The organism is Chryseobacterium polytrichastri, from assembly GCF_900142445.1.
GTDB classification, from domain to species: Bacteria; Bacteroidota; Bacteroidia; order Flavobacteriales; family Weeksellaceae; genus Chryseobacterium; species Chryseobacterium polytrichastri.
The window spans coordinates 57672-115342 of sequence record NZ_FRAV01000009.1 but is presented as its reverse complement, the minus strand read 5'-3'; the positions used below and the strand labels follow the sequence as shown (position 1 = coordinate 115342).

Genomic DNA, 57671 nt, shown 5'->3' with positions numbered 1-57671 from the left:
GATTTCGGCGTAACCATTACTTTTACTTCTCTTTTATTTCCGTAGCTGTCTGTTAATTCAATTATTTTTTCAACGGGTTCTGCTTTTACTTCAGGTTTTGAAACTGCGGCAACAGCTGTTGGTTTTGATTCTGATCCTACATTTGATTTTACAGAGGCGTAAACTGTTTTAAAAGGGATAGGATTTTTTCTAACTCCGAAGTTTGATGAGATATGACCTTCTGTAGGCATTCCCAATGGAACTTGCATTAATTTTTTCTGTAAGTCCATTAAATATTGGCTGTATCGGTTAGATTGTTTCGCCAGATACACTGAACTTGAAATACTGTCTTTGCTAAGAATTGTTAGCTTTTCATTCGAAATATCTTTTGATTTTAAGAATGAATTAAGTTGAGCAACAGTTTGGTCTACAAGCCCCAGATCTGTTTTCATTTTTAAGTAATCTACACTGTCTTTTTCAGTGTTTATTTTTACAAGGTTCACCTCATAGTTTTTATTATCTCTTTCAGAAAATAATTTGGCTATGAAAACTCCTTGTACAAAAACAACGAATAAAAGTCCTCCCAGAAGGATGTTTATGTTCTTCTTGCTGCTTAGAAATTTCTTCATATTTCTTCTCTTAGTATATTAAAAAACGGTTTTAAGCTTGCAAATTTAATTAAAAATAGTTTTTGATGATTATTTTTAATGAAAATTTAGTTATTTCTGTAATTAACGTTCAATTAGATATTTAATTGTGTTGAAATGTTAATTTTTTCAGAAAATGGCTTTTATCATCCTTTCAAAAGCTTTGTTGAATCTTTGTTTTAATATATTTGCAGTTCACATTTCAATTATGACGAAAAAGAAAATAATTTCAGAATCTTCAAGTTCTAAAAAGAATAAAAATGAGGTTTCAGTGGGTGTTGTGGGAAGTGGAAGTTTTGCAACAGCGATTGTAAAAATGCTTGTTGAGAACTGTAAAATAGTGCATTGGTGTGTAAGAAGTGAGTTTGTGAAAGGCGCGATTGAACTTCGCGGGCACAATCCGAACTATCTTACAGCGGCAAATTTTAATCTTAAAAATTTAAAATTAACAACAGATATCAACGAATTGGTTTCTGCTTGTGATATCGTGGTGTTGGCAACGCCGTCTATTTATCTGTCGGATACGCTGGATAAAATGAATTGTGATTATAAAGACAAGATTTTCGTTTCGGCCATCAAAGGAATTATTCCTAAGGTGAATGATGTGGTAGCACATTATTTAAGGGACGAATTTAAGATTGGCTTTAGAAATCAGGCTGTGATTGCAGGGCCTTGTCATGCAGAAGAAGTAGCGATGGAAAGACTTTCTTATCTTACGATTGCAACGGTAGAGGATGAGGTGGCAGAAAAGTTATTTACCATTTTTAATTCAGATTTCATTAAGGTACATACTAGTAAAGATGTTCTGGGTAATGAATACAGCGCGATTCTTAAAAATATTTTCGCGATCGGAGCGGGTATTGCTAGCGGATTAGGATATGGAGATAACTTTACGGCTGTTTTCGTTTCTAATGCGATCCGTGAAATGGAAACTTTCTTAGAAGCAATCTATGAAGCACCAAGAGATGTTAATGAAAGTGCTTATTTAGGAGATTTACTGGTAACGGCGTATTCATTATTCTCAAGAAACCGAAGTTTAGGAAATCTTATTGGAAAAGGATATACGGTAAAATCTGCAATTCAGTCTATGAACATGGTGGCGGAAGGATATTACGCTGCAGATTCTATTTATAAGACTGCAAAACTAAAGAATCTTAAATTACCTATCGTTGATACAATTTACGCGATTCTATATGAAGGCAAAAATGCAGAGAAACAGTTCAAAAAACTGACGGCAAAATTGAATTAAAAAAACAAGGTTTTAATCTTTAAAACCTTGTTCAAATATTTTATTAAACTTAAACCCTTTAAGGTTTAAGTTTTTTTATTGGCTCATTTTTGTGATGATGAGTGTGTATGATGATCGTATATTCAGATTACTTGCAGTAAAGCCATTACCCGTATCAAATTCAAACTTCTGTCTGATGGTTGTAGGAGTAAGGAGTTTTAAAAAATAAGTTCCCTGAAAAAAAGTAAATGAGCTGGATAGCTGACACATTTGGTTCATTTCGGTGATAGTGGCGGCTGTAGCAGCATTAATTAAATAAGAACGGGTACACGTAAAGTTTTGTGAAAGAGACTGCGTATTGGTAGGGCCTGTATTACTACCTGAGTTACTTGTGTCTACAGAATACCGAACAATATAAGTTCCTGCCGGTAATGTGATGGTAGAGGTATCAGCACCAAGTGATGCTCCTGTAATTTTATTTTCAGCAACGGTAAATCCGGTAATGGTATTATTGGTGCTGTTAGCGGGAATTAAAGCTGAAGGCCCGATAAGCAATGACATCGCTTGAGGTTGTGATCCTGCAAGAACAATGCGTTGCCATTGGCTTTTTATCCAAATATAATATCCTTTTGGATAAGTTGAAGCCCCTCCTTTGTTGAATATCATCAGTCCGTCTACAGGATTAGCAACTGGAGTAGAAGTGTTATTCAGTACGGTAAGGTCATACTGTGGAAATAGAACACCTTTATTCGATGCATTGATATGCAGGATACTGCTTGTATTAGGGGTATTTGTATTAATGCCCACCTGCGCTTTTGTAAACATACTTAATAAGAAAGCTGTTATACAGAATATGTAAATAAGTTTTTTCATTTTTTTAATGTTATTGATTAAGAGCAGAACGCTGAATGTCAACTTTTGCATTGGTAATAATGATCTCTCCGTTATTAGGTGCAATTCCTCCTGCTCCTAACTGGTAAGTTCCTCCAGCATCATGAGCAATTGAAGGAAGAAGGGTAATAGGAGTAGCTGAACTTGTTACAAAAGAAAAACTAAGATTTAGCGTATGGGTTTTATTACTGGCGATAGACTGTGCGTTTAAGCTGATTGTTTTTCCGTACTGTGTTCCACTTACAGGATCTATAAGTTTTATCAGATATTGGTGTAGGTGCAGAGCACTATTTGAAATGCCTGATGATGCACTTTCAAGATTGGTTCTTATATCCAGACATACATTCACCAGGTATCCACTGTCTCCCGGAAGAGTAATGACACCAGAAGTGTTATTATAAGAAGCTCCAATATCATTAGAAATAACTGTAAAGGCAGCATCGTTGAAATTTTTAAAAGTACCGTTTGCAGAACCACCCAAGACTGCATAGTCAGTAGGTCTCTGTAGAATCATATAACTTACCAGATTGTAAGAATCTGAAATCTGATTCCAGCGGTTGTCTTTCCATAAATAGAGGCCCGGACTGATGGTATTTCCTTTATTGTATACTAAGAGCCCATCTGCAGGGTTGCTTACAGGGCTTGTACTGCTCAATACATCTACAATGTCTACTCTCGGAAGAAGAACTCCTTTGTTGCTGGATTCTGAAACCTGTAAAACGGCAGAGCTGTTAATGGTAGTAGTACCTATAGCAACTTGCGCAAATATCATATGGGCTATTGATAAAAATAGCAGGATATAAATTCTTTTCATATTGTGATGTTTAAAGTTTAGAAATTTTAATATAAGATCCTGCAGGGATTACATTCACCAAATCATAAAATGTACTATTCTGCATTCTTCCCAATCTCAGTCTTAATCCTCCGATGATGTTGGAATTGGCATTAGGAGGTACACTATAGTAATAAGACCATGTAGCAAGGTGATTGGTATTAACCTTCGAAACAATAGGAACTTCTTTTCGGGAATTGATACCCGGAGTAAATACACTCGTCGTGTTATTAAAAGCATCACTGTAAAAATCTATAAAATATCCCATCAGATAATAAGTACTGCCTGTAAGAGGTGCTGTTCCTCCTTGTCCGGCAGGTATTTCCTGTGGAGAATTCAGGTTTAGGTTTACTTCTACGAGATAATTTCCCTGAGGAAGAATCAAAGAATAGCCTCCTGATAATGTATTTAATACCACTTTAAACCCCATAATATTTGAAACTCCGGAAATAGCTGGAGGATTTACTACTAAGAGAGAATTGGCTCCGGCCACAGCATTATCTAATATAGATAAAGAGCCTGTAAAATCTAGATAAGCTACTTTAGGGGTGTCTTCTGCATCAATCGTACTTTGCCACTGGTTTGTAGTGCTATTGAAAAAATGCAACGCATTATTATTAGTATTTGTACCTCCGTTGTATCCTATTAGTCCATTGGCAGGCGAGGCTACTGGGGTAGTTGTACTGCTGAGGTTGGTGATATTCAGGCTGGGAAATAGGAGTCCTTTATTACCACCGGAAACAGCAACAGTAGGAATGCTGGTATAACCGGTTCCTCCGTTATTAAGGGTAACTCCTGTAACTACACCTCCTGAAACAATGGCAGTTGCTCTGGCTTTTGTACCTCCGTTAACGATAGATCCTCCTCCATAGAAGTTTACTGTAGGAGCTGAAGTGTATCCGCTTCCACCATTTGTTATAGAGATACCCGTTACAGCACCTCCTGATATTGTTGCAGTAGCAGTAGCGGGTATTCCTTTAAAGTTTTCGATGTGTAAAATTGCACTGGGATCAGGAGTGGATGTATTAATCCCTACGCCTCCGCTTTGGGCTATTGCAGCCGTGGCAAAGAACATACTAATAAGGTTAATAGTTTTCATTTGTATTGATTTTTAACGAAATATTTTTAACAAAATGTTAATTTAATATGTATTAAATATTACATAAAAGTACATAAAAAAAATGTTAAATAGGTTTTATATTCATGTGTTAGTGTATTTGATGTTATTAATTTTATTATTAATTGCTGTTTTGATTATTTATTTTAATGTAAATTTTGTGTTTTATTAATATTTATTTACGGTGTAAATGATTACGGTTTAATTATTCTAAATAATAAACTTAATAAAACTTAAATGAACTTAAGTTTTACACTTAATATAAATCACTATATTGAGATTATTGGTTGCTTAAATTCATCATTCCAATCGGATAGAATAGATAATTTCCATCATATTTTTTGAATAATTAATATTTTAAATTTGTCAAAAAATTAACCTGTTAAAATCGTTAAAGCAGTCCTTTTTCTTAAAACTTTTCCCGAAATTTGATATAAAATTTACAATTATGTCACAATCGCTTACGAGCAGAACGCCGAAACCAAAATACGACGTTGTACTAATAGGTGGCGGAATTATGAGTGCCACTTTAGCTACATTATTACACGAGTTTGATCCCAATTTGGAGATCGCAATTTTTGAAAGGTTGGGCCGGTTTGCTAAAGAAAGTACTGCAGCTTGGAATAATGCAGGAACAGGTCACTCCGCTTTTTGTGAGCTTAATTATACGCCTGAAAAAGAAGATGGAACAATAGATATTTCCAAGGCAGAAAGCATTGCCGAACAGTTTGAGATCTCTAAACAGTTTTGGTCTTATTTATTAAACAAAGGATATATTCAGGAGCCAAAAGATTTTATTAATTCTTGTCCACACATGAGCTTGGTATTTGGTGAAAAAGATGCTGAATATTTAAGAAAGCGTCATGATAAAATGTCAGAATCTGTTCTGTTTCACGGAATGGAATTTTCTACAGATCATGCTAAACTAAAAGAATGGATTCCTTTGGTAATGAGTAAAAGAAACGAGTCTGAAATAATGGCTGCTACCAAAATGGATTTGGGAACAGATGTGAATTTTGGTTCTTTAACCAGAAAAATGGGAAGACACTTATTGGAAGATTCTAATGTAGAGGTGTTCTTATACCACGAAGTGAAAGACATCAACCCTAGAGAAAATGGAGAATGGGAGATGAAGGTGAAAGACAGAATTCATAATCACAGACAGGAAGTAGTTGCAGATTTTGTATTTATCGGAGCTGGAGGATATGCGCTTCCGTTATTGGATAGTTCAGACATTAAAGAAAGTGCAGGTTACGGAGGTTTCCCTGTTTCGGGAGAATGGTTGGTAACTCATAATCCGGAATTGGTAGAAAAGCATCAGGCAAAAGTATATACGCAAGCTACGGTAGATGCGCCACCAATGTCGGTTCCTCATTTGGATCTAAGAATTATTGATGGTAAAAAAGCATTGCTTTTTGGTCCGTTTGCAGGTTTCTCAACTAAATTCCTGAAAGAAGGAAGTTATCTTGATCTTCCTGAAAGTGTTAATACTAAAAATATCAGATCTTTATTCGGTGCTTGGTGGCACAATATTCCTTTAACAAAATATCTTATTCAGCAGGTTGCCATGACCAAGGCTCAGAGAATACAGCATTTAAGAGAATTTGTGAAAGATGCGAATGAAGCAGATTGGGAATTGAAAGTGGCCGGACAAAGAGTTCAGGTGATCAAAAAAGATGAAAAAGACGGAGGTAAGTTAGAATTCGGAACCGAGGTGGTTGTGAATAAAAGCGGAACCATTGCTTCTTTATTAGGAGCATCTCCTGGAGCATCCACCGCAGCATATGCGATGTTGAATGTTCTTGAAAAATGTTTCCCTGAAAAACTTCATGGAGAATGGAAAGAAAAATTATTAGAAATGATTCCATCGTATGGACAGAAGTTAGCCGGAAATCCTGAGCTTACCGAAAAAGTAAGAAATTATTCTAAAGAGAAATTAGAATTAGAATATTAAACATAAGTAATAAGCAATGGGCAATAAATGATTAATTTTGCGGTTAGTCATTACTTATTGCCCATTACTAATTATTCATCATAAAAAAATGCCAGATACACTTGTAAAACCGATTATTGCAAAAGAACTCCTTGAATCTCTCCAGACAAAAATAGAAGAAGAGAAGCAGGTGATTGTGCATTGTTGTTTTCCTGCATCTCCATTTTTAGGTAATTTGATCAGAATTTGGAACTCAACATATCTTTTTGATAATAATTCTGATCATAAAAGCAAACTGATTCACGCAGAAAATATTACTATATCTCCAAACTGGACAGTAGTTCCTTTTATGAAAGATTTTTGGTTTACCTTAATATTCTCAGGACTTCCGAGAGATTGCAGAAGTTTTGATTTGAGAGAAGTAATTCCCGAAGAAGGTGGATTTGTAGTAGAATCCATTAAAAGAAATTCTTTGGATGTATATCGTGTTAAAATTTCAGAATCTTACTGATGAAAATAAGGGATGAAAAATTGGAACAGATTATTCATTGGGCAAAAGAAAATCCTAATGTAAGAGCTGTTTTATTAACGAGTTCCTTAGTGAATCCTTACGCTCCTGTTGATGATTTAAGTGATCTTGATATTGAGTTGGTTTTTAATGATATGAAGTTGTATGAATCTGATAAAACTTGGATTAATACTTTCGGTAAACCCATTTCAATGATAGAAGAGAATGAAACTTTTTTCGATGGGAAACACGCTATGAAAATGGTTTTGTATGAAGATCACGTAAAAGTTGATTTCAAATTATATCAAAAATCCGAATTTTTAAAAGAAGTGCAAGCTGAAACTCTTCCTGAGGATTGGGATGTTGGCTATAAGGTTTTGTTGGATAAAGATGATTTAACCCAAGATATGAAACCTGCAACGTATCAATCTATCATGATTAAAAAACCGAGTGAACAAAGGTTTCAACAATTGATCAATGATTTTTGGTGGGATACAACCTACGTTGCAAAATGTCTTAAACGGAACGAAATTTTCTACGCAAAATTCATGTCTGAAAATGTGATCCGAACAGATTATTTGGTTCCTTTACTAGAATGGTATATCGCCAGCGAAAACAAATGGAATATCACCACCAATAAACACGGAAGGCTTTTCAAAAAATATCTATCTACTGAGTTATGGGAAAAAGTAGAAGCTACTTTTTCAGGAAGTGATATAGAACAAAACTGGATTGCTTTGTTTGCGTATGCAGATCTTGTTCATGAATTAGGAATTGATTTGGCTGCAAAAATTAACTTCACTTATCCAATAGAGTTAGAAAATAATATCAGGAAATATCTTGATGAGGTTAGATTTCAATCATAATTTAGGCAAACTCATTTTGCTTCATTAAGTTATCCATACAATATTCCGTAATTGCTGTAATGGTAACAAAAGGATTTACCCCAATGGTTCCCGGAATCAATGAACCGTCTAAAACAAAGAGATTGTCATGATTTTTTAATTTCCCAAATGCATTGGTAGCTTCTCCCAAGACACAACCACCTAATGGATGATAACAAATGTTAGCTCCAAAACCATTATTAAACAAAAGATGGGCTCGTGTTCCGCCATTGGCTTTATTCATCTTTTTAATGAAATAGTCGGCGTTTTCTCTCATCTTTTTTGTGTTGCTTTCATCCCAGTCTATCGTAAGTTGGTTGTTGCTATAAGAAACAGAACCTTTTTTATCTACTCTGTTGATCTGTAAATAAAGAGCAGTGGCAACATCCATTCCCATAGGTAAAGGGGCAATTTCTGCAAAAAAAGGATGGTCGGGATCGTCCCAGTTATCAACACCGCCAACAGGAATGGTAGATTGTTTAGCTCCCGTTCCGCCGGATAAAGGTTTTACCCAATTTCTTCCAGTCATAAAGTTTCCGTTGTTTCCCCAGTTTTTGCCGATGCTTTCGTTAATAGGGAAATTATTTACTGCATTAGAATGAAGCAATAGCTTTAAGGTTCCCATAGTTCCCGCTGCAAGAATCAGTTTTTTACAATGAAATACTTTATCAGCAACGGTTTTTCCTGCGGTATCAATTTGTTGAACATTTAGCGTATACGTTTTATCGTCATTAAGTTTAATAGTATCTACACTATGAAGATCCAGAATTTCAAGATTTCCTGTATCTAAAGCTTTTTTAAGATAGGTTTTGTCGAGACTGTTTTTTCCGTGATTATTTCCATAAATGACTTCTGTGTTGAAGGCAGATCGTGGAACTTCATTTTTGTATTCCTTTTCCATATAATCAAAATCATACACATTCGGAACTCTCATTGTTTTAAAACCTGCTTTATGAGCTTCACCTTCACCTACTCTCGTAAATTTATAGAACGGACAATCCTGTAAAAACTGTTCATCAATTACATTTACTTTAAGCTCTTTTCTGGCGAGAGGAAAATAGAAGCTATAAAATTTTTGAGCATCAAGATCAGGGAAAATTTCTTTGAAATAACTTTCTTTTGGAGTTACCGCCATACCGCCATTAACCAGCGAACCACCGCCAACACCTCTTCCTATCCAAATATTGATATGTTCAAAATCAAGCCTGTCTAGCACGCCTGTAAAAGGTTTTAATGAAAAAATATTAAGGAAGGGAGCAATCGATTTTGTTTTTAACCAAGCCGAGCTTTGTCCGGGTTTTAATAAGTTTGAATAGGGTAGATTTGATTTCCCCCAATTAAGTCCCATTTCCAGCATAATTACTTTTTTGCCGGCCTCACATAAACGCAATGCAGAAACAGCACCTCCGTATCCTGAACCAATAATAATGATGGGCACGTCGATCTCTTTTTGATCTCGGAGCTGAGGTTGCATAGCCTGAAGCAAGTTTGACTGTAAAAAATAAAATCCTCCAATGGCCAGAGCGCTGGATTTTAAAAATTCTTTCCTATTCATGCTGTTTGTTTTCCAAAAAGCATGCTAGGAAATCAGAATGTTTTCCTAATTTGTTAGAAAGGTTTAATAAATATTCGGTTTCTTGTTGAATATTTACTTTTGTTAAAATTAAATTGCCATTTTTTTAGTTTAATTTTAACTTCTATAAAAAGGAAAATTCATAGTTTTAAACTTTAAAAAAGATAATGAAGAAATATATTATACTCTTCCTGATGTTACCCTTCTTAGTATTTTCTCAAAAGATGGTTTCTAAGGAAGTTATGGAAGTCAAGAAATTTCAGGAGGAACTGAATGCAGAATATCGTAATGTTAAGGAAACACCTTTACGTGGAGATAATTTTACCAATTTTAAAGGGCATCCTTTCTTTCCATTTGATTTAAAATATAGAGTAACTGCCAATTTTACCAAAACAAAGGATGCAAAACCTTTTGATCTTCCAACTTCTTCAGGAAAAACAAAATCGTATAAAGAATATGGAAAAGCAACTTTTACACTGGATGGAAAGCCATATACTTTAACGTTGTATCAAAGTTTAGATTTAATGAAACAAAAGAAATACAAAGATTATCTTTTCTTGCCTTTCCGAGATCTAACTAACGAGAAAGAGACGTACGGCGGTGGAAAATATATGGATCTAACGATTCCAAAAGGAAATACCATTGTTCTCGATTTTAATAAATCATACCAGCCGTTTTGTGCTTATAATGCTTATGATTATAACTGTCCGATTGTTCCTGAAGAAAACAAACTTCCGGTGGAAATTCGTGCTGGGGTAATGTATGAAGATATTTATCATCATTAAAATTAGATATGATCAATTTACATTTTTTCAAACGGGAAGATCTTTCTGAAGTAAGTTATACATTAGATGAGATGCAGTTAAGGTATACATCCACCGCAGAATTTGCGCTTAATAGAATAAAAGAACGGAATACCAATTTAGAATTTCCCATAACTATTTTTGAGAATGAAAAAGCGGCAGGTTTCTTCACATTAGATTTCGGAGAAGATAAACTTGACCTTACGGATAATCCAAATTCCACGTTGTTGAGATCATTATCAATCAATCCAAAATTACAAGGTAAAGGAATTGGAAAAGCTTCAATGATTCAGATTGATGATTTTGTAAGAGAAAATTTCAAAAACTGTGACGAAATCGTATTAGCCGTGAACGAAAACAATACTTCTGCGTACGACCTTTATATCAAAGTAGGATATCAATTTGATGGTAAAACAAGAATTGGGAGAAGTGGTCCGCAGCGTTTGATGTACAAAAAAATTTAAGAAAACTTTAAATTTAAATATTCAGTTGTCTTGATTCTTTCCATTAACTTTGAGTAACATCAAATAATAAAACATGGAAATATCACTTCGTAATCAAGTAGCAGTCGTTACCGGAGCTTCAAGCGGAATAGGAACAGGAATAGCAAAATCCTTGGCTTCGGCAGGAGCCACCATCATTGTCAATCACTCTTCAGAAAGATCTGCAGACGAGGCCAAAGCCGTTTTACAAGAAATTACCGATGCAGGAGGAAAAGGAATTACCTATCAATGTGATGTTTCTAAAGAAGATCAGGTGGTAAAAATGTTTCAGGATGTAGTTTCAGAATTCGGAACGGTTGATATTTTAGTGAACAATGCTGGTATTCAGAAAGATTCAAAATTCACAGAAATGACGCTTGATCAGTGGAACGCTGTAATTGGGGTCAACTTAACAGGTCAGTTTTTGTGTGCAAGAGAAGCGATCAAAGAATTTCTTCGCCGTGGAATTGATCCTACACGTTCTATCGCTTGCGGAAAAATTATTCATATCAGTTCGGTGCACGAGATTATTCCTTGGGCGGGGCATGCCAATTATGCTTCGAGTAAAGGCGCGATCAGAATGTTGATGCAGACGCTTGCTCAGGAATACGGGGCAAATAAAATCCGTGTCAATTCTATTTGTCCGGGTGCTATTCAAACTCCGATCAATAAAGATGCATGGAGCACTCCGGAAGCCTTAAATTCTTTACTAAATTTAATTCCATACAACAGAATTGGGCAACCACAGGATATCGGAAACCTGGCTGCTTTTTTAGCGAGTGACCTTGCAGATTATATCACCGGAACCAGCGTTTTTGTAGATGGTGGAATGACCACTTTTGAAAGTTTTTCTACAGGAGGATAATTTTAGGGTGCGCATTTCCGGCTTTCACTACTCGCTTTTTTGTGCCGATACATTTTCCGATGCTTACAAAAAGAGCTCAGACAGGCCGTTCAATCCGGGGCGCATGGTAGCCAAAGTAGAAACAATTGTCTTTTGAATGTAAATGATGAATCAACTGCGTTTGCTAATTAAAAAATCATGATCCAGTTTGTCATTCCGGAGGAATCTAAACATAGTAATTAAAAGCTCAGTTGAGATTCCTACGGAATGACAAACTCTGTAGAAAAGTGTATGATAAAGGTTTATACATTCAAACCTTATAGGTTTCCAAAACCTATAAGGTTTTTTCTCTCAATTATCAGTTTTTAGATATTTATAAAAATATGAAAGAAAAAGAAAGATTATCCGATGTTATGTGGAAAAAATGGGGCTCTTATGTAAGCAACAGAGAGTGGGGGCTGGTTCGTGAAGATTACAGTGCAGATGGCGACGCATGGAATTACACAACCCATAATACTGCCGAAGCAAAAGCATACCGATGGGGTGAAGAAGGAATTTGCGGAATCTGTGATGATATGCAGAAGCTCGTTTTTTCTGTAGGATTTTGGAATAAGAAAGATAAAATGGTGAAAGAACGTTTCTTTGGCCTAACAAATGGCGAAGGAAATCACGGAGAAGATGTGAAAGAATATTTTTATTATCTGGATGCTACGCCAACGCATTCTTACATGAAGATGTTGTATAAATATCCTCAGAATGCTTTTCCCTACGAAGATTTGTTACAAACAAATGCAGCAAGAAGCAAAGAAGAAACGGAATACGAATTAATCGACACCGGGATTTTTGACCAAAATGAATACTTCGATATTTTTATAGAATATGCTAAAGAAAGCGAGAACGATATTTTAGTTAGGCTTACGGTTGTTAATAAGGCCGACAAAGAGTTTCCTTTACTTATTCTTCCAACGATTTGGTTCAGAAATACATGGAATTGGGGATATGATAATTATAAACCTCAACTAAGTTCACAGGAATCAACTTCTATTAAAGTTAATCATAAAGACTTGGAAATTAAAAATATGTATGCAAAACAGTCGTTAAAAACATTGTTTTGTGATAATGAAACCAATAATGAAAAGCTTTATCAATCTTCAAATAATTCAGACTATTGTAAAGATGGCATCAATGATTTTGTAGTCAATGGAAATTCAGAAGCAATCAATCCAAAAAATATTGGAACCAAAGCTTCTTTTTTAATTGATGAAAACTTCAAAGCAAAAGAAACCAAAACCTTTGAATTTAGACTTTCAGATAAAGAGTTGAAACAGCCTTTTGAAGATTTTGATGAGGTTTTTAATCTAAGGAAAAAAGAGGCCGACGAATTTTATGCAGATATTCAGGAAGGAATAAAAACTGAGGATGAAAAGTTAGTTCAAAGGCAGGCTTTTGCAGGAATGCTTTGGAATAAAATGTTTTACCATTACAACGTTGAAAAATGGTTAAAAGGAGATCCTGCGGAAATGAAACCTCCAAAATCCCGCGCTAAAATTAGAAATTATGAATGGCAACACCTCAATAATGAGCATATTATTTCCATGCCCGATAAATGGGAATATCCTTGGTATGCCACTTGGGATCTCGCATTTCACACCATAAGTTTTTCGTTGATTGATCCTGATTTTGCCAAACAACAGTTAAAGCTGTTCCTTTTTGAATGGTACATGCATCCAAACGGACAACTTCCTGCGTATGAATGGAATTTCAGTGATGTTAATCCTCCCGTTCATGCCTGGGCGGTTTTCAGAGTTTTTAAAATTGACGAATATTTTAAGAATAAACCCGATCTGGAATTTCTGGAAAGTGCTTTTCAAAAACTGTTGATGAATTTCACTTGGTGGGTAAATAAGAAAGACCACAATGGAAATAATATTTTCGAGGGAGGATTTTTAGGACTTGATAATATTGGAGTTTTTGATCGTAATACGCCACTTCCAAACGGTGAACAGCTTGAACAGTCTGACGGAACGAGTTGGATGGCTATGTTTGCTTTAAATATGATGAGAATAGCGTTGGAATTGGCTCAATACAACAATGTATATGAGGAAATGGCAATGAAGTTTTTTGAACATTTCCTTTCTATTGCCAATTCTCTCGATAATATGGGAGATGAATGTTTTAGCCTTTGGGACGAACAGGATGAGTTTTTCTACGATGCGATTTCTTCCAGTGACGGGAATCATATGTATTTGCGAATGAGAACGATTGTTGGTTTGATACCGATGTTTGCTGTTGAGGTGATTGATGATGAAATGATTGAAAATTTGCCGAATTTCAAGAAAAGAATGGAATGGGTTCTTGAAAATAAACCTGAATTGGCATCTCTGGTTTCCCGTTGGGAAGTTAAGGGGCAGGATTCTAAACATTTACTTTCACTTTTGAGAGGGCATCGTTTGAAAAGGTTGTTGAGCAGAATGCTTGATCCTAATCAGTTTTTAAGTGAGTATGGAGTTCGTGCGTTGTCAAAAGAATATGAACATAATCCATACGAATTGAATTTAAATGGGATAGATTATTCTGTAAAATATACTCCAGCAGAAAGTGATAGCGGACTTTTTGGAGGTAACAGCAACTGGCGCGGTCCGATTTGGTTTCCAATTAATTTTTTAATTATTGAAAGTCTTCAACGGTTTTTCTTTTACTACAGTCCGGATTTTATGGTTGAATATCCTACTGGAAGTGGGAATTATTTGAATTTAGATCAGATTGCAGATGCTTTAAGCAAAAGGCTATCCAAGATATTTTTAAAAGATGAAAATGGGAATCGACCGGCTAACGGGCAATATCCAAGATTTCAGACTGATCCAGATTTTAAAGATTACATTTTATTTTATGAATATTTTCATGGAGATAATGGCCGTGGAGTAGGAGCTTCCCATCAAACGGGCTGGACGGGCTTAATTGCAAAAATTCTTCAGCCAAGATTTACCAAAAAAGAAATTGCAGAATCCGAAACGGAAATGCCGGAGGAAGCGAAATAAATAAACCATTAAGATTTATTTAGAAATTAAGTTTAATTAAGGTAAAATCATTTCAATTTAATTCTTGAACGAAAGTTAATCTTAATATTCTTAACAAGTTAAACGAATCTTAATGGTTAAAAATTTAGTTTATTTCCTCTTAAAAATCATTCAAATATTTGTTGAATAATTTCTAATGAATTAGGTGTTTTAAAATCTGTAATATGATAATGATAATAGACTAAAAGGCTATCCAAAAAGTCTTTTCTTAATGATGAATGAACTTTTATCTGATACGGATTCTCCGATGAAATAATACTTTTCCATATCAATGAAACGTCCTCTGTGAAAAGCTGATGCATGGAGGTAAAAGAAAAAGTTCCTGTTTCGGGGTCTAAATATTTTCCTTCATCGATTAGAGGCGCAACCCCCTGAATCTTTAAAATTTTAATTAAAAATATCAAATGAGACTGATAATTCCGTTGTGTTAATTCATCCATAAATTCGTCAATACAGAAGAAAATAGCAGGATTTTTATTTTCATTTCTTAACACCTGATTGAGAAAATCTGAAATGAAAAATATAACAGTATTGGCTTTAATATCAGTGTAGATATCATTGTTCTTAATCAGTTCAAATTTAGAAACCGACTGAATGCCATTGCCTCTGGCTATATTAACAGAAAAGTTAAGCTGGTTTAAAGGCAGAAGCAAAGCTTTCTTTTTATTTCTTTTGGTATAAACACCTTTTAAGAAATAGGTCTGAAAGCCTTCATCTTCGGTAAAACAATACAAAACAGCATCATTTTCGCCATATTTTATAAATGAAAGTAGAAATCCGGTTTGAGAATTCATTAATTAACGACGGCTATTTTTGCAGTAGCTTTATCAGAACCATCTTCGTTGGTCATGAGTACAAAATAAATCCCAGAAGCGACTCTTGCACCTTTCATGTTGTTAAGATCCCATTCATAATAACCACCTCTGGCAACAGCAGAATGAACTACATTCCCTGCAACATCTGCAATTCTGATATTTGTTTTTTCGGCTAACCCTTTTATCGTAACTTTTCCCTTAAAGTTTGAATAGACCACAGGATTTGGATATACCAATACGTTACCAAAACCTGATGTGACATCTGCTACATCACTTTGATAAGTGACAATTCCGTCAAGAGTAACGAAGTAGACCTTTCCGGTTTTGTTATCAACTTTAATATCCGTAACACTATTTGTGGGTAGTGGAGAATTTTCTTTGGTAAAACGCTTTATTACCTGTTCACCGTTAGCTGATAGATAATATATACCACCACCATCTACAGAAACCCATTTATGGTTTCCTCCATCTACTTCAATTTGTAAAATAGTATTATCTCTAAACAGTTCTTCTGCAATACCATTTTGTTCTATTACAATAGCCTCAGTCTGCGGAGATGTTTCAGTAATCGCAGATTTTGGATTAGAAAGAATTCTTAATCCTCCTCTAGTACCAATCCAGACATTATCATCTTTGTCTATAGCAGCGGATACTGTACCACTAGCGGGTAAATTATTACTTTTATTAATAAGTTTTATGGGGGTAGATGTAGAGGTGGGATTATTACCATATTGTTTCATGATAAGTCCTCCTGGATCAAAAAAGGGACTGGGGATATAAATAATCCCATCTTTTACAAGAGGTTTTTGAACATTTCCAGCTGCTATGATAGGAACAATGGTAAAATCATCTGTCCCTTTGTTATAAAAATAGTAACCGGTATTTGAAACCTGATTTTCTATAACACCTACAGATACAAATAACTGGTTGTTTTCATCAAAAACTAAGCCTCCTGGACGGTTATAATTGTTATTAGAATCATTATTTTTATATACTTTTTTGAAGGTATTATTTTCCATTTTGTAAATACCTTTTTCGTTTGGACGTAGAGAATAGTTTACAAAAAAGACTTCACTTGGATTTGATGGATTAGGAGCAACATCTAGTATGTTGAAAACAATAGGATTGTTAATAAAATAATCTGGATAATTCCATTTTCCACCATCAAAATGATAATAACCTAGGTTTCTGTAACTTGGTGCATTGTAACTTTCTAAACTTCCTGAAGAAACCCATATTTGATCATTCAATAACGAAATTTTATATGAAGTATTTTTGTAAGGGCCATCTGGTTTAAAGGTATTGTTGGCATTATTTTTTATGCCTGATAGTATGGTTCCCCCATATACATTTCCACCAACGGTCGTGGCTGTATTACATTCTTCACCAAAGCTTGAAGCACTCCCAGCAGTTCCGTTTGTATTAAAAACATATACTCTTGCTTGATCTGTCACAATGATATTATTTGCATTTACAACAATATCATGAACATTGGTAAATGTTTGACCTATAGGAGTGGAGACCCCACTATTATAGATGTAAGAAGTAGTAGGAGATGAAAATGTAAGTACGGATTCTGAATCAATATGTGTGAAATTCCCAGGCATTTCTGTTGCCCAAGTTGTAAACACTGGGAAAGTGGTATTCAGTTCATGAGTTTTTAATCCATTATTAGTTACGGAATACACTTTGTTACCAAATATCACAGCTTCATTACTGGCCTGATAAACTCCTCCATTCAAAAAGAATGCAGAATCTTTAAATTCTTTTTTCTTTAAATCGAAAATAGAAACACCATAGCCTACAGAAACAACCGCCTGATCTCCAGTTATAGAAATATGATTAATCTTTTTAGATCCACTATATCCTGTTGCAATAGGAATATCTACTACATAGGTTACTCCATCTGGTGTGACAACATCTAAAGATCCATTTTGGTATCCTATAAGTCCTATTTTAGTTTGCGGATTATAATCGAAAGCTGTTATTTTTATCTCATGTAAGCCGTTTGCTTTAGACAGCTTGGTAATTTCTCCGGTGGAAATTGTATAGTAGAAAAGTCCGTTTTCTGCGGCTGCAACTATTTTTCCATTATCTTCTTTCATGGCTATAACGTTGTTATAGGAAAATAAATCCGACCATTTTTTTGAAGAAATAGTTTGAGCATTTACCAATTGTAGGGATGCTAAAATACCAAGAGAAATTATAGAGAGTTTTTTCATGTTATGCTATTATAGAGCTATCTATTGCCTGATTATTCCAAGAAATATGTTGTACGTTTTTGTTAGTATCAAAAAAGAAATCAATTCTACCTAAAAGAAGACCTGCCCAACCCACTTGATTGACCAAGACTTTTTTGCCTTGTCTATTGGTGAAAGTCTGAGGTTCCGGCAAGAATGTATGCGTATGACCGCCTAAAATAATGTCAATATTTTCAGTTTTAGCTGCCAAAATTTTATCACTTATTTTATTGGGTTCGTCTTTGTAATCGTAACCGATATGTGATAGACAAATCACAAGATCACATTTTTGTTCGTTTTTAAGGAAATTGGAATAATGTTGAGCCACATCTACCGGATCGGAATACACCGTTTCACCATATTGCTTTTTGCCAACCAATCCATCCAGTTGAATTCCTACTCCGAAGATTCCTACTTTAATTCCGTTTTTGTTGAAAATCTTATATTGAGAAGTCTTTCCGTCAAGAATAGTATTTTTAAAATCATAATTTGAACAGATAAAAGGGAATTGCGCATTAGGTAATACCTTTAAAAATCCGTCTAAACTATTATCAAAGTCATGATTTCCCATGGTTGAAGCATCATACTTCATCATGGACATTAATTTAAACTCCAATTCTCCTCCAAAGAAGTTGAAATAAGGAGTTCCCTGAAAAATATCACCAGAATCAAGAAGTAAAACATTACTTTCCTTATTTCTGATTTGCTGAATTAAGCTTGCCCTTCTCGCAAAACCTCCCTGATTTGGATTTTTGGTATAGCTTGCATCAAAAGGTTCTATTCTGCTGTGTTGATCATTGGTATGAAGAATCGTTAGCTTGTTTGCAGATTTTAAATCAAGAATTTTTAATTCTTCCGCCATCATCATATTCGGAGCTAAAGCCATTGCTAAAGTTCCACCACCTATTGCTTTTAAAAACTTTTTTCTATCCATTACTTCTTACCAATAAAATTTAAACGAACGTCTGTATTAGGAACTACTTCAGGAGCTTTCTTGAAATAATCAATGAAAAGATCTCTTAATTTAATTCCTGTTGGGATTGATTCTCCTTTTCCGAAGAACTTCATGTTGTCACCACCCAAAGCCAGATAATCAGATGTTGCGATATAATAATCCTGATTAGGGTTTATTGCTTTACCATTGATTAATGACTTTGTTAATTGTCCGTTATTTGTTTCAATGTATAAATGAGAAACCGGATTGTTCACCTGAGTTTTTGCATAATATTCAAAAAGTCCTGGAAGATCGGTTCCTTTTATTTTAACAATGATTACTTCATTTTCAAAAGGCATTACTTCAAACACATTTCTCAATAAAATATTGCCTTTCCCAATTGTTGTACGGATTCCTCCGATATTAATCAAAGCGGCATCTACATTTTTTTTAAGATGAGTCTTTGCCCATTCGTCTGCTCCATCGAATGTGTAGTCTGCTAAAAGATTTCCCAAATTACTATTGTCTCCCTGTTTGGTAAGGTCTACATTGGTATGAGAAATCTTCTGATTCATCTCTTTATCCAATTTTTGCTTATAAGGTTCAATAATTTTTACAAACTCCTCGTCATTCTTTAGCTCGTTATTAATAGAAATATTTTTCTGTGTCTGCACGTTCGCAACTTGTAACGAAGTTGTTTTACAAGCGGTAAGCGTAGCCAGAGCAATTCCCAGTAATAAGAATTTATTTTTCATAATTTCTTTTAGTATATGCAAATATAATTATATGTATAATAAAACATTATTATTTATTATAAATTCTTGGTGTAAATTATTAAATTTGACAAAAATAATTTTAACAGATGAGTATTTTAAAAGGAGTAGGTGTAGCTTTGGTAACACCCTTTAATGAAGATTTATCCGTTGACTTCGATAGTTTAACGAAACTTGTTGAATATAATATCGAGAACGGAACCAGTTATTTAGTTGTTTTGGGAACTACGGCGGAAGCAGCAACGCTTTCTGATGAGGAGAAGAAACAGGTGGTAGATCATATCATTAAGGTGAACAGTAAACGCTTGCCTTTGGTATTGGGAATTGGTGGAAATAATACGCTTGAAGTTAAAAAACAAATTGAGGAAACAGACCTTTCTGCTTTTGAAGCGGTATTGTCTGTATCCCCGTATTATAACAAACCTAATCAGGAAGGGCTTTATCAGCATTATAAAGCATTAGCTTCTACAGGAAAGAATATCATTATTTATAATGTGCCTTCAAGAACAGGGCAAAATGTGGAGGCTGATACTACAATTCGTTTGGCAAAAGAATTCCCGAATTTATTCTTAATTAAAGAAGCTTCTCCAAACATTCTTCAATATTTTGATATTTTAAGAAAGAAACCTGAAGGATTTTCTTTAGTTTCTGGTGATGATGAATATACACTTCCGGTAACTTTAGCGGGTGGAGACGGTGTAATCTCTGTAATTGGACAAGGATATCCAAAGGAGTTTTCTACCATGGTGCAGTTGGCTTTTGAAGGTAAGGTAAAAGAAGCTTATGAGATTCACAATAAACTAGTGGATATCACAAGGTTGATTTTTGCTGAAGGTAACCCTTGCGGAATTAAAGTGATTCTTACAGAAAAAGGAATTATTAAAAATTATTTAAGACTTCCGCTTGTTCCTGCTTCAGAAGGACTTTATGCAAAGATTAAAGCTGAAATGGCAAACATTTAAAAGTGAATTGTGAATTTTCAAGTAACATTTTAAAGTTGCTATAAACATATTAAGGTGAGAAGTTTAAAACTTTTCACCTTTTTTGTTCTTCTATTTAAAGTCTTTGCGAACATTACGATATATTAAAATTTAAAATAATGAAATTTATTAAAGCTACAGAAAATGATATTCCCTTGATTCAGGATTTAGCGAAAAGATCTTGGGAGAATGCTTACGCAGAAATCCTTTCTAAGGAACAGATGGAATACATGCTGAATACAATGTATTCTCAGGAAGAAATATCTAACCAGATGAAAAATCCTGATTATTATTACTATTTAATTCAGGATGATCATACAGGTTCATTTGAAGGTTTTTTAGGGTACGAGATCGGATATGAATTGAACACCACCAAACTTCATCGTATTTATTTAGTTCCTGAAAGTAAAGGAAAAGGTTTTGGAAAAGAAGCTTTACTATTTTTAAATAAAAATATTTCTGAGAAAGGAAATAACAGAATTATTTTGAACGTAAATAAATATAATTCTGCGAAAAAATTCTATGAATCTCAAGGCTATAATGTATACGATGAAGGTGTTTTTGATATTGGGAATAGTTTTTTCATGGATGACTATTTAATGGAGTTTATAATTCACAAATAATTGACTTAAAATTCTGTAATATTAAACCGTAATTCTATAACAGGTGATGTCGGTATTTAGATCATCTTTGTATCAGAACCAAATCACTTTACAATAATACATTCATATGCTTGGTTTTAAGCTTTTTTAGCTATTATCAGTATATTTTTTTTCATCCTTAGTGTTTAAATTCCTGTATTCAACAATACAGGAGTTTTTTGCGTTTTAACAAAAAATGGTAAATTTTTCACCCTAATTCACTTTTAATTGAAATAAAGTATTATATTTACTGAAATATTAGCACAATTATACTGAGATGAAAATGTATGTGAAATTTGATTTCAATGCTCTTTGTAAGAAGATTTTGGATGAAAAACTTAAAGAGCATGGTTTGAAGTATCGTTTGCTGAATTTTGGGGAGGTTGAATTTTATGAATCCCTGACTCAAGAACAGCATAGTATTTTCAAGAAAAATCTTGAAGATTACGGTATTGAAATTATTGAAAGCCAGAAAACGGCTTTAATACAAAAAATAAAAGATGCTATTGTAGAGTTGGTTTTTTCTGAGGAAACAATCCAAGTAAAAGCGTCTATTTATATAGCAGAAAAATTGAATCATAGTTATGGATATTTATCTAATCTCTTTTCTGAGGTTACCTATACTTCCATAGAGAATTTCATTATGCTGCAAAAGATAGAGTATGCAAAAGAATTGATCATTGGCAATAAACAAAGTCTTACAGAGATTGCGCTTAAGCTTAATTATTCTAGCGTAGCCCATTTGAGTACACAATTTAAGAATATGACAGGAGTAACACCTTCTCAGTTTCAAAAAATTATTATCAAAAGAAGGAAAGCGCAAAGCATGATCATCAATACCAGAGTTCAATATGAATAGAGAATATCTTAGCGTGATATTGGTAGATGATGACGAAGGAAATCGTATTGTTTTTAAAAAGATTCTTAAAGAATTAAAAATAGGAGTTAAGATTCAGAGTTTTTGTAACGGAGAGAATCTAATGGAGTATCTGAATAGTCAAGAAGCTCTTGTTCCGGAGATATTATTTATGAATTATAATATCTCGATGAAAAACAGTTTAGAATGTCTTTTAGAAATTAAGACTGATTTTAGGTTTGATAATATGGTAACAGCTGTTTATTCTGAAGATTTATCTGAGGATGAAATAGAGAATATCTTTATTAATGGAGCAAATGTTTTCATTAAAAAGAGAGAGGATTATACGGCGATGAAAAAGGTGCTTTCCGAAGTGATTACACTAAATTGGCAATATTATACCTCGGGACTTAATAGAGATAATTTTATCATGAAAGTATGATGGGTAAGGAGTTTATAAAATTCAGGTGAAAAGCAAAAAGATAGTATTTGTTACATAATATTCACACTAAGGTGAAAATTGTGTAACTAATAATTAAAATGATATAAAACTTTTTGCTTAACATATTACCATTTTTGTCAAGTAAACAAGCAACACAAATTAGTTATATAAAAAGCAATAAATGAATGAGAGATAATTGTTTCACTTAGAAACTTAGATTATATAAATCACAATGTTAGTTAAAACAAAATGAATTATATGAATTTCCAATTTTATAAAGCGAAGAAGATCTTTAAACAAAACGGTACAATCATGAAAACTCATAGTAGGTTAAGGAAATATTCGTTTCATTTTAAATTTTCCTTAATCGAAACATAGTTAGTTTTTATAATAAGCAAGTTGGAAACATAATTCATTTTGTTTTTTTTCAATTTATTTTAATAGTTGTAGCTATAAAAAATACTTCAAGTAATAGTATAAATATTTTCACACCAAATCACAAGATATTAAAGTTTATAGCTATTAAAATAAATTTTTAAGAAACGACCAAAAGTAATTTCTTCTAAATAACAGTTTTATAAGGGGGCCGCGTAAAGATTATTTCTTTTCGCGGTTTTTTTATGAAATTTTACTCCATTTATTTTTTCCTTTATAGTACCTGATATAGTAATTCTTAATAACCTGATTTTCTGGTTTTGATAATAAAGGATCGGATTCTAAAATTCTTTCTACAGATTTTTTTGTTGTTTTTATAATCGCAGCATCATTCACAAGGTCCAGCTTTTTAAAATCTAGTACACCACTTTGTTGTGTTCCCAAGATATCTCCGGGACCTCGAAGTTGCATATCTACTTCAGAAATTTTAAAACCATCATTGGTTTCCGTCATGGTCTTTATACGGGTTCTGCTTTCTTTGGATAGCTTTTCTGAAGTCATTAATATACAATAGCTTTGTTCGGCTCCACGGCCCACACGACCACGCAATTGGTGAAGTTGAGATAATCCGAACCTTTCTGAGCTTTCAATAACCATTACCGAAGCATTCGGAACATTTACTCCAACTTCAATTACTGTTGTAGCCACCATAATTTCAGCTTCTCCTGAAGCGAAATAGTTCATCGCAGCATCTTTTTCGGCAGGTTTCATTTTACCATGAAGCATAGAGACTTTATAATCCGGAAAAGAATTCATCACATGCTCAAGACCTTCCATTAAATTTTTATAATCCAACGTTTCAGATTCATCAATTAACGGGTATACAAAGTAAACCTGTCTTCCTTTTTTGATCTCATCTCTACAGAAATTGTAAACATAATCTCTATCTTTTTCACGTCTGTGAGCTGTAATGATGGGTTTTCTTCCAACCGGCATTTCATCAATCACAGAAACATCAAGATCAGAATAAAAACTCATGGCCAATGTCCTTGGAATAGGCGTAGCGGTCATCACCAGAATATGTGGTGGGATTCTATTTTTAGCCCAAAGTTTGGCCCTTTGTGCCACTCCAAATCGGTGTTGCTCATCAATAATAGCTAACCCAAGATTTTTAAATTTAACCTTGTCTTCCAAAACAGCATGCGTTCCTATTAAAATAGAAAGTTCACCATTTTCTAATTCCTGATGAATAATTTTTCTTTCAGATGCTTTAGAAGAGCCTGTCAGAATACGAACATTGATGCCTGTTTCTGTCAATAAATCTTTAATTCCGTTAAAATGTTGTTGTGCTAAAATTTCAGTTGGTGCCATAAGACAACTTTGAAAACCATTATCCATCGCAATCAGCATCGTCAATAAAGCTACCATTGTTTTTCCCGAACCTACATCGCCTTGTAGCAGTCTGTTCATTTGGATAGGTCTTTTCATATCCATACGAATTTCCTTTAAGACTCTTTTCTGAGCATTGGTAAGTTCAAAAGGAAGATTGTTAGAATAGAAATTCGTAAAATATTCTCCAACCACAGGAAACGGATTACCGTGAGATTGGGTTTTATGATGAAGTTTTTTTAAACCAAATCCTAATTGAAAAAAGAATGATTCTTCAAATTTTAATCTGTTGTTTGCCTTTTCAAAATGATCTAAATCTTTTGGGAAATGAATATTTAGATACGTATGTTGTCGAGACATAAACTTAAAAGAACTGATCATATAATCTGGAAGGTTTTCCTGAATAAGATTAGGAATTTCTTTGCAGATATTTCTTAAAACTCCCTGAAAGAATTTTTGATGCAATCCTCTTTTAGTCAGTTTTTCCGAACTTGGATAAATTGGGCTTAAACGGTTCTCGCTTTCTTTTTTCTCGTCAATTTCGATTTCCGGATGCGGCATTGAATATTGATTATTGAAAAAATTAATCTTTCCAAAAATATAGATATCCCGGTTGATAGGAAGTTGTTCTATCATCCATTTTGAATACTGAAACCAAACAAGATCCATCATTCCTGTTTCATCATTAAATTTAGCAGAAAGTCTTTTTACTTTTCCTGTTTGAATTTCCTGAACATGCGTGATTTTTCCTTTTAATTGAATTTCAATTGTACTTTCCTGAAGATTAGCAATTTTATATACTTTGCTTTTATCAAGATAACGAGTAGGGTAGAAGGTAAGAAAATCTTCCACCGTAGAAATTCCCAACACATTTTTAATGAGTTTAGCTTTATCAGGACCAATTCCTTTTACGTATTCAATGGATGTTTCTAGCGTCATTTTTATCTGAGATCCGAGGGTAGTTTTGAATTTTAAAATAAAGTCTCGAATTTCGGGAAAATAAAAAAGACTTCCAACAAAAAATTGAAAGTCTGATTTCTTTATATAGATTTTCGGGGCTTGAAATCCGAATTATCAATTAATCTTTTATTTTGGATTTAAATTTCTTTTGATAATCTTCCCACTGTTCTCTGGTACGGATTTTTTTATATAAATCTTTTGAGATGAGTTCTAAATAAGGTTCTAGTTCTTTTGCAGATAATTCTCCTTGAAGAATGGTAATAGGTCCTCCTTTTTCATCCAGAAAAACGGTACTTGGAACTGCTGATACATTTAAATATTGAGTAAATTCATGTAACGAATTTTTTCCTTTTTTCTGCTCTGTATTAGGATTTGAAAAGGTTCTGTCAAAAATTTCTATTGATTTTTTTTCCTCTGCATTAAATTTTACGGGATAATAATTTTCATTTAAATTATCAGCAATTACTTGATGTCCGTATGTTTTTTTGTCCATTATTTTGCAAGGACCACACCAGTCTGCATAAAAATCAATCAATATTTTTTTTGGAATTGTTTTTTGAGCTTTTAAAGCCTCCTCAATGGTCATCCATTTTACCTGAGCAAAGTTAAAACTTGCTATAAATATAAATATTATGCTTATAATTTTCTTCATAATTTGGTATTTGAATAATAAAAATAAGCATAATATTCTTATTTCTATTTTACTTCCTGCATTAGTTTTTTCACGAATGGAGAAATCAAAATTAACACAACTCCGGCAATTATTGCATATAATCCTAATTGTTTATATCCATCAGTATAAGTGATTAAAGCATCATAGTTGGTAGAGCCTTCTTTTGCTGTTGCCAAGCCTGCTCCAATGATTCCTGCAACGTATTGACCATATGCTGATGCCAGAAACCACATTCCCATCATCATCCCTTGTAGGTTTTTGGTGGAAAGTTTGGTCATAATAGATAATCCGATAGGAGAGAGACAAAGCTCACCCAAAGTGATGACTAATAATGCGATTGTAAAGAAATTCAATGAAGTGATTCCCTGTAATGTAGCAAAAAACTTAGTTGCAAATAATACATAATAACCAAGTCCCAAGAAAATAAATCCAAGACCAAATTTAATGATGGTATTCGGTTCTATTTTTCTTTTGTTCAGCCAGATCCATAGCAAACCGATGATTGGGGCTAAGAAAATGATGAAAAATGCACCTCCAGAGTTATTAACTCCATTTGGATCTAATCCTAGAAGGTCTTTATTTAAGTTTTTAGCAGCGAAAATACTTAATGAACCTCCACTTTGCTCATAAATTCCCCAGAATAGGATAGAAAACAATATGAAAACCAACGCCGCCCAAAGTTTTTTACGTTCTGCTGCGGTTACTTTTGTCATTTCATAAAAAAGATAGATAAGTGTAAGTGGCCCGATTGTGTACATGAAATAATCTGTGTACTGCGTCTTTGCAACCATTACCATAATAATCGGAACGAAAATTAATGATAAAACATATACTCCATATTCCTGCCATTTTGGAATTGGAGCAGATTTTATTTCATTATCCGGATGTCCCGGCTGAAGTCCGATAGTTCCCAAACTTCTCTGGGTAAAAACAAAGTTGATCAAACTGATAACCATTACAATAGCAGCAAATCCGAAAGCAAGATGCCATCTTAGTTCTTCAGGGATAAAACTAGCAAAAAGTTCTCCTTTCCCTATAGCAATACATAGATATCCTCCAAGTAAAGCTCCCAAGTTGATTCCAGCATAGAAAAGTGAGAATCCTGCATCAGCTCTTGAATCATTGGGTTTGTAAAGTTGGCCAACCATTGATGAAATATTTGGTTTAAAGAAACCTGTTCCTACAACGGTAAATGCAATTCCAAGGAAAAAGAATTTGTGTGGATCTGTTGCTAAGATTAAACTCCCGACAATCATTAATAATCCACCCCAAAACAAGGACTTTCGAAATCCTAATATTTTATCGGCAAAAAGACCACCAATAAAAGTAAAGGCGTACACAAATGCCTGTGTGGCACCATATTGAAGGTTGGCCTCTTTTTCGTGGAAATTAAGTTGTGAGATCATGAAGAATACCAACATTCCGCGCATTCCGTAGAAACAAAAACGTTCCCACATTTCAGAGAAAAATAAGCTCCAGATCTGTTTTGGATATTTTCCTTTGAAATTTTGTATTTCATCTAAAGTTAAGCTCATAATTGTATATGATAAGTTTGTATTTAAGTTTACTTTCAATTAATTTAATTCATGACGCAATGCGTCACAGATTAGAATTATTTGATAAAGAACACACGAAAATAAAAAAAACCTCTGACTTAGCAGAGGTTTTACTTATATTTTATTGATGTGGTTAGTTTACACCATGCATCATTTTCTTTAAGATTGGTGAAATTAAAGCTAAAATTACAGCAGCAATACCACACAATACCACGAATACCATGAAGAATTCGAATAAGTTGTGAATTTCAACTCCTGCAAAAGTTGGGTTTGCTAAAGGTAGTTGAGCTTTTTCAAACGCAGCAACCTGATCAGCATTTAATGTCACTTTTTTATCTAAAACATCTTGAAGATTTACTCCGATTTCCTGTGCTTTAGAGAATTTATCACCAGTTGCAGGAATCAATGCTCCTAATGAACCTGCCAATGCATAACCGGCAGCATTAGAAATAAAGAATACACCATATAATAATGAAGCAAATCTTTTTGGAGCTAATTTACCTACCAATGATAAACCGATTGGAGATAAACAAAGTTCACCACAAGTTTGGATGAAATATAAAAGCATTAACCATTTGATAGCTAATAATCCTGAGTTTCCAAGATCTTTTACGTTATGTGCAATAATGAAATAACTTAAAGCAATCAAAGCAAGACCCATTGCTTGTTTCATTGGAGAAACCGGTTCTTTTCCTTTTGCTCTTAATTTATCCCAACATAAACTGAAAGGAACTGCCAATAATACAACGAAAATACCGTTGAAAATCTGAACCATTGACGGTGGCATATTCCATCCGAAGATACTTCTGTCAGTTTGGTTATCTGCAATAAATGTTAATGAAGATCCTGCTTGCTCGAAAGCTGCCCAGAAGAAAATAATAAAGAATGATACGATATAAATTACCCAAATTCTTTGTCTTTCTATCTTGTTTTCAGCAGAACTCATAATTAAGAATGCCAAAGCAATACCTGCAGCATAAATGAAAGGATAAATAATACCTTTGATTAATTGCCCCATTTCCACAGCTTTAAACCCGAATTCACCTACAAGTAAATATCTGAAAACGAAGAATAAAACAACAAAAATACCTCCAGTAATTCCTAATGATGCTCCCGTGAATTTTGCTGTCTGAGTTTCGCCTTCTTCAAAATCTGCACTTGTATTATTTTTTGGTAAACCACCGATAGGTCTTCCTTCCGGCGTTACTACATACTTATTTTTAAGGATAAAGAATGTTATTGTTCCAACTACCATTGCAATTGAAGCAGCTAAGAATCCCCATTTAAATGCAAAGATATCTCTTACTCCTGTTGCAGCATCTTTTACGTCTCCTACGTATGGACAAATGAACTGTCCAAGGAACGCTCCAATGTTGATTCCCATGTAGAAAATGGTGAAAGCTGAGTCTAATTTAGATTTTTCCTGTTTAGGATAAAGACTTCCTACCATTGAAGAAATGTTTGGTTTGAAGAATCCGTTACCAAAAATAATAACGAACAATGCCAACCACATAATTGTTTTTGCACTTCCTAAATCTGCAGAAAAACTTGAGGCACTGATGAATAGTAAGAATTGACCAATTGCCATTAATGATCCACCAATTAAGATTGCGTTTCTGTTTCCGATATATTTATCAGCAATAAAACCTCCCAAAAGCGGAGTAAGATAACATAAAGCTAAAAATCCACCATAAATGATTGCCGCATCAGCTTCTTTTATTAATAAGGAATTTACCATGAAGAGCGTCAAAAGCGCTCTCATTCCGTAAAAGTTGAAACGCTCCCACATTTCAGTTCCGAAAAGTACCCATAATCCTTTTGGGTGCCTGGAACCTTTTCTTTCTACAAATTCATCCGGTTTCGGACTTAATGCTTCAATATTATCCATTTCTATTGTTAATTTTTGTTAAGACTAGCAAATATAGTTTTTTTTGGGTTTTTGGCAAGTTTTTAATTTTATATTTAAATAAAAAAGCTGCAGAACAAGTCTACAGCTTTGATATTCTTTATGAATTAAGGATTAATGCCCTTTTTCTTTCATTATTTTATTCAATCTTTTAAGCATAGAAAGCCCTAAAAGTGTAGCAAATATTAATAAAGCAAAATTGACTAAGAAATAATTTGCTTTGTTATCATAGTTGTACCATGTACTTGCTAAAATTCCTGATAGTTTGTTTCCTACAGAGTTGGCCAAAAAGAAACCTCCCATCATTAATGCTGTTAATCTTGCAGGAGATAGTTTAGAGACAAAAGACAATCCCATTGGTGAGAGACAAAGTTCTCCAATTGTTATTGCACCATATCCTGCAACCAGCCATAACGATGAAACTTTTATTGTTCCGTTTTCTCCGGCCATTACTGCCAATACCATGACTAAGCAAGATAATGCAGAAATAAACAATCCCAAGACAATTTTTGTTGGAGTTAAAGGTTCTTTTCCTTTTCTTCTTAATAAAGCCCAGAATCCTACGACAACAGGGGTTAATACAATTACCCAAAACGGATTGATGGATTGAAATAATTCAGTATTGTATAAAAAGACCTTTTTTTCAGGGTTCTTTTCTAAATCAGCCCGCTGCTCGGGAGAAATATTTCTGAAATAGATATCTTTTCCGGTTTCTTTAAGAGGACTTCCATCTTTATTTTTTTGAGATTGGTATTGATCATTGTATACAGGAACCTCTTTATCTTCATAACTTTTTCCTTCTACCATATAGATGTTTTCCAATGGTTTTTCTAATGATGCAGGAACGCTTCGGTCGGTATAATAGTTAGCCCATCTTGTTAAAGCTGTTCCATTTTGTTTGAAAACTGCCCAAAAGAACATACTGATCATAAATACAGATAAAAGAGCTCCGATAGAGGCTTTTTCTTCAGGTTTAGCTTTAAAGTAAAGGGAAGCATAGAAGTATATAACAGGAATACACGCAAAAATAAATGCATCCGTACTATCACTTCCAAAGATATTATTAGGAATAAACCATCCTATAAACCCTGCAACAATTGCGGGAACAAAAACTTTAAGCAAAATTTCAGAAAGCTTTGTATCGCCTTCCTGCACCGGTTTCATTTGCGCTGCGTGGATATAGTGTTTTCTACCAATTGTAAAGATTACCATCCCGATTAACATTCCAACTCCGGCAGTGATAAAGGCTTCACCCCAACCAAATTTATTACGCATGAAAGCTGCAATGATGTTACAAATAAATGCTCCGATATTAATTCCCATATAGAAAATGTTGTAACCGGAATCTTTATTGGCTTTATAAGGTTCTTCTGAATATAGATTTCCTAATAAGGTGGAAATCGTTGGTTTAAAGAAACCGTTTCCTATAATAATTAATGCTAATGATCCGTAAAATAGAGGAAGGTCTTTGAAAATACCCATTCCTATATATCCGGCAGCCATTAAAATTCCACCTAAATAAATAGATTTAATATATCCTAAAACGCGGTCTGCTAAAAATCCTCCAATAAAGGGTGTCAGATAAGTCAAAGCAATATAAGTTCCGAAAATATCATCTGCTGTTTTGTCGGGAAGTCCAAGACCTCCTTTCATACCAGTAGGTTCAATGACATAAAGTACAAAAATTCCAAGAATTAGATAGTACCCGAAACGCTCCCACATTTCTGTGAAAAAGAGGAAAGGCAGGCCTTTAGGATGTTTAGTCTTCATATATTCAAATTTCAATTTTCCCAAAAATAGCTTTTTAATTTCAATTGATAAAATAAATCAAATTTTACTAAAACGATTAATGAAATTAATATAAAAATCCCTCTCAAAAATTGAAAGGGATTATGTATTTAAATATATTTATTGATCTTTATAAATTCTCTAAAAGAAAATCTGTCATTTTCTGATACAATTGTGGTCTTGTTTGTCCACCGTAAATTCCGTGGTTTTTATCTGGATAAGCCATGAAATCAAACTGTTTTTTGTTTTGAATCAAAGCTTCTGAGAATTCCATAGAATTTTGAAAATGTACGTTGTCATCAGCTGTTCCGTGAATCAATAAGAATTTTCCTTTTAATAAGTTAGCATACTCTGTAGGAGAGTTTTTATCATATCCATCCGGATTCTCTTGTGGAGTTCTTAAAAACCTTTCAGTATATACTGAATCATAATATCTCCAGTTGGTAACTGGTGCCACTGCGATTCCTGTTTTGAAAACATCAGCTCCTTTGGTCATTGCCAAACTCGTCATATAACCTCCGAAGCTCCAACCGAACATTCCGATTCTTGTTTTGTCAATGTAAGATTGATTTCCAAACCATTTTGCAGCGGTAATCTGATCTTCGATTTCATATTTACCTAGGTTCATATAGGTTGACTTTTTGAATTTAGCCCCTTTATAACCTGTTCCACGTCCATCAACACAAGCTACGATATAGCCTTTTTGTGCCAACATTTCAAACCATATTGCATTTCCGTTATCCCAAGAATTAGCAACCTGTTGAGAACCTGGTCCCGAATATTGGAACATGAATAATGGATATTTCTTGTTTTTATCAAAGTTTTTAGGCTTAATAATCCATGCATTCATTTGATCTCCTGCATCATTTGGAATCGTTATGAATTCTTTTTCGACAAAATTATCAGACTTTAATTTTTGAAGCTGATCATTATTATTTTGAAGTTCTTTTATCGTTTTACCATTTCCATCTTTTAATACAAAAGTGTTAGGTTTTGCTGCTGTAGAAGATGTTTCGATGAAATAATTGTAGTTTTTGCTAAAGTTGGCAGCATTATTTCCTTCTCCATTGGAGATCAACAGAGACTTTCCATTTTCAATATTGATTTTAGAAACTACTTTGTTAATGCTTCCTTTTTCAGTCGTCTGAACGTAAATTTCTTTTGATTTTGGATTGAATCCATAATAATCAGTTACCTCCCAATTCCCTTTGGTAACTTGTTTTTTTAGTTTTCCATCTTTATCATACCAATACAAATGGCGGTTTCCATCTCTTTCAGAACCCCAAAGGAAAGAATTGTCCTCTAAAAATTCTAATGTAGGGCTGTCTGTATCAATCCACTTATCATCTGTTTCGGTAAATAATTTTTGAACAGCTCCTGTTTTTGTATTCACTTTTAAAACATCAGAAGCATTTTGAATTCTTTCAGAAGTTATTAATACAATTTCATCAGGTTTTGCTGTCTGAACAACGTTTGGAATATAATAATGTTTGTAGTTGTCTAGGTTAACTGTTATTTTCTTTCCATCACTTAATTGATAAATGTGAGCCGAAACAACAGAGTTTTTTTCTCCTGCTTTTGGATATTTATAACGCATTTCCTGCGGATACAATGACTTTCCATAGATTGGAATATAAATTTCCGGTACCTCCGTTTCATCTAATTTAACGAAAACGATGGCGTCAGAATTTTTTGTCCACTCATACAGTCTTGCGTGTCCAAACTCTTCTTCATATACCCAATCTGCTAGACCGTTTAGTATTTTATTTTTAACTCCGTGTTGAGTTATTTGCGTAATTTTCCCTGAATTTAAATCTTGGTAGTATAAATTATTCTCAGAAACGAAAGCTACTTTAGTTGCATCAGGAGAAAACCTTGGTTCCTGAACAGGTTTTCCATCATTTAAACTGGTTACTTTTCCAGATTTTAAATCTTTGATATCAAATTTTCCTAGGAAAGAATGTCTGTAAATCTGTTGACTTTCTTTTTGCAACAAAATTTTAGACTCATCATCAGAAAACTCATAGCTTTCAAATTGTCCATCAACAATATTTCCTTCTTTTTGAGAGGTTTTGTAAGAATATTTGGCAATTCCGGTAGGTTCAATAACCAGATAATTTTCACCATTCTTCATAGATGTAATTCCGGCAATGCCTTTTCCACGGTAATATCCTGAATATATTTTATCTAAAGTAATTTCTTGTGCTGAGTAACTTTGAAAAGCTACAGCAACGGTAAGCGTTAGTAAGAATTTTTTCATTTCAAATTTTAATCGATTTCAAATTTAATAATTCTTATCAAGATAACCATATAAAACTAAAAAACAGAGCAAAAGCCCTGTCTGTACCGTGTATTTAAAGATAAATTACTCTTCAAGAGCACACATTGGGTAAGTTGTAATTCCACATGGATTGTCAAAACCTCCAATATATCCTACTGTTCTTGTACATGAAATTGGGCTGATACATCTAATCATGCCAGGAAGAATTCCTCCCACTACGTCTTTAAGCTGTTCTCTTGAAATTTTCTTAAGATTTTTCATAATAATATAATTTTTTAATTTGAATTCTAAAATTAGTGAATTATTTTATATGGTGATAAATTTAAGCGTGAAAGTTAATAGGATGAACGATTCTAATCAGCATGCTAAAAAAGGATTGATTAAAGTATACAGAGTTTATGCTTAAAATAACAGGTGAATATTAATTTAATAATCTTCTTAAATATTTAATAAATACTAATAAAATAGTTGCGGTTTGGCAAAAAAATTGAATGTATCATTATGTAAATCAAATTAAGATAATAATTATGGAAACGAATGCATATAACCAGAAATTAAACCGATACGTTTTGAGTGATCAAATTGTATATACAGGTTTTTCAAGTTTTAAAGATGCTGAAGAGTGCTCACACAAAAAAGGAGGAATTTTAATTGAAGTAGCCTTTAAAGATGGAAATGATAATCCTCAAATTACTGATGAAGCGGGACTTGTAGACAAAAAACTTCATTTTTATGTAGACGCTGGTGATGAATATAAGTTTATTCATTCTTCGGATCCCGGATTTAGAAAATACGCAGATGAATTACAGAAAATAAAGGCTAATAATGATAAGACAAGTCCTGATGAAAGATATTTTGCCAATTTTGAAATTGAAAATATTGAAGATCCAATCGTTGTAATTAAGAATGGTCATCTGGAATCGGTAACTTCAAGGGAGCGTTCAAAATATATGAAACACGCTAAAGTATATGAATTAGGAGTTTCTCTACCAAAATCTTAAAATCAAATATCATGAGCAAAACCAAATATTCAGATAAAGCTCAAGACAAAATAGGAGAGGTAATGCATGAATTCAAGGAAGGGAAATTAAAATCTTCTTCCGGAGAAAAAGTTACCAATAGAAAACAGGCCATAGCCATCGGTATTTCCGAAGCTAAAGAAAAAGGTTTAAAAGTTCCAAAAAAGAAAAAAAGTTAATTCAGATAGAAAATCCGTGAAGACTTATTCACGGATTTTTTTATTTAAATCTAAATCCTATTTTATCCATTATAATTATAAAGAATTTTATAATATTCATCAGCCATTCTATCACTATTGAATTGATCTTTAACATCATTCATCGAGTTATGCTGAATTTTTCTCCATCCGTTTATATTATCATAATAGGTAGGAAGAATTTCATTTTCAAGAATCTCATAGAGCTTATTCAGATCATAATTATCCTGTTCATAAATACTCATATTCAGGTAATCTGCTTTTGGAACAACAAAAGAATTTTCTCCGTGCTTTGCAAATTCAGGAATCCATCCGTCATCCGTTGAAAGATTTACAGATCCGTTCATGGCAGCGGTCATTCCTGAAGTGCCAGAAGCTTCTCTTGGAACCCTAGGATTATTTAACCAAAGATCAGAACCTTGTTTCAACGATTTACTTAATGAAAGTTCATATCCCGTAAGTACCGCCATATTTTTATGATTTTTACTTTCTTCAACTAGGGTGTTAAAAGTAGAAATTGCAGAATAATCCATCGGATAAGGCTTTCCTGCCCAAATAATTTGCACCGGATATTTTGGATTATTTAATAATTTATAAAATCGGTCTTTGTCATGTAAAAGTAAGTCTGCACGCTTATAACCCGCAAATCTTCTTGCCCACACGATTGTGAAAATGTTAGGGTTAAATAAATTTCCTGTTTGGTCTGCTACAATTTTGAAAAGCCTTTTCTTTAAATGTTTTTTACGGTAATCGAATACAATTTCATTATTTTCATCTTTAGAATTATAAAGCGGTTTGTCTGACCAATATTTGAATTCCTGAGCGTTGGTAATTGACGTTATTTCGCATATTCCGGGATATTTACTCCACATTGCTCTCGAAACGACACCATGAAGTTGGGAAACTCCGTTTGCTACTTTCGCCATTTTCAAAGCACACAATGAATGATTAAAACGATCATCATCAAAACCTTCAATACTTTTTACTTCTTCCATACTGAAACCTGAAAAATAGGACATGTCGTAACATAATTTCAAGTTGTGCTTCTCATTTCCGGCTTCTTCTGGTGTATGTGTAGTGAAAACTAATTTTTCTTTTACCTTACTTAAGTCTCCTTTATATTTTTTCAATAAATGGAATGCGGCAGGAAGTCCATGTGCTTCATTTAGATGGTAAGTATCTCTTTCAATATTCATTTCATCCAACAATTTTGCACCTCCTTTTCCTAATAAAATGTACTGTGCAAGCTTTGTAGATTCATTGGCATCATATAATTTATGACTGATTGTTTTTGAAATGTGATCATTTTCAGGAACATCAGTTGAAAGGAAAAACATAGGTGCGGTATGGAAAATTTCAGGATCTAAGTACCAAACTTTTACCCAAACCGGAGCGCTGTGAATTTCAATCTGAAATTTTATTCCTGTATCTTCAAGAAAACTGTACATTTTTTTTGTCCATGTTGGCTGTAACGTCTGATCGTGATTTCTCGCCTGATCGTAATATCCAAATTTCCAAAGAATCCCAATACCAATGAGATCTTGCTTCAGATTGTAAACACTTCTCATATGAGAACCGGCTAAAAATCCTAAACCGCCGGAATATATTTTTAAAACCTGCTCAAGAGCGAACTCCATCGAGAAATAGGCTACTTTTTTAGAATATTGAGGGTTAATACTGAAAGGTATTTTGAAGTTTTTAAAATCCATACATCATTGTTTTATGATTGATCAAGTAAATGTATCGATTATGAAAATAAACTCTACATTAATTATATGATAAATTATTTTAAAAGTATCTGTTGAATAGTTTTTTTCCTTACCTTTAGTTGTAATAAATTGATAATCAAAAACTTTATAATTGAAAATGTGTAATTTTTCTACTGTTTAACATCATAAAAAGAGAAGTCATGAAAAAGGTATTTTCCGATGAAGATCTAATCAAGAATCTGAGCTTATATTACCTGAATCGACATTTGAAAAAAAAGCCGATGGCGAAGTATCACCGTACGATAGATGAATCGCCGCTTCATGACCGGGAAAAATATAAGAAGAAAGCCGAAATCTTGCTTCTTAATTCTTTTATGCATCATTTTCCTGAAGTTAAATTTGAGAATCTTACCTGCGAAAGCCCAGACTTTATCGCTAAATTCAACGATAAAAAAATAGGAATTGAATTGACTGAAGTTATCAACCATCTTGAAATGAAGAAGATGGAGAGTAATTTAAACAAGATGTTCCGTCAGGCAGAAATATTATTAGAACAGGAAGACACTACGAAATATCGTGGTGTTTATTTTTTAGAATTCCTGCCCAATATAAAATTCGATAATCTGGAAGAGCAACAGGAAAATATTCTTAGTATCTATAGAAGTATAAAAAAAAATAAACCAAGTGGATGTGTGAAAAGCGTCAGAAAATCTTTTCATCGCAGGAATGTTTTCATTACTCATGAATACAGTATGAACTTGTTTGATGAGCTTTGTTCTGAGAAAATTTTAGAATTGATTGAAAAGAAAAATGAAAAATTTCCTTATTATGATACTTCTGTAGATGAATGTTGGCTGGTAATTGTTTCTGACATGAATTCTATTGCTTCACGCTACACTTTTATCCAGGATAAGGAACATTTAAATGAAGTGAAAAGTCCTTTTCATAAGATTTTTCACTTGGAGAATCTTTGCGGAAATATTACGAGTATAAAATAATTTTTGTTATTTTCTTTTTTAAAGTGAAATAAGTTTTGATTTTTCACACTTAAATGTGTTATTTGTTTTGAATTTTATTATTAGTGTTGAAAAAATGTTTATATTTGATATACATCATGTTACATTTTTTTTATTAATAACCATTTGAAAACAATATATGAAAAAAACTCTACTCATTTTTCTCTTATTGATATCGCAAACATTTTTTTCTCAAGCAGATTGTACATCTGCATTGTCTGTTTGTGGTAACTCGAGTATAACGTATTCTCCTACTGGAATTGGCGCAGTTAATGAAAGTTTAGGAGGATGTTTGATAACCGGTGAGCATAATTCGATATGGTATAAACTTACGATTGCCACTGGTGGAACGCTTACTTTTGATTTGGTTCCTAATGATCCTGCAGCGGATTATGATTGGGCTGTTTATGGTCCTAACGTTACCTGCGGAAGCTTGGGAGCTCCTATACGCTGTAATGCTGCAACTGTTATTGGAGTTGGGGCTTCTACCGGATTAAATATGACAAGCACTCTTTTAAGTGCTGCCGGAGGTTCATCTACGCCTTATTGTAAATATTTGGATGTCTTACCGGGACAAACCTATTATTTATATATAGATAATTGGGTAGATACCATTAATCCTACAATGGCTCCATTTTCTTTAACCTGGGGAGGAACAGCTACTTTAGCTTCTCCGTTTACAGATCCTGCGATACAGCCTCATCCTTTTGTACCTCCCGGAATCCCTGCAGCGAATCCTGCAAATCCAAGAGAAGTGATTGTATGTAATAATCCTGCGGTATTTGATTTTAATACGTTGTCTGCAGTGATTCTTAATAATAATCCGAATTTCCTGATAAGCTATCATACCTCACAAAATGATGCGTTGTCGGGAGCCAGTCCTATTTTAGCACCGCAGACGGTAAATACAACAACTACTTATTATTACAGCATTCATTATCTGGATCCTACAAATCCTAATAATCCTATTAATTCATGTAGGCAGGTTGGTGCTTTTAAATTCAAGTTGGGAAATATTACAGGTCTTAATGTTAATTTATTCGCCTGTAATAATAACAATGCGGGAGTAGGAACCTTTAATCTTACAACAGCGGCGGTCTTTGGCGATCCTGCTGCCATAAAGAAATATTACCCTACAATCACAGATCTTAATGCGGGAACTAATGAAATTTTGAATCCAACAGCTTATATAGCGGCTGAAGGTACTGTTGTTGTGAAAATAATTTCTCCGTTTGGTTGTATAGGAACAGCAATAATAACGTTGAAATTTTTCCCTGTAGTTGTGGTAAATGATGCTACGTTGAGATCTTGCTTTATTGAAACAAATCCTTCAACGGCATTGTTTAACCTTACAAATGCTTCGGTAACAACACAGGCAGGAACTATTAAAAAGTATTACCCTTCTGTAGCTGATGCATTAAACGGAACAAATGAAATTCCAAATCCTACTACGTATATTGCTCCAAATGGAGTTGTATACATAAAGGTGACTAATGGAAACGGATGTTTTGCTATTGCTAAAGTGACTTTGATTGTCATTGCTCCTGTTTTCTCTGCCATTTTAAAAGATAAAACAATTTGCATGGAAGACAAAACAATGTTGGATGCCGGACCCGGATTTAGCTCTTATCTGTGGAGTACAGGTGCTACAACACAATCTATTACTAATGTAGGTGTTGGTACGTATTGGGTAAAACTAAAAACAGGAGATTGTATTACCACGCAGACTGTAAAAGTGTATCCTTCTGAGCAACCTGTTGTATCGAGTATTGATATCTCAACAACTACGGTTACTGTTTATGTTATGGGGGGAGCACCTGCTTACAAATATTCAATGGATAAAATTACTTGGCAGGATTCTAATATCTTCACAAATGTTTCAAGAGGCAATCATGTGGTGTATGTAAAAGATAGTTATGATTGTGAGCCTATTGAAATTACGATTGTTGTACCCAATTTAATCAACGTTATTACTCCAAACGGTGACGGAGTGAATGATGTGATTGATTATTCTGCATTAGCAGGAAAACAAAATCTGGTATTCAATATTTTTGACAGATATGGAGCGAAAATATTCCAGGCAGATAAGTTTAACGGATATAAATGGGATGGAACCACAAATGGTGGTAAAAAAGTTCCTACTGGAAACTATTGGTACTCTGTATCATGGAATGAAACCGATAAAAAAAATACACCATTCAAATATACAGGATGGGTAATGGTGAAAAACCGAGAGTAAATTAATCAACAATAAATAGTAAAACCATCTCTTTCAAGATGGTTTTACGTTTTTGGAACTTTATTAGCTAAAAGCATTTGCGTAAGCTACAGCCTATATTTTAAATTAATTAAAAGCTTTTGTATCTTTAAAATAATCAGAGAGATAAATTATTTTTCCATTCTCTGAAAAATGGATGACAGTACATATACTATTTTTATAAATATCTTTACCAATCATATTTCCATAAGATATAGTTTGATAAAAATATTTTTGATCTCCTAAAGGAAATATTTCAGAAACCTGCCATTCGATTTTTTCATAACGTCTGAAAATGGCTCTAAATAGGGCTAAAATTCTATTCTTACCAGAAATTTCATTAGAAGGTGGAATCCAAATTGTACTTTCGTCAGTGAACCATTTTTCAAGATGTTCAATGTTTAATGAATTCAAATCCTTCATAAAGTCACTTACTTTACAAATCATAACCGCAATTTAGACTTATATACGGTAAAAACGCTAAATTGGTTTTTTATTTTTATAGTATGAAAGACCTATTTATAAAACGTTTTGAGTATTACAAATCACTTGGCGACAAAACCTTTGAGCAGCTTTCTGATGAGCAAATCTTTTGGAAATACAATGATGAAAGTAATTCAATCGCCATTATTGTAAAACATATTGCAGGAAATATGTTGTCGCGATGGACTAATTTTTTAACCGAAGATGGTGAGAAAAGCTGGCGTAATCGGGATGAAGAATTCGTGAATACTTTTACAACTAAAAAAGAGGTTCTCGATTTTTGGGAAGAAGGTTGGAAATGCTTTTTCGATGCATTAAATCAAATTAATGATGATAATTTGTATTCTACACTGTATATCAGAAATGAACCTCAATTGGTAATAGACGCTGTTTTTCGTCAATTAGCCCATTATCCTTATCATATTGGCCAGATCGTTTACATTGCTAAAATGATGAAAAATGATAATTGGAAAACACTTTCCATTGCCAGAAATGCTTCACAAGAGTTTAATTCTGAGATGAAAACTCAATTTACGGAGACAGATTTTGATTCGAGTTCTTCGCCTGTCTGCTTTCAAAATAGTCCGGAAGTTAGAGACGATTATAAACTATAGACCGAATCAATTTAGTATTCATATTTAAATTATTATCTTTGCACCCATAAAAATCAGGAGTAAAAAATGTCTCATTTTCATAGAACTGCCGCTTTTCATACACTCGGCTGCAAATTAAATTTTGCGGAAACATCTACTATTGCCCGCCAATTAACAGATGCAGGTTATGATAAGGTAAGCTTTGATGATAAGGCAGATATTTATGTAATCAATACTTGTTCGGTAACTGAGAATGCAGATCGTGAGTGTAAACTTCACGTAAAGAGAGCGATGAAAGCCAATCCTGAAGGGTTGGTAGTAATTGTTGGATGTTATGCACAGTTGAAGCCTGAAGAAATTTCGCAGATTAACGGAGTTGATTTGGTTCTTGGAGCCAAAGAAAAATTCAATATTCTAAGCTATCTTGATGATTTAGAGAAATCAGAAAGTGAAGGTATTGTTCATTCTTGTGAAATTGAAGAAACTGATTTTTTTATCGGAAGTTACTCAATCGGAGACAGAACCAGAGCTTTTTTGAAAGTTCAGGATGGTTGCGATTATAAATGTACATATTGTACGATTCCTTTAGCCAGAGGAATTTCCCGTTCAGATACCATCGAAAATGTTCTGAAAAACGCCAAAGAAATTGCAGGAAGAGACATCAAAGAAATTGTTCTTACAGGTGTAAACATCGGTGATTACGGTAAAGGCGAGTTTGGGAATAAAAGACACGAACATACTTTTCTGGATTTAATTTCTGAGCTTGATCAAGTGGAAGGGATTGAAAGAATCCGTATTTCTTCCATCGAACCGAATCTTTTAAAGGATGAAAGTATCGAGTTGGTTTCTAAAAGTAAAAGTTTTGTTCCGCATTTTCATATTCCGTTACAATCGGGATGCGATGATTTGTTGAAAAAAATGAAACGTCGTTACTTAACGAAGTTATACAATGACAGAGTTAATAAAATTCGTGAGGTAATGCCTGACGCAGCTATTGGCGTGGATGTAATTGTTGGATTCCCTGGAGAAACTGAGGAAAGATTTATGGAAACCTATAATTTCCTAAATAATCTTCCTATTACTTACTTACATGTTTTCACATATTCTGAAAGAGAAAATACGGAAGCAGTAGGTATGGAAGGTGTAGTTCCGATTCCTGAAAGAAAAAAACGCAACAAAATGCTTAGAATTCTTTCTGAAAAGAAAAAAATGGCATTTTATCAAACCCAATTGGGGAAAACGCTTCCAGTACTTTGGGAGCACGAAAATAAAGATGGCAAAATGTATGGCTTCACAGAAAATTATGTGAGAGTTCAAAAAGACTTTGACCAAGCGTCTGTAAACCAGATCGAATTTCTAAATTTAGAAAAAATCCTGTCAGATGGCACGGTTTCTGTGCAATCTTCTTATGAAAGTTTTTTAGCAAAAGCATAGTCTTTTTTGCTAAATTTCCACTAAATTTATTTTAAACTTTTAAATACTACATTCTATGAGAGATAAGTTTTTATCTTGGGGAATTGTATTAGTAACTGTTGCATGGATTGTAGCTTTACTAATCAGAGCAGATTATTGGATCCCAATTCTATTATCTGCTTTCTACGCATTGGGCGTATATAACGCCTATCAGTCTAAACACGCTATTTTAAGGAACTTTCCTGTGGTTGGATACTTCAGATATTTCTTTGAAAGTATTTCGCCAGAAATGCAGCAATATTTCATCGAAAGAGAGACCGATGGGAAACCATTTCCAAGAAATCAGCGTTCTGCAGTTTACAGACGTGCAAAAAACCTGAGCGATACGGTGCCTTTTGGGACTCAATTAGAAGTTAATCATAGAAAATATGAAGGAATTAAGCATTCTATTTATGCTAAATCTCCTTCAGAAGAATTGCCGAGAGTTTGGGTAGGAGGGGAGCAATGTTCTCAACCTTATCATGCTTCATTGTTTAATATTTCTGCAATGAGTTTTGGTGCATTGAGCGATAGAGCACAGATTTCGTTAAACAGAGGAGCTAAAAAAGGGAATTTTTATCACAATACAGGAGAAGGAGGAGTTTCTCCGCATCACCTGGAAGGAGGTGATCTTTGCTGGCAAATTGGAACGGGATATTTTGGATGTAGAGATGAGGAAGGAAAATTTAACCCTGAATTATTTACAAAATATGCTACGCTTCCCAATGTGAAAATGATTGAGATTAAATTATCTCAAGGGGCAAAACCTGGACATGGTGGGGTTTTACCGGGAGTGAAAAATACACCGGAAATTGCAAAAATTCGTCACGTCACGCCGGGGATGACTATTATTTCTCCACCTTCACATTCTGCTTTTTCTAATGCAGCAGAATTGTTGAGGTTTGTTCAGCAATTAAGAGAACTTTCTGGAGGTAAACCTGTTGGTTTTAAATTATGTATCGGTGATACGAAGGAGTTTGATGATATTTGCGTTCAGATGAATGTGTTAAAAATCTACCCTGATTTCATTACAATTGACGGAGCAGAAGGAGGAACTGGAGCGGCACCACCAGAATTTTCTGATGGAGTAGGAATGCCTCTGGAACCAGCTTTGATCTTTGTTAACAGAACTTTGAACAGTTACAATGTAAGAGATAAACTAAGAGTGATTGCCAGTGGAAAGGTCTTAACAAGTTTAGATATTCTAAGAGCTGTTGCAATGGGTGCAGATATGTGTAATAACGCGAGAGGATTTATGTTTTCTTTAGGCTGTATTCAGGCATTGAGATGTAATAATAATAAATGTCCAACAGGAGTGGCAACGCAGGATAAAATGCTGATTAAAGGGCTTGATGTTACCGATAAGGCTGAAAGAGTATACCATTTTCATAAAAATACACTGCACACTTGTAATGAATTGATTGCAGCAGCAGGAAGAAGTTCTTATGAAGAAGTAGATGCTACAATGTTTATGAGAGGTGATGAATTTGACCATTTGGCTGATCTTTATTTCCCTGATATTTTAGGAAATGTGAAGCAGAAAGCAAGGTATTAAATGATTGAAAATAATATCAAAATAAAACCCGTTACAAATATTGTAGCGGGTTTGTTATTGTATAGACTAAATAATTTTATTTATCTAGCTGTTGTTTTAAATACTTGAAAGTTGAACACGAAAGTTCTGTTTCTGAAAGAATAACCACTATAATTGTAGTGTGCATCTCTAGCAAAAGCGGCTCTTGATGGTACAATAATTACCCCTTGTAAGTTATAAGGAGAGCCATCAACCTGATCAAATGCTTTAAATTTTTGTAAAGCTTCATTATAACCTTCAATTACATAATAACTTGGTTGCTTTGCAGCATCAGTTGTTGCCTTAGTTATTAAAGGATCAGTTAAAGGATCAATATAATAAAATTTTGGATCTATTACAGGTGAACCAGATCCGTCAATTGTATTGTAAGGAGTCATGTCACTACCTGATATGAACGCAACGTTTCCGTCTGTATTAGCAGCAAGATATGTTTTAGCTCTCATCATGGTTCTTGTAATGTCTGTAGCACCAATTGTTTTCCCTGGTGAAGGTTGGGCTCCATTTCTTACGATATAAACTACACCTGAAGGTAATTTTACAGGAGCAGGAATCATAGCGCTTAGTTTTGTTTGATGGTCATCAGCTGTATCTGTTGCGCTAAAAGCTTTTATATTTCCTTGGGTATCCAAATAATTAGCATCTAAAAACTTATCAATAGATTGATCATCATATGCATTTTGTACTGCGATATCTGATGGTTCTACATAAGTTGCCGCATCATCATCCTTTTTACAGGCAGAAAAGCATAGAGATCCTGTAAGGATATATAAAAATATTTTTTTCATTTCAAAAACTTTAATTACTTTACAAATAATATAACGACAAAAGTATAAAAAATTATGAGAATAGATAAATTTTTATGGAGCATTCGTTTTTATAAGACGAGAACCATTGCTACTGAGGAGATTAAAAAAAATAGAGTTGCCATTGGTGAATCGGTTGTAAAGTCTTCTAAGGAGGTAAAGGAAGGTGATGTTATTAAGATCCGTAAAAATCAAATTGATTACAAGATTAAAGTCATTCAGATCCCTAAAAGCAGAATGGGGGCAAAGTTGGTTCCTCTTCATATCAAAGACGTGACTGATAAGGAGCAATATGAAATACTCAAATTGCGTAAAATGACCCAAGACTATTATAGAATTAAGGGAGAGGGAAGACCCACCAAAAAAGACAGACGAGACATGGATGAATATGCAGGAAATGATATCGATGCAGATTTTACAGACTGGGATGACTTTTTTGGTGAGAAAGAGGACTCAAATGATGATGAGAAAATTGAAAAAGATTTATAAATACAATTTTTCAATAATTTCATTAACGATATCTTCCGGTTCTCTGGAATCTGTATTTACATTAAACTGTGCTTTGCTATAGAACTCGTTTCTTTCGAATAAATGCTTAGCAATAAATTCAGGAAGGTTTTCATCCGAAATGTTGGCTATTATCGGCCTTTTCTCTTTTTGTTTTGAAATCCTTTCTGATAAAGTTTGAATAGAAGCTCTTAAAAAAACACTTTTAGAGTTCAGATTTATAATCTCCATATTGTTATAATAAACAGGAGTTCCCCCACCAAGGCTTAAAATAAGATTTTCTTCAGTAGCCAATAGCTCTTCCAAAGTTTCCCTTTCTAGCTTTCTAAAGTAAATTTCACCCTTTTTTTCGAAAATTTCGGGAATGGTTAATTTATTTCGCCTAGAAATCTCTTTATCTAGGTCAATTAATTTAAAATTTATTTTCTCGCTTAATATTTTGGAAATGTGAGATTTGCCACTCCCCATGTACCCTACCAATGAAATAATCATGAATTTTTTTTAAACAAATTTGCGAAAAAGTTTTGAGATAATGAAAAAAGTCCTATCTTTGCACCACTGAAAACGAGGAACAATACACAACTGCAAATCGTTATCAAAGTGACCGACTCGGTAGCTCAGCTGGTAGAGCAATACACTTTTAATGTATGGGTCCTGGGTTCGAATCCCAGCCGGGTCACAAGCGAAAAAATGATTACTAGATTTTTGTAATTCTTTTTAGCCTGCGTGGTGAAATTGGTAGACACGCCATCTTGAGGGGGTGGTTTCCAACGGATGTGCTGGTTCGAATCCAGTCGCAGGCACTGCAAAAAAAATGAAATTTTATTTGTGCATGTAAATTATTTTTAATACTTTTGCAATCTCAAATTTAGTGACCGACTCGGTAGCTCAGCTGGTAGAGCAATACACTTTTAATGTATGGGTCCTGGGTTCGAATCCCAGCCGGGTCACAAGTTTACTGAAAAGTAAATTTTTTTCATATTAATATTTTGTGATTTGGTGTTCAAAGGCTTCCTAACGGTAGCCTTTGATTTTTTATATGCATTCTTAGTCTAAATGCATATTGTCGATTAATCTCACACCATCTACCATTACTACGATAAAAGCTCTAAATTTTCTGTCCTTATAAAAGAAATCAGTTTCTTTCAAAGTTTCTTCATCAGCAATAAGAAAATACTCTAGCTGCATTCCTTGCTGAAGATCCAGAATATCTTGGACTCTTGCTTTAATTTCGGGAATAGTTATTACTCTGAACCATTCATTAACTTTTGTTAATATCTGATAAATAACTTTTGAAGCTTCTCTTCTGTCTTCATGGAGTCTTTGATTTCTTGAGCTTAATGCTAATCCGTTTTCTGCTCTGTAAATAGGTACGCCTTTTATTTTTACGGTTAATTGTTTGTTTTCGACCATTTTTCTAATAATAGCCAATTGTTGAAAGTCTTTTTCACCAAAATAAGCGTTGTCAGGCTTTACCTGATTAAAAAGCTCTTCAACGACTGTTCCTACACCATCAAAATGCCCTGGTCTAGATTTTCCTTCCATTTCATTTTCTAAGCCACCAAAATCATAATGTTGGCTAACTGCTTTTTCAGGGTAGATATCTTCTATATTTGGGATGTAAACAGCGTCTACTAGTCCTGAATTTTTCAGAATTAAGAGATCTCTGTTCATATCTCGAGGATATTTTTCAAGATCTTCAGGATTATTAAACTGAGTTGGGTTTACAAAAATTGATGAAATAACAAGGTCATTTTCTTTTTTTGCAGCCTCATAAAGAGATAAATGGCCATTATGTAAAGCGCCCATTGTAGGGGCGAAACCTATCCTTTTGCCCATTTCTTTCTGTCTTTCAATGAAATCCTGAAGTGTTTTTTTGTTTTTTAGAACTTCCATAATTTATTTTAATAGCAATTCAAAAATACTAAAAATATCACATAATAAAGTGCAGTATTAACAATTTGGAAAAGGTAATTTTCGTAAAAAAATGTTAATTAAAATAATGTTGGATGTTTTTTTGTAATTTTGCACATTAAAGCATTTTTACAAAAAATTAGATAGAAGTTTATGCCGAATCAAAAAATACTGTACATTACTACAGAGATGTATCCATATCAAGAAGACTCCAATATGGCTGCAGTGGTAAACAAAATGGCACTTAAGATGCACCAAGAAGGCAATGATGTAAGAGTTTTTATGCCAAGATTTGGACAAATAAGTGAAAGAAAATTCCAACTTCATGAGGTTATTCGCCTATCCGGGATGAATATCATTATTAATGATCTAGATCAGCCTCTTATTATTAAAGTAGCGTCTCTTCCGGGGGAAAGACTGCAGGTTTACTTTATAGACAATGAAGAATACTTCAAAAGAAAACAATATTATTTTGATGATGAGGGAACTCCTTTCGATGATAACGACGAAAGAGCTATTTTCTTTGCCAGAGGAGTAATTGAAACAATTAAAAAATTGAATTGGGTTCCTGATGTTATACATCTTAACGGATGGATGGCTTCTTTTGTTCCAATTTATCTTAAAACATACTACGAATCTGATACGTATTTCAAAGATGCTAAGATTGTTCTTTCATTATACAATGAAAAGGATGCAGCATTTGATAAAAATATTGGTGAAAAATTGAAGTTTGACAATATTTCTGGATTAAAAGCGTTAGATAATCCGAGTGTTCAGAGTTTTGTTATTGAAAGTATGAACTATGTGGATGCAGTAGTAAAAGGAGATGAATTTTTAGATGAAAACTTAGATAAAGCTTTCAAAGAAACATCAACTGCAAAATCGGAATATCTCGATGTGGATTCTATAAACCAACTTTATTAAAAAACACATTTTAATGACTTATACTATTAAAAAAGCTTTCGCCATTCTTTCTTTGGCGATTTTTGGAAGTGCATTGCTTTATAATTGCGAACCCGATCCGGATTCTTTAGGAGAACAATTATTCTTAGACGGAGCAGCAAATGGGAAAGAAGTATCTTTTCCTGTTATTGCCTATAACATTAATAATAATGATAGTATTAGAAGTGATGCTGCCAAATTAGGATTAGCTACTTTAGGTGGCTTGAAAGATGCTCAGTTCGGTAAGCAAAAGGCTTCTTATTATACACAACTAAGATTACCTTCTTATAATCCTGATTTCGGGACTAATGCGGCTATAGATTCTGTTGTTTTAGTAATAAAGCCTACTTATGCTTCGGATTCTATTACTACTACAACTAATGATAGTTATACATATCCTGATGGAAATGTACCTGCTAAAAAAGTGGTGAATACTTACCCAGCTATTAAATACGGAAGAACAAAAGCTCCTAAACTTACAATAAAAGTAAATGAAGTTACTGAATTCTTAAATGGTGTTTCTGATATTGCTTATTCAAATAAAGTTTATAGTTCTGGAGATGAACTAGGAAGAAAGGATTTTACAGGAACTGTGAATTCTGTAACGATTACTAAAACTTCAGACGCATCTTCATTGTTTACATCAGCGGTAGGGTTTAGAATTCCTTTATCTGCTAGTTTCTTCAAGACTAAAATTCTTGATAAGAAAGGGCAGCCTGAGCTTAGTGATGTATCAAATTTTATTAGATATTTTAAAGGTCTTAAACTTTCCGTTGAAGAAGATGATGCCTATTTGACTCAGTTTTCTCCTAATGACATGGAGCTGGTGATGTATTACAAAAATGATAAAAATGATAATGGTACTATAACAAGACCACAAACGACATATACATTTGCTCTAGGCTCAGCGAACGCTCATATTGGAAATTATGTTTATGACAGATTCGGGACACCTTCTAAAGCTGCAATTGACGGAAGTAACCAAAATACAGGAGACGAAAGATTATATGCTCAGGGTATGGGAGGCCCTTCAATTGGAGTTAAGCTTCCTCTTGTTGAAACAATTAACGAGCTTAAAAAATTGTATAAAAATAATAAAGCAGCTATTATTAGTGCGAAGATTAGAGTATATACTGATGATGTTAATTGGACAAATCAATATGCAAAGCCGAAAAATTTCACAATTGTTCAGAGAGATAAAGATGCTAATGGTGTTACTACAGCATTTACAACAGACCTATTGAATTTAACAGGTGCTAATAACTTTGCTATTTACAGAGCTTATGATTTAGACAAAAACCCAACCTATTATGATTTTACAGTTACAAAATCTGTAAAAGATATTGTTGAGGCTTCTGACGGCACTCTTACTGATGAAGCTATTGCGAATAAATATTTTAAAATTGATATGGGTAACTTCTTAACTAACACGGCAGGTAGCCTAGCTGGATACCAATATACATCCAGACCATATGCCGTGGACAGAGCAGTATTTATAGGTTCTAACTCAACAAATGCTCATAGAATACAATTAATAATAATTTACGGTACAAAATAAATTTAAAAAAACACTTGATAAAATTATGTGCGGAATAGTAGGATATACAGGTTTTCAAGACGCTTACGATATAGTAATTAATGGTCTTAGAAGATTAGAATATAGGGGGTATGATAGTGCAGGGATTGTTCTTGAAGATAAAAATAACAAGCTTGAAGTTGAAAAAACAAAAGGTAAAGTAGAAGATCTTGTTAATATTGCTAGCCATTTAAAAGGAACAGCTACAATAGGTATGGGGCACACACGTTGGGCAACTCACGGAGTTCCAAGTGATAGAAACTCTCACCCACATTTATCTAATAATAGTAAAATTGCGATTATTCATAACGGTATCATTGAAAATTATGATACGATAAAGAAAATGCTTACTGAAAAAGGATTTACATTCAAATCAGAAACAGATACTGAAGTATTGGTAAATCTTATCCAGTATTTTATGGATCTTAATGTTGAAATGGATTTCCCTACGGCAGTAAGATATGCTCTTAACGAAGTCTATGGTGCCTATGCAATTACAGTAATGCATGAAGATTATCCAGGAGTATTGGTTGTTGGTAGATTAGGTTCTCCTTTAGCTATTGGAATAGGTGATAAAGAATATTTTATTGCTTCTGATGCTTCTCCTTTCGTAGAATTTACAAAAGAAGCTATCTATTTAGAAGAAGGTCATATGGCAACTATTTCATTGGAAAATGGAGTAGATATCAGAACTATTAATGATAATTTAAAAATTGAGCCTGAAATTCAGAAACTTAAGTTGAATCTTGAGCAGATTGAAAAAGGAGGATACGAGCATTTTATGCTTAAAGAAATTTTTGAACAGCCAAAATCTGTGCAAGATACAATGAGAGGTAGATTGCTTGTGGATGAAGGTGTAATCAAAATGGCCGGAATTTGGGATCATGTTGAGAAATTCAAGAATGCTAACAGAATCATCATCATTGCTTGCGGAACTTCTTGGCATGCAGGTCTTATCGGTGAATATCTTATCGAGGAATACGCAAGAATTCCGGTGGAGGTAGAATATGCATCAGAATTCAGATACAGAAATCCTATTATTACAGATAAAGATGTAGTAATTGCTATTTCTCAATCGGGAGAAACTGCTGATACAATGGCAGCATTAAAACTGGCGAAAGAAAGAGGTGCATTTATATATGGTATATGTAATGTGGTAGATTCATCTATTGCTAGAATTACAGATGCAGGTTCATATACTCATGCAGGACCAGAAATTGGAGTTGCTTCTACAAAAGCATTTACAGCTCAGCTTACCATTCTTAGCTTAATTGCTCTTAAACTAGGTAAGCATAACGGTAACTTAGGAAATGCTGAATTTATGAGCTTGATTGCTGAGTTGGATGCTATTCCTAAGAAAATAGAAGATGTCCTTAATGCTACTCATGAATTAACTCAGAGTATTGCCAAAGACTTCGTAGATGCTACCAACTTCTTATATTTAGGAAGAGGATATAACTATCCTGCAGCGCTTGAAGGAGCATTAAAACTAAAAGAAATCTCTTATATCCATGCTGAAGGTTATCCGGCTGCAGAAATGAAGCACGGTCCTATTGCATTAATTGACGAAAACATGCCAATTGTTATCATTGCTCCTAAAAAAGGACATTATGATAAGATTGTAAGCAATGTTCAGGAAATTAAGGCTAGAAAAGGAAAAATTATTGCTGTAGTAAATAGAGGAGATACACAGGTAAGCGAAATGGCAGACTATGTTATTGAGATCCCTGAGACTTCAGAATGTTTCTCACCAATTGTTGCATCAGTGCCTTTACAGCTTTTAGCATATTATATTGCTGTTTATAGAGGAGCCAATGTAGATCAGCCGAGAAACCTTGCGAAATCTGTAACTGTAGAATAAAAGATACTCGTAAATAGAGTAAATTTAGATTTCTTTCGTTATTTCAAAAAAAATCTTAAAAGTTTCTTAAAAAAATTATATATTTACGGCTTAATTATAAAAATTAACATGAAAAGGATATTTCTTTTATTATTGTCTGCGTCGGTAGCGTCGGTATCTTGTTCAGGTGGTGGAAGCTCTTCTGTAGGGAAGCCAGGAACAAAAGGAGAGTTGATACCAAGAGAAAAAACAAAATCATTTGTTGCGGAAAGACCATACGGAATGGTGGCAATTCCTGCAGGATCATTTGTTGCTGGTTTAGCAGACCAGGATCCAACAAATACTCCTGAAAAAGCACAATTAAAAACGGTTACTGTTTCTTCTTTCTTCATGGATGAAGCTGAAACTACTAATGCAGAATACAGGGTGTTTATCAACTATGTAAGAGATTCAATTGCTAGAACTTTACTTGCTGAAGCTGCTGGAGAAGGCGGAGAAGGCGGTCGTAAAGGAGCAAGCATAGGAGATTATGCATACCTTGCTAAAAAAGAAGAAAATTTAACACCTTATCAAGAATATTTAGAGGGACAAGGAGGTAGAGATGACGGAGGATTTGATGTAAACAAGAGATTAGATTGGAAAATCCCTTTACATTGGAGTACAACTAAATATCCTGATGTAGAATATGCAGAGGTTTTAGAGTCTTTATATTTACCGGCTTCTTCAAGAATGGGTAATGAAAGAATCCTAGATGTTAGTAAATTAAAATATAATTATCAGTGGGGAGATATGGATGCTGCACTTGCTGAAAAAGAAAGAGGGGTAAACTTCCTTAAAAATTCTAGTATTGCCATCTATCCAGATACTACAGTTTGGGTAAAAGATTTCCACTTTGCTTATAATGAGCCATTATTTGAACAATATTTTTGGCATAAAGCTTACAAAGATTATCCTGTTGTAGGGGTAACTTGGGACCAAGCAAGAGCGTATTGTACTTTCAGATCTAAATTGAAAACTGATTACAATGAAAGCTTAAAAAGAAAAAAACAAAGACCATTGAAGTTCCGTCTTCCAACAGAAATCGAATGGGAATATGCTGCTAGAGGTGGTATGCAAAATGCTACTTACCCTTGGGGAGGTCCATATTTGATGGATGATAGAGGTTGCTACTTAGCAAACTTTAAACCGAAAAGAGGTAATTACATGGAAGACGAGAAAAAAGGTACTTATACATATGCCGCTCCAGTAAAGAAGTTTAAGAAAAATGGATTTGGGTTGTTTGATATGGCTGGAAACGTTTCTGAATGGACAGCGTCTGCTTATAACAATTCTTCATACGGTTTCTCTTCTACTTTAAATCCTTCAACTAAAGACAAAACTGATACTAAGAAATCTGTAAGAGGTGGTTCTTGGAAAGACGTAGGTTATATGCTTATGACTGGTGCAAGAGATTGGGAAAGAAAAGATTCTGCGAGAAGTTATATCGGATTTAGAACAGTACAGGATATTCCTGAAGCTGCTGTTAAGCCAAGAAGAGTTAACAGATAATCATTATCGAACATTTATTTTTTCAATAACAATTTTATTTAACATTAAAAAAAACTAACTTATATGTTTAAGACTAAAGATGCTTGGATGAATTTCTTTTATTCGTTCGGTGCTGCAATTGTAATTCTTGGAGCTTGGCTTAAAATTACTCACATTTCATTTGGACCAATCAATGGTAACATTGCTCTTACGGTAGGGCTTATTACAGAGGCAATTATCTTTATTATTTTCGCTTTTGACCCACCAAAATCAGAAGAGTCTTATGCTTGGGAAAATGTATATCCTGAATTATTAGATAAACATGCAAACCCTAACCCAATACACTCAAATGTATCTTCTAAAAACGGAGCAGCTGCTCAATTTGCAGAATTAGAAAATTCTCTTTCTACAAAATTGGATAAGATGCTTGCTGATGCAAAATTAGATGTTCAGTTATTTGATAGATTAAGAACAGGTATTGATAAGTTTTCAAACTCTGTAGATCAGATTAATCAAACTGTTGACGTTTCTGCTTCTACACATAAATATAATGATCAATTAAATAAAGCTGCTACGCACATGGAAAGCATGAATGCTCTATATGTAATGCAATTAGAAAGCGGTAAGAGACAATCAGAATTTGCTAATAAATATGTAGCAGATATGCAAAAGTCTGCTGAGCAATCAGAAAAATTCAATCAAGAGCTACAAGGCTTAACATCGAACTTAAATAACTTAAACAGAGTTTATGGTGGTATGTTAACTGCGATGAAGTCTTAATTCCCAACCCATTTTTAATATTTAATTTTTAATCCAAAACAAAAAGAAAAAGAATGGCAACAGGAAAACAGACGCCTCGTCAGAAGATGATCAACCTTATGTATTTGGTGTTCATCGCTATGATGGCCCTAAATATTGATGCAGAAATCATCAGATCATTTTATGACTCTACTAAAGCCCTTAATGAAACTAGAACTTTAACTGAAAGAAAGAACGAGAAAATTTTTGAAAGAACTTTAGAGGCTAAAGCACAACAAGTACCAGATACTTATGCTACGCCTTGGGAGGAATATAAAAAATTGAAATCTAAAGTTGATGTATTAGTTAAATCAGCTGAGGATATTAAAGATATTCTTAAAAAGCAATCTGAATTTCATGAAAAAGATCCTGTAACAGGAAAAGAAATTGATGTAAGCGAAAACTTTGCAGCACTTAATAATAATGAAGCAACGATGAGTTACTTCTTTAAAGATGGGGATGAAAACTCTCCTAGTAAAGCTGCTTTAGAATTAAAATCTAAAATGGATGATGTAAGAAATTACATTTCTGCAACTTTTGGAAAAAATCCTCAACTGAAGGATTTGGTTGATAGAGCTAATGCTTCTATCATTGCTGAATACCCTCAAGGAAAATCTCCAAATGGTAAAACATGGTTTCAGAATAAATTCTTTCACCAATCACTTATCGCTGCAATATCAAATCTTGGGATTATCCAGAATGATGCAAGAAACGTACAATCTGATGCACTAGCATTATTACTTCAAGAAAAAGTAGATGCAAGTATTAAATTCTCAAACTACGAACCTATTGTTTCAGGACCAATTGATATTCAGGCTGGTAAACAAGCTGAAGTTAAGGTAATGTTGGGTACTTATTCTAATAGTAATAAAATTGCTATTACAGGGGTAAGTAAAGTAGAGAATGGAAAAGGATCTATTTCTATTTCTGGTAATGGTGTCGGTGAACATAAACTTAACGGAACTATTACATTAACAGATGCTTCAGGAAAACCTCAAAGTTTCCCATGGACACATACTTACAATGTAATTGCAGGTCCAAGAGAAGTTAAAATGGAAAAAGGATTATTGTTATCTGCTGATAAAATGAATGTAATGTACAGAGGACTTGAAAACCCTGTATCTGGTTCTATTTTAGGAGCTGACAATTCTAAGCTTTCATTATCTGCTCCGGGTGCTACAGTTAAGAGTCTTGGTGCTGGAAAATGGATCGTTAAACCAAGTACTGGAACTACAGTGAAATTGACATTATCTGGAATAGACCCTTATGGTAAATCTGTTTCTCAGGTATTTGAATATAGAATTAAGAATGTACCGCCACCACAAGGTCAGATGAGAGGTCAGAATGTATTGTCTATGCCGGCAACTTCTATTCCTAATCAGTCTGTTCAGGCAGCAATTCCTGACTTTGACTTCCCAGTTTCATTTACTGTAACTCAGTTTATGGTTAGAGTTCCTGGTAAAGCAGCATTATTAATTCACGGAAGCTCATTAGATGATGCAGCAGGATTAGTAAGAAACTTAAGAACAGGTGATGTAGTATCAATTTTTGATATTAAAGCTACTGCTCAAGGTTTAGACGGACAAGTGATTAAAAACATTACTCCTATATTAATTAACGTTCAATAGGACTAAAATTGTAAATTTATTATGAAAAAATATATTAGCAGCCTTTTAGTATTAGTTTCGGGATTTGCTTTTTCCCAGACTATTCTGAACGCTTCTTCTCCAGAAGAATTTAGACAGATGAGAGCTGAAAACAAGCAAAAAATTGGAGATAGTATTGTTGACAAAAAAGTAAAACCTTTGGAATACGGATTTGTTGATGATAAAGACATCTTGAAAAGTATGTTTGTTTGGGAGATTATTGATATGAATGATAAGATTAATCAACCTTATTATTATGATAATCCGGATGGTTTGCTTGCCACTCAAACGAGATCTTTATATCAGCTATTGTTAGACGCAGCGTTAAGCGGTAAAATACAGCAGGTATATAATGATGAAAACTTTGTTGATAAACTTTCTCCTGAAGGAATCCAAAAAAGATTAGAAAAAGTAGTTATTAATGATGCTGCAATTGATATTCTTAACTCTGGAAGACAATTAACTGAGCAAGAGAAAAAGCAATATACTGATGTTTATAAGACTACAACTGAAAAAGTTAAGGTTCTTAAAATTATGGGTATGTGGTTTATCGATAAAAGAGATGGTCAAATGAAATACAGACCTCTTGGTATTGCAGCAATGGGTCCAGATCCAGCTGTACAAGGTGTTATTGGGCCAGACGGAAAACCTATTGCAAGCAATGATGAGCTTATTGATCTTTTCTGGGTATATTATCCTAGTGCAAGAGATATTTTAGCAAACAATTTTGTTTACAATAGAAAGAATTCATCTGCAGATTTATCATTTGATGATTTATTGAATGCTAGAAGATTTTCTTCTGTTATCTATAAGTCTTCAAGCGGTTTAGGAGATGGAGTTATTAAAGACTATATTCCTAGAAATGCTGAAGAGCAGATTGAAGAAAGCGACAAAATAAAGGAGCAAATTCTTCAAATGGAAAATGATATGTGGAATTACTAAATTTCACTTGATATTTATAGAAAACCTGAGTACTTTTACTCAGGTTTTTTTATTATGGAAAATGTAGATTATATAATTGTAGGAGATGGATATGCGGGGCTATTTTTTGCTCATCAATTGATTAAGAATAAGAAGTCTTTTGTTTTGTTTTCGGAAGGGAAAAAGAGTGCTTCACAGGTTTCTGCGGGAATTATAAATCCGGTAGTACTTAAAAAGTTTACGACTTTTTGGAAAGCTCAGGAACAAATAGACTTCCTTAAGAATGCTCTTGGAGAAATTGAATCCTATACAGGGAAAAATTATTTAATAGAAGATCCCATTCATAGAGTTTTTCATGATGAGAATGAACAGAACCTATGGCTTAAAAAATCGAAAAATGAAGACTTACAATATTTTTTAAATGATGATTTTAAGCATTTGGAAATTGTAAATAACCCTTTCAATACTGGAAAAGTGAATCAGTCTGCGAGGCTTGATGTGAATAACTTTTTTGCGGATCTATTTACTTATTTCGCTCATCATTCTCATTTAATAAAAGAGAAATTTGATTATAGTCAATTGAATACCATTGAAAGTATTTATAAAAATATCAGTTATAAGAATATCCTTTTTTGCGAAGGGATGGGAGTGAAGGATAATCCGTTTTTCTCTGATATTGCTGTTATTCCTAATAAAGGACATCATATTAAAGTAAGACTTTCAAAGCCTATTCCGGAGAACATTACAATCAAAAAGAAACATTTTTTATTTCCAACCCATAACGGATTATTTTTCTACGGTGGAACCTACGACAGAGAGCAGCTACATCATCATATTGATGATTCTGCAGTTGAGCAGTTGGTAAAAGGTCTGTCGGAAGTTTATCCATATGACTTTGAAGTTGCTGAAGTGAATTTTGGATTTAGGCCCACTGTAAAGGATAGAAGACCTATTATCGGGCGACACCATCAAAATAAAAACTTATACGTTTTTAATGGCCTTGGAGCGCGCGGAATTTTGAACGGATGTTACTTTTCAAGAAGTTTATTTGAGTTTATAGAAAATGATATTCCTTTGGATGAAGAAATAGATTTGAAAAGATTTATGTAAGAAAGTAATGATGTTTGTAAATTTTTTATCTTTTTAAAGTATTTGTTCATAGAACTTATATAGTAATTAAAGATTGCATACTATTTAATTGATACACCTTAAAAAAAGGCAGGGGAAAAAGTAGACTACGTAAATACATGAAAAAAAAGCTCCCCTGCCAACAAAAATCACAATTATAATATTGGTAAGCGTTGTGTATCTTTTTATTGAGCTATACAAAAGCTATAGTAAACTATTTTAAAGGCTAGGGTAAAGAGCAAATACTTTTTTCCATTTGGTTATGGTATTCCTGCTCATTTTTAGATCTCGCGCCAGCTCAGAATTATTCAGTTTGTTTTTCTTTTGATGTTTTAAGATTTC

The 57671-nt window shown here is 33.7% G+C and carries 50 protein-coding genes and 3 tRNA genes (2 of these 53 cut by a window edge); 31 read left to right on the top strand and 22 right to left on the bottom strand.

The window, feature by feature from the left end:
• Positions 1–608, bottom strand: the 5' portion of a protein-coding gene (locus BUB80_RS07750; protein ID WP_083547110.1) for a M23 family metallopeptidase. 427 nt of this gene lie to the left of the window's left edge; 608 of the gene's 1035 nt are visible here — the first part of the coding sequence; its start codon is at positions 606–608; the stop codon falls past the left edge of the window.
• Between the two features lie 226 nt (positions 609–834).
• On the opposite strand from BUB80_RS07750, the gene BUB80_RS07745 reads away from it, so the two are divergent.
• Positions 835–1875, top strand: a complete 1041-nt coding sequence (locus BUB80_RS07745) for an NAD(P)H-dependent glycerol-3-phosphate dehydrogenase (RefSeq protein ID WP_073292412.1) — start codon at positions 835–837, stop codon at positions 1873–1875.
• Between the two features lie 75 nt (positions 1876–1950).
• On the opposite strand, the gene BUB80_RS07740 is transcribed toward BUB80_RS07745, so the two are convergent.
• The 3 genes from BUB80_RS07740 to BUB80_RS07730 are packed head-to-tail and all read right to left on the bottom strand — an operon-like array spanning position 1951 to position 4676.
• A complete protein-coding gene (locus BUB80_RS07740) occupies positions 1951–2727 on the bottom strand; it encodes a hypothetical protein (protein ID WP_139262608.1) in 777 nt (258 codons plus the stop codon).
• A 10-nt stretch (positions 2728–2737) separates the two neighbouring features.
• Positions 2738–3559: a hypothetical protein gene (locus BUB80_RS07735; protein ID WP_139262606.1), complete on the bottom strand. Its 822-nt coding sequence runs from the start codon at positions 3557–3559 to the stop codon at positions 2738–2740.
• Between the two features lie 10 nt (positions 3560–3569).
• Positions 3570–4676 carry a hypothetical protein gene (locus tag BUB80_RS07730; protein ID WP_073292363.1) on the bottom strand — a complete coding sequence of 369 codons (1107 nt, stop codon included), beginning with the start codon at positions 4674–4676 and terminating at the stop codon, positions 3570–3572.
• A gap of 466 nt (positions 4677–5142) precedes the next feature.
• Between BUB80_RS07730 and mqo the strand changes: the two genes are divergently transcribed.
• The 3 genes from mqo to BUB80_RS07715 all read left to right on the top strand — a co-directional run bounded on the left by mqo (position 5143) and on the right by BUB80_RS07715 (position 8001).
• The gene (gene mqo / locus BUB80_RS07725) at positions 5143–6648 is read left to right on the top strand and encodes a malate dehydrogenase (quinone) (RefSeq protein WP_073292362.1); all 1506 of its coding nucleotides are present in this window, start codon (positions 5143–5145) and stop codon (positions 6646–6648) included.
• An 88-nt stretch (positions 6649–6736) separates the two neighbouring features.
• Positions 6737–7138: a hypothetical protein gene (locus tag BUB80_RS07720; RefSeq protein WP_073292361.1), complete on the top strand. Its 402-nt coding sequence runs from the start codon at positions 6737–6739 to the stop codon at positions 7136–7138.
• A complete protein-coding gene (locus tag BUB80_RS07715) occupies positions 7138–8001 on the top strand; it encodes an AadS family aminoglycoside 6-adenylyltransferase (protein ID WP_073292360.1) in 864 nt (287 codons plus the stop codon). The genes BUB80_RS07720 and BUB80_RS07715 overlap by 1 nt, the downstream gene beginning before the upstream one ends.
• A gap of 1 nt (position 8002) precedes the next feature.
• On the opposite strand, the gene BUB80_RS07710 is transcribed toward BUB80_RS07715, so the two are convergent.
• Positions 8003–9574 (bottom strand): GMC family oxidoreductase N-terminal domain-containing protein, encoded by a 1572-nt coding sequence (locus BUB80_RS07710; protein WP_073292359.1) that lies wholly within the window; start codon positions 9572–9574, stop codon positions 8003–8005.
• A gap of 185 nt (positions 9575–9759) precedes the next feature.
• Between BUB80_RS07710 and BUB80_RS07705 the strand changes: the two genes are divergently transcribed.
• The 4 genes from BUB80_RS07705 (at position 9760) to BUB80_RS07690 (ending at position 14759) form a co-directional block, all read left to right on the top strand.
• Entirely contained in the window at positions 9760–10377 is a 618-nt protein-coding gene (locus BUB80_RS07705; protein WP_073292358.1) for a DUF1684 domain-containing protein, read from the top strand.
• Positions 10378–10385: 8 nt separating this feature from the next.
• Positions 10386–10859, top strand: a complete 474-nt coding sequence (locus tag BUB80_RS07700; RefSeq protein ID WP_073292357.1) for a GNAT family N-acetyltransferase — start codon at positions 10386–10388, stop codon at positions 10857–10859.
• 73 nt (positions 10860–10932) lie between these two features.
• Positions 10933–11742: a glucose 1-dehydrogenase gene (locus BUB80_RS07695; RefSeq protein WP_073292356.1), complete on the top strand. Its 810-nt coding sequence runs from the start codon at positions 10933–10935 to the stop codon at positions 11740–11742.
• 362 nt (positions 11743–12104) lie between these two features.
• On the top strand, positions 12105–14759 hold the full coding sequence (locus tag BUB80_RS07690; protein WP_073292355.1) for an MGH1-like glycoside hydrolase domain-containing protein: 2655 nt from the start codon (positions 12105–12107) through the stop codon (positions 14757–14759).
• Positions 14760–14905: 146 nt separating this feature from the next.
• Here the strand turns inward: BUB80_RS07690 and recO are convergent, their stop codons facing one another.
• From recO to BUB80_RS07670, 4 genes are read right to left on the bottom strand one after another with little or no spacing between them, the layout of a single operon-like run.
• The gene (gene recO, locus BUB80_RS07685) at positions 14906–15592 is read right to left on the bottom strand and encodes a DNA repair protein RecO (RefSeq protein ID WP_073292354.1); all 687 of its coding nucleotides are present in this window, start codon (positions 15590–15592) and stop codon (positions 14906–14908) included.
• Positions 15592–17835: a type IX secretion system anionic LPS delivery protein PorZ gene (porZ, locus tag BUB80_RS07680; protein WP_073292353.1), complete on the bottom strand. Its 2244-nt coding sequence runs from the start codon at positions 17833–17835 to the stop codon at positions 15592–15594. Before porZ ends, recO begins: the two co-directional genes overlap by 1 nt.
• A 1-nt stretch (position 17836) precedes the next feature.
• Entirely contained in the window at positions 17837–18787 is a 951-nt protein-coding gene (locus tag BUB80_RS07675) for a bifunctional metallophosphatase/5'-nucleotidase (RefSeq protein ID WP_073292352.1), read from the bottom strand.
• Positions 18787–19542 (bottom strand): 5'-nucleotidase C-terminal domain-containing protein, encoded by a 756-nt coding sequence (locus BUB80_RS07670; RefSeq protein ID WP_073292351.1) that lies wholly within the window; start codon positions 19540–19542, stop codon positions 18787–18789. Before BUB80_RS07670 ends, BUB80_RS07675 begins: the two co-directional genes overlap by 1 nt.
• 107 nt (positions 19543–19649) lie before the next feature.
• Here BUB80_RS07670 and dapA point away from each other — a divergent pair, with 107 nt between their 5' ends.
• The 4 genes from dapA (at position 19650) to BUB80_RS07650 (ending at position 22479) form a co-directional block, all read left to right on the top strand.
• The gene (dapA, locus tag BUB80_RS07665; protein ID WP_073292350.1) at positions 19650–20522 is read left to right on the top strand and encodes a 4-hydroxy-tetrahydrodipicolinate synthase; all 873 of its coding nucleotides are present in this window, start codon (positions 19650–19652) and stop codon (positions 20520–20522) included.
• Positions 20523–20659: 137 nt separating this feature from the next.
• Positions 20660–21163 carry a GNAT family N-acetyltransferase gene (locus BUB80_RS07660; protein WP_073292349.1) on the top strand — a complete coding sequence of 168 codons (504 nt, stop codon included), beginning with the start codon at positions 20660–20662 and terminating at the stop codon, positions 21161–21163.
• Positions 21164–21458: 295 nt separating this feature from the next.
• Positions 21459–22040 (top strand): helix-turn-helix domain-containing protein, encoded by a 582-nt coding sequence (locus BUB80_RS07655; protein WP_073292348.1) that lies wholly within the window; start codon positions 21459–21461, stop codon positions 22038–22040.
• Positions 22033–22479 (top strand): response regulator, encoded by a 447-nt coding sequence (locus BUB80_RS07650; protein WP_073292347.1) that lies wholly within the window; start codon positions 22033–22035, stop codon positions 22477–22479. Before BUB80_RS07655 ends, BUB80_RS07650 begins: the two co-directional genes overlap by 8 nt.
• Positions 22480–23097: 618 nt before the next feature.
• On the opposite strand, the gene recG is transcribed toward BUB80_RS07650, so the two are convergent.
• The 7 genes from recG to BUB80_RS23555 all read right to left on the bottom strand — a co-directional run bounded on the left by recG (position 23098) and on the right by BUB80_RS23555 (position 33668).
• On the bottom strand, positions 23098–25182 hold the full coding sequence (gene recG, locus BUB80_RS07645) for an ATP-dependent DNA helicase RecG (RefSeq protein WP_073292346.1): 2085 nt from the start codon (positions 25180–25182) through the stop codon (positions 23098–23100).
• Between the two features lie 139 nt (positions 25183–25321).
• The gene (locus BUB80_RS07640) at positions 25322–25855 is read right to left on the bottom strand and encodes a thioredoxin family protein (protein WP_073292345.1); all 534 of its coding nucleotides are present in this window, start codon (positions 25853–25855) and stop codon (positions 25322–25324) included.
• A gap of 44 nt (positions 25856–25899) precedes the next feature.
• On the bottom strand, positions 25900–27411 hold the full coding sequence (locus BUB80_RS07635; RefSeq protein ID WP_073292344.1) for a peptide MFS transporter: 1512 nt from the start codon (positions 27409–27411) through the stop codon (positions 25900–25902).
• A gap of 154 nt (positions 27412–27565) precedes the next feature.
• Positions 27566–29320 carry a peptide MFS transporter gene (locus tag BUB80_RS07630; RefSeq protein WP_073292343.1) on the bottom strand — a complete coding sequence of 585 codons (1755 nt, stop codon included), beginning with the start codon at positions 29318–29320 and terminating at the stop codon, positions 27566–27568.
• Positions 29321–29452: 132 nt separating this feature from the next.
• Entirely contained in the window at positions 29453–31108 is a 1656-nt protein-coding gene (locus BUB80_RS07620; RefSeq protein ID WP_073292411.1) for a peptide MFS transporter, read from the bottom strand.
• 148 nt (positions 31109–31256) lie between these two features.
• Entirely contained in the window at positions 31257–33386 is a 2130-nt protein-coding gene (locus BUB80_RS07615; RefSeq protein ID WP_073292341.1) for a S9 family peptidase, read from the bottom strand.
• Positions 33387–33491: 105 nt separating this feature from the next.
• Positions 33492–33668: a bacteriocin-like protein gene (locus tag BUB80_RS23555; protein ID WP_175549576.1), complete on the bottom strand. Its 177-nt coding sequence runs from the start codon at positions 33666–33668 to the stop codon at positions 33492–33494.
• A 266-nt stretch (positions 33669–33934) separates the two neighbouring features.
• Here BUB80_RS23555 and BUB80_RS07610 point away from each other — a divergent pair, with 266 nt between their 5' ends.
• Together BUB80_RS07610 and BUB80_RS07605 are read left to right on the top strand one after the other, a co-directional pair.
• Positions 33935–34408, top strand: a complete 474-nt coding sequence (locus tag BUB80_RS07610) for a hypothetical protein (RefSeq protein ID WP_073292410.1) — start codon at positions 33935–33937, stop codon at positions 34406–34408.
• 11 nt (positions 34409–34419) lie between these two features.
• On the top strand, positions 34420–34605 hold the full coding sequence (locus BUB80_RS07605) for a DUF6496 domain-containing protein (RefSeq protein ID WP_073292340.1): 186 nt from the start codon (positions 34420–34422) through the stop codon (positions 34603–34605).
• A 62-nt stretch (positions 34606–34667) separates the two neighbouring features.
• Here BUB80_RS07605 and glgP read toward each other — a convergent pair whose 3' ends face one another.
• Entirely contained in the window at positions 34668–36332 is a 1665-nt protein-coding gene (glgP, locus tag BUB80_RS07600; protein ID WP_073292339.1) for an alpha-glucan family phosphorylase, read from the bottom strand.
• Positions 36333–36532: 200 nt separating this feature from the next.
• Between glgP and BUB80_RS07595 the strand changes: the two genes are divergently transcribed.
• Together BUB80_RS07595 and BUB80_RS07590 are read left to right on the top strand one after the other, a co-directional pair.
• Positions 36533–37330, top strand: coding sequence for a hypothetical protein (locus tag BUB80_RS07595; protein WP_073292338.1), 798 nt, complete (start codon positions 36533–36535; stop codon positions 37328–37330).
• A 157-nt stretch (positions 37331–37487) separates the two neighbouring features.
• Positions 37488–39587 carry a T9SS type B sorting domain-containing protein gene (locus tag BUB80_RS07590; protein WP_073292337.1) on the top strand — a complete coding sequence of 700 codons (2100 nt, stop codon included), beginning with the start codon at positions 37488–37490 and terminating at the stop codon, positions 39585–39587.
• A 105-nt stretch (positions 39588–39692) separates the two neighbouring features.
• Here BUB80_RS07590 and BUB80_RS07585 read toward each other — a convergent pair whose 3' ends face one another.
• Positions 39693–40052 carry a nuclear transport factor 2 family protein gene (locus BUB80_RS07585; RefSeq protein WP_083547108.1) on the bottom strand — a complete coding sequence of 120 codons (360 nt, stop codon included), beginning with the start codon at positions 40050–40052 and terminating at the stop codon, positions 39693–39695.
• A 59-nt stretch (positions 40053–40111) separates the two neighbouring features.
• Here BUB80_RS07585 and BUB80_RS07580 point away from each other — a divergent pair, with 59 nt between their 5' ends.
• From BUB80_RS07580 to BUB80_RS07570, 3 genes are all read left to right on the top strand, one after another.
• Positions 40112–40702 (top strand): DUF1572 family protein, encoded by a 591-nt coding sequence (locus BUB80_RS07580; RefSeq protein WP_073292335.1) that lies wholly within the window; start codon positions 40112–40114, stop codon positions 40700–40702.
• A gap of 66 nt (positions 40703–40768) precedes the next feature.
• The gene (gene mtaB / locus BUB80_RS07575; RefSeq protein ID WP_073292334.1) at positions 40769–42115 is read left to right on the top strand and encodes a tRNA (N(6)-L-threonylcarbamoyladenosine(37)-C(2))-methylthiotransferase MtaB; all 1347 of its coding nucleotides are present in this window, start codon (positions 40769–40771) and stop codon (positions 42113–42115) included.
• A 55-nt stretch (positions 42116–42170) separates the two neighbouring features.
• Positions 42171–43688, top strand: a complete 1518-nt coding sequence (locus BUB80_RS07570; protein ID WP_073292333.1) for an FMN-binding glutamate synthase family protein — start codon at positions 42171–42173, stop codon at positions 43686–43688.
• Between the two features lie 80 nt (positions 43689–43768).
• Here BUB80_RS07570 and BUB80_RS07565 read toward each other — a convergent pair whose 3' ends face one another.
• Positions 43769–44512 (bottom strand): hypothetical protein, encoded by a 744-nt coding sequence (locus BUB80_RS07565; protein WP_073292332.1) that lies wholly within the window; start codon positions 44510–44512, stop codon positions 43769–43771.
• A gap of 54 nt (positions 44513–44566) precedes the next feature.
• Here BUB80_RS07565 and BUB80_RS07560 point away from each other — a divergent pair, with 54 nt between their 5' ends.
• Complete coding sequence (locus BUB80_RS07560) at positions 44567–45019, top strand: RNA-binding S4 domain-containing protein (protein WP_073292331.1); 453 nt, start codon at positions 44567–44569, stop codon at positions 45017–45019.
• Here BUB80_RS07560 and BUB80_RS07555 read toward each other — a convergent pair.
• Positions 45014–45529, bottom strand: a complete 516-nt coding sequence (locus BUB80_RS07555) for a shikimate kinase (protein WP_073292330.1) — start codon at positions 45527–45529, stop codon at positions 45014–45016. The two genes, BUB80_RS07560 and BUB80_RS07555, sit on opposite strands and share 6 nt — an antisense overlap.
• A 114-nt stretch (positions 45530–45643) precedes the next feature.
• Between BUB80_RS07555 and BUB80_RS07550 the strand changes: the two genes are divergently transcribed.
• The 3 genes from BUB80_RS07550 to BUB80_RS07540 all read left to right on the top strand — a co-directional run bounded on the left by BUB80_RS07550 (position 45644) and on the right by BUB80_RS07540 (position 45987).
• Positions 45644–45716: transfer RNA gene (locus BUB80_RS07550), tRNA-Lys, on the top strand.
• A gap of 41 nt (positions 45717–45757) precedes the next feature.
• A tRNA-Leu gene (locus tag BUB80_RS07545) sits at positions 45758–45840 on the top strand.
• Between the two features lie 74 nt (positions 45841–45914).
• Positions 45915–45987: transfer RNA gene (locus tag BUB80_RS07540), tRNA-Lys, on the top strand.
• Between the two features lie 97 nt (positions 45988–46084).
• Here the strand turns inward: BUB80_RS07540 and panC are convergent.
• On the bottom strand, positions 46085–46933 hold the full coding sequence (panC, locus tag BUB80_RS07535; protein ID WP_073292329.1) for a pantoate--beta-alanine ligase: 849 nt from the start codon (positions 46931–46933) through the stop codon (positions 46085–46087).
• A gap of 171 nt (positions 46934–47104) precedes the next feature.
• On the opposite strand from panC, the gene BUB80_RS07530 reads away from it, so the two are divergent.
• The 8 genes from BUB80_RS07530 (at position 47105) to BUB80_RS07495 (ending at position 57311) form a co-directional block, all read left to right on the top strand.
• Entirely contained in the window at positions 47105–47875 is a 771-nt protein-coding gene (locus BUB80_RS07530) for a glycogen/starch synthase (RefSeq protein WP_073292328.1), read from the top strand.
• Between the two features lie 13 nt (positions 47876–47888).
• Positions 47889–49451, top strand: a complete 1563-nt coding sequence (locus BUB80_RS07525; protein WP_073292327.1) for a DUF4270 family protein — start codon at positions 47889–47891, stop codon at positions 49449–49451.
• A gap of 25 nt (positions 49452–49476) precedes the next feature.
• Positions 49477–51330 carry a glutamine--fructose-6-phosphate transaminase (isomerizing) gene (glmS, locus tag BUB80_RS07520; protein ID WP_073292326.1) on the top strand — a complete coding sequence of 618 codons (1854 nt, stop codon included), beginning with the start codon at positions 49477–49479 and terminating at the stop codon, positions 51328–51330.
• A gap of 108 nt (positions 51331–51438) precedes the next feature.
• Positions 51439–52857 carry a T9SS ring complex lipoprotein PorK/GldK gene (gene porK / locus BUB80_RS07515; protein ID WP_073292325.1) on the top strand — a complete coding sequence of 473 codons (1419 nt, stop codon included), beginning with the start codon at positions 51439–51441 and terminating at the stop codon, positions 52855–52857.
• 63 nt (positions 52858–52920) lie between these two features.
• The gene (gene porL, locus BUB80_RS07510; protein WP_054510480.1) at positions 52921–53616 is read left to right on the top strand and encodes a type IX secretion system motor protein PorL/GldL; all 696 of its coding nucleotides are present in this window, start codon (positions 52921–52923) and stop codon (positions 53614–53616) included.
• Positions 53617–53669: 53 nt separating this feature from the next.
• A complete protein-coding gene (gene porM, locus BUB80_RS07505; protein ID WP_073292324.1) occupies positions 53670–55262 on the top strand; it encodes a type IX secretion system motor protein PorM/GldM in 1593 nt (530 codons plus the stop codon).
• 21 nt (positions 55263–55283) lie between these two features.
• Positions 55284–56222, top strand: coding sequence for a type IX secretion system ring subunit PorN/GldN (gene porN, locus BUB80_RS07500; RefSeq protein WP_073292323.1), 939 nt, complete (start codon positions 55284–55286; stop codon positions 56220–56222).
• A gap of 54 nt (positions 56223–56276) precedes the next feature.
• Positions 56277–57311: an NAD(P)/FAD-dependent oxidoreductase gene (locus BUB80_RS07495; protein WP_073292322.1), complete on the top strand. Its 1035-nt coding sequence runs from the start codon at positions 56277–56279 to the stop codon at positions 57309–57311.
• A gap of 237 nt (positions 57312–57548) precedes the next feature.
• Here the strand turns inward: BUB80_RS07495 and BUB80_RS07490 are convergent, their stop codons facing one another.
• Positions 57549–57671, bottom strand: partial view of a transposase gene (locus tag BUB80_RS07490; RefSeq protein WP_073292321.1) — the 3' portion only. The gene runs 237 nt beyond the window's last position; the window shows 123 of its 360 coding nt (coding positions 238–360); its start codon lies beyond the right edge, outside the window; the stop codon is at positions 57549–57551.

What these genes read in the sequence shown, in the direction of transcription:
- BUB80_RS07745 (WP_073292412.1), top strand. Translation starts at nt 835, where the DNA reads ATGACGAAAAAGAAAATAATTTCAGAATCTTCAAGTTCTAAAAAGAAT.
- BUB80_RS07740 (WP_139262608.1), bottom strand. Translation starts at nt 2,727, where the DNA reads ATGAAAAAACTTATTTACATATTCTGTATAACAGCTTTCTTATTAAGT.
- BUB80_RS07735 (WP_139262606.1), bottom strand. Translation starts at nt 3,559, where the DNA reads ATGAAAAGAATTTATATCCTGCTATTTTTATCAATAGCCCATATGATA.
- BUB80_RS07730 (WP_073292363.1), bottom strand. Translation starts at nt 4,676, where the DNA reads ATGAAAACTATTAACCTTATTAGTATGTTCTTTGCCACGGCTGCAATA.
- mqo (WP_073292362.1), top strand. Translation starts at nt 5,143, where the DNA reads ATGTCACAATCGCTTACGAGCAGAACGCCGAAACCAAAATACGACGTT.
- BUB80_RS07720 (WP_073292361.1), top strand. Translation starts at nt 6,737, where the DNA reads ATGCCAGATACACTTGTAAAACCGATTATTGCAAAAGAACTCCTTGAA.
- BUB80_RS07715 (WP_073292360.1), top strand. Translation starts at nt 7,138, where the DNA reads ATGAAAATAAGGGATGAAAAATTGGAACAGATTATTCATTGGGCAAAA.
- BUB80_RS07710 (WP_073292359.1), bottom strand. Translation starts at nt 9,574, where the DNA reads ATGAATAGGAAAGAATTTTTAAAATCCAGCGCTCTGGCCATTGGAGGA.
- BUB80_RS07705 (WP_073292358.1), top strand. Translation starts at nt 9,760, where the DNA reads ATGAAGAAATATATTATACTCTTCCTGATGTTACCCTTCTTAGTATTT.
- BUB80_RS07700 (WP_073292357.1), top strand. Translation starts at nt 10,386, where the DNA reads ATGATCAATTTACATTTTTTCAAACGGGAAGATCTTTCTGAAGTAAGT.
- BUB80_RS07695 (WP_073292356.1), top strand. Translation starts at nt 10,933, where the DNA reads ATGGAAATATCACTTCGTAATCAAGTAGCAGTCGTTACCGGAGCTTCA.
- BUB80_RS07690 (WP_073292355.1), top strand. Translation starts at nt 12,105, where the DNA reads ATGAAAGAAAAAGAAAGATTATCCGATGTTATGTGGAAAAAATGGGGC.
- recO (WP_073292354.1), bottom strand. Translation starts at nt 15,592, where the DNA reads ATGAATTCTCAAACCGGATTTCTACTTTCATTTATAAAATATGGCGAA.
- porZ (WP_073292353.1), bottom strand. Translation starts at nt 17,835, where the DNA reads ATGAAAAAACTCTCTATAATTTCTCTTGGTATTTTAGCATCCCTACAA.
- BUB80_RS07675 (WP_073292352.1), bottom strand. Translation starts at nt 18,787, where the DNA reads ATGGATAGAAAAAAGTTTTTAAAAGCAATAGGTGGTGGAACTTTAGCA.
- BUB80_RS07670 (WP_073292351.1), bottom strand. Translation starts at nt 19,542, where the DNA reads ATGAAAAATAAATTCTTATTACTGGGAATTGCTCTGGCTACGCTTACC.
- dapA (WP_073292350.1), top strand. Translation starts at nt 19,650, where the DNA reads ATGAGTATTTTAAAAGGAGTAGGTGTAGCTTTGGTAACACCCTTTAAT.
- BUB80_RS07660 (WP_073292349.1), top strand. Translation starts at nt 20,660, where the DNA reads ATGAAATTTATTAAAGCTACAGAAAATGATATTCCCTTGATTCAGGAT.
- BUB80_RS07655 (WP_073292348.1), top strand. Translation starts at nt 21,459, where the DNA reads ATGAAAATGTATGTGAAATTTGATTTCAATGCTCTTTGTAAGAAGATT.
- BUB80_RS07650 (WP_073292347.1), top strand. Translation starts at nt 22,033, where the DNA reads ATGAATAGAGAATATCTTAGCGTGATATTGGTAGATGATGACGAAGGA.
- recG (WP_073292346.1), bottom strand. Translation starts at nt 25,182, where the DNA reads ATGACGCTAGAAACATCCATTGAATACGTAAAAGGAATTGGTCCTGAT.
- BUB80_RS07640 (WP_073292345.1), bottom strand. Translation starts at nt 25,855, where the DNA reads ATGAAGAAAATTATAAGCATAATATTTATATTTATAGCAAGTTTTAAC.
- BUB80_RS07635 (WP_073292344.1), bottom strand. Translation starts at nt 27,411, where the DNA reads ATGAGCTTAACTTTAGATGAAATACAAAATTTCAAAGGAAAATATCCA.
- BUB80_RS07630 (WP_073292343.1), bottom strand. Translation starts at nt 29,320, where the DNA reads ATGGATAATATTGAAGCATTAAGTCCGAAACCGGATGAATTTGTAGAA.
- BUB80_RS07620 (WP_073292411.1), bottom strand. Translation starts at nt 31,108, where the DNA reads ATGAAGACTAAACATCCTAAAGGCCTGCCTTTCCTCTTTTTCACAGAA.
- BUB80_RS07615 (WP_073292341.1), bottom strand. Translation starts at nt 33,386, where the DNA reads ATGAAAAAATTCTTACTAACGCTTACCGTTGCTGTAGCTTTTCAAAGT.
- BUB80_RS23555 (WP_175549576.1), bottom strand. Translation starts at nt 33,668, where the DNA reads ATGAAAAATCTTAAGAAAATTTCAAGAGAACAGCTTAAAGACGTAGTG.
- BUB80_RS07610 (WP_073292410.1), top strand. Translation starts at nt 33,935, where the DNA reads ATGGAAACGAATGCATATAACCAGAAATTAAACCGATACGTTTTGAGT.
- BUB80_RS07605 (WP_073292340.1), top strand. Translation starts at nt 34,420, where the DNA reads ATGAGCAAAACCAAATATTCAGATAAAGCTCAAGACAAAATAGGAGAG.
- glgP (WP_073292339.1), bottom strand. Translation starts at nt 36,332, where the DNA reads ATGGATTTTAAAAACTTCAAAATACCTTTCAGTATTAACCCTCAATAT.
- BUB80_RS07595 (WP_073292338.1), top strand. Translation starts at nt 36,533, where the DNA reads ATGAAAAAGGTATTTTCCGATGAAGATCTAATCAAGAATCTGAGCTTA.
- BUB80_RS07590 (WP_073292337.1), top strand. Translation starts at nt 37,488, where the DNA reads ATGAAAAAAACTCTACTCATTTTTCTCTTATTGATATCGCAAACATTT.
- BUB80_RS07585 (WP_083547108.1), bottom strand. Translation starts at nt 40,052, where the DNA reads ATGATTTGTAAAGTAAGTGACTTTATGAAGGATTTGAATTCATTAAAC.
- BUB80_RS07580 (WP_073292335.1), top strand. Translation starts at nt 40,112, where the DNA reads ATGAAAGACCTATTTATAAAACGTTTTGAGTATTACAAATCACTTGGC.
- mtaB (WP_073292334.1), top strand. Translation starts at nt 40,769, where the DNA reads ATGTCTCATTTTCATAGAACTGCCGCTTTTCATACACTCGGCTGCAAA.
- BUB80_RS07570 (WP_073292333.1), top strand. Translation starts at nt 42,171, where the DNA reads ATGAGAGATAAGTTTTTATCTTGGGGAATTGTATTAGTAACTGTTGCA.
- BUB80_RS07565 (WP_073292332.1), bottom strand. Translation starts at nt 44,512, where the DNA reads ATGAAAAAAATATTTTTATATATCCTTACAGGATCTCTATGCTTTTCT.
- BUB80_RS07560 (WP_073292331.1), top strand. Translation starts at nt 44,567, where the DNA reads ATGAGAATAGATAAATTTTTATGGAGCATTCGTTTTTATAAGACGAGA.
- BUB80_RS07555 (WP_073292330.1), bottom strand. Translation starts at nt 45,529, where the DNA reads ATGATTATTTCATTGGTAGGGTACATGGGGAGTGGCAAATCTCACATT.
- panC (WP_073292329.1), bottom strand. Translation starts at nt 46,933, where the DNA reads ATGGAAGTTCTAAAAAACAAAAAAACACTTCAGGATTTCATTGAAAGA.
- BUB80_RS07530 (WP_073292328.1), top strand. Translation starts at nt 47,105, where the DNA reads ATGCCGAATCAAAAAATACTGTACATTACTACAGAGATGTATCCATAT.
- BUB80_RS07525 (WP_073292327.1), top strand. Translation starts at nt 47,889, where the DNA reads ATGACTTATACTATTAAAAAAGCTTTCGCCATTCTTTCTTTGGCGATT.
- glmS (WP_073292326.1), top strand. Translation starts at nt 49,477, where the DNA reads ATGTGCGGAATAGTAGGATATACAGGTTTTCAAGACGCTTACGATATA.
- porK (WP_073292325.1), top strand. Translation starts at nt 51,439, where the DNA reads ATGAAAAGGATATTTCTTTTATTATTGTCTGCGTCGGTAGCGTCGGTA.
- porL (WP_054510480.1), top strand. Translation starts at nt 52,921, where the DNA reads ATGTTTAAGACTAAAGATGCTTGGATGAATTTCTTTTATTCGTTCGGT.
- porM (WP_073292324.1), top strand. Translation starts at nt 53,670, where the DNA reads ATGGCAACAGGAAAACAGACGCCTCGTCAGAAGATGATCAACCTTATG.
- porN (WP_073292323.1), top strand. Translation starts at nt 55,284, where the DNA reads ATGAAAAAATATATTAGCAGCCTTTTAGTATTAGTTTCGGGATTTGCT.
- BUB80_RS07495 (WP_073292322.1), top strand. Translation starts at nt 56,277, where the DNA reads ATGGAAAATGTAGATTATATAATTGTAGGAGATGGATATGCGGGGCTA.